Genomic DNA, 56,404 nt, shown 5'->3' with positions numbered 1-56,404 from the left:
TGGCCTGCTCGACCGCGTCCGCCGGGTCCGCCTCGGGGTCGCGTTCGTGCGGCGCGAGGTGGTCGCCGGGGGTGAAGTCCTCGTCGGGCTGACCCATGGTTCCTCCCGGGGGTCGCAGGGCACGGTTCCCACCACCGTACGGGCTGGGCGGGCGCCCCGCCCGGAAGGCGGAGTAGGCGGAATCAGCCCTCGGCGACGCGACCCGGTGCCAGGATGGGTGCCGTGGGCTTCCTCATCCGACTGGCGATCACCGCGGTCGCGTTGTGGATAACCACGCTGATCGTGCCCGGGGTGGACGTGCACGGCCGCTCGGGTGGCAACACCGTTCTCACCCTGATCGTGGTGGCGCTGATCTTCGGCGTGATCAACGCGGTGCTCAAGCCGGTGATCCGGGTCGTCGGCTGCGTGTTCTACCTGCTGACCCTGGGCCTGTTCGCGCTGGTGGTCAACGCGTTGCTGTTCCTGCTCACCGACCGGATCGCCCGCGGGCTCGACCTGCCGTTCCAGGTGGACGGATTCTGGCCGGCGTTCTGGGGAGCCATCGTGATGACCGTGGTGACCTGGTTGATCAGCGTCATCGTGCCGGACAACCTGGACCGCCGTTGAACGGCTAGCACCCGGGTCGGTTGTTCCGGTGCACCTCACCTACGGGATACTTCCGGGCGGAGGACAGCGCGGTCCGGCGCACAAATGAAGAACAGCGGCCAGCACGGCCGAGAGTGGTAAGTAAGGAGCGCATCACATGCCCATCGCTTCCCCCGAGGCTTACGCGGAGATGCTGGACCGCGCCAAGGCCGGCCGGTACGCGTACCCCGCGATCAACGTGACCTCCTCCCAGACGCTGAACGCGGCGCTCAAGGGCTTCGCCGACGCGGAGAGCGACGGCATCATCCAGGTCTCCACCGGTGGCGCCGAGTACCTCTCCGGCCCGTCGATCAAGGACATGGTCACCGGCGCGGTGGCGTTCGCCGCGTACGCGCACGAGGTGGCCAAGAAGTACTCGGTCAACATCGCCCTGCACACCGACCACTGCCCGAAGGACAAGCTGGACGGGTTCGTGCGTCCGCTGATGGGCATCTCGCAGGAGCGGGTGAAGCGCGGCGAGGAGCCGCTCTACCAGTCGCACATGTGGGACGGCTCGGCCGTGCCGGTCGCGGAGAACCTGCAGATCGCCGCGCAGCTGCTCGACGAGGCCGCCAAGGCCAAGATCGTCCTTGAGATCGAGGTCGGCGTCGTCGGTGGCGAGGAGGACGGCGTCGAGAACGCCATCAACGACAAGCTCTACACGACCACCGATGACGGCCTGGCCATGGTCGAGGCGCTCGGCCTCGGCGAGAAGGGCCGCTACATGGCGGCGCTGACCTTCGGCAACGTGCACGGCGTCTACAAGCCGGGCAACGTCAAGCTGCGTCCGGAGATCCTCAAGCAGATCCAGGACGCCGTCGGCGCCAAGTACGGCAAGGACAAGCCGCTCAGCCTGGTCTTCCACGGCGGCTCCGGCTCCCTGCTGAGCGAGATCCGCGAGGCCCTGGACTACGGCGTGGTGAAGATGAACATCGACACCGACACCCAGTACGCCTTCACCCGGCCCGTCGTGGACCACATGCTCCGCAACTACGACGGCGTGCTGAAGATCGACGGCGAGGTCGGCAACAAGAAGCAGTACGACCCGCGCGCCTGGGGCAAGGCCGCCGAGGCCGGCCTGGCCGCCCGGGTCGTTGAGGCCTGCGAGCACCTGCGCTCCACCGGCACCACGATGACCAAGTAACGACGTCCCACCGACGGCCGGCTCCCACCCGGGGTGCCGGCCGTCGTCGTCAGGTCGTCAGGTCGTCAGGTCGTCAGCAGGCGTGCGGCCTCGCGGACGTCGTCGGTGAGGTGGATCGTCGACGACAGGTCACCGAACGGGGACGCGGCCAGCAGCGGGCGCAACAGCGCTTCCACCGGCAGCTCCGTGGTCCAGTAGGCGCGGTCCAGGAAGATGTACGCCCCGCTGGCGCCGTCGGTGCCGTAGTAGGTCTTGGTGGCCGCCTGGAACACCTCCTGCACCGTGCCCGCCCGCCCCGGCGCGAAGACGATGCCGCCCCGTGCGAGGCGCAGGATGGTGTCCTCCCGGATCGCGTTCGAGAAGTACTTGGCGATCCGCCCGGCGAACAGGTTCGCCGGCTCGTGCCCGTACAGCCAGGTCGGAATGGCCAGACCACCCGCACGTGACCAGCCCAGATCGTCGCCACGTTGCCGGGGCACCCCGGCGTACCGCTGCCGGACCGTCAGCGCCGTGGCCGTGTACCTGTGGTGGTCGGTGAAGTCGGGGGCGGTGGCCAGCAGGTCGATCGCCGCCGTCACCTCGGTCGCCGGCCGGTCCGCCAGGAAGGCGCCGAGGTTCGCGGCCTCCATCACCCCGGGGCCGCCGCCGGTCACCACCAGCCGGTCGGCCCGCGCCAGCTCCCAACCCAGCACGGCCGCCATCCGGTACGCGGGACTACCGCGCCGCACCGCGTGACCGCCCATGATGCCCACCACCGACTGCGGCCCGTGCGCCGCCAGCCAGACCCGGGTGGCGTCGGCCAGCGCGTTGTCCACGCCGTGGTCGTGCAGCCGTTGACCCAGCGCCTCCTTGACGTCCGGCAGCGCGCCGCCGTGCGCTCGGTAGTGGTCGTACACCCGGGTGTCGTACATCCCGGTGAACCCGCCCTCGGCGAACCCGGCGGCCAGGTCGTCCGGGGTGTAGAGGTGCGTCGGCTGGGTCGGGTACGGCAACCCCGAGAAGGGCGGCACCACGTTCGCGCCGCGCCGGACCAGGTCGGCGCCCACGTCCCGGGACGCGAAGCGGCAACCGACGAAGAGGGTGCCGGCGACGTCGATGCCGGTGAGGTCGGGCACCGGCGCGAGGTCGAGCCGCAGGCCCTGCACGGTCAGTCCGGTCAGCCGACCGGTGGCCAGCTGTTGGTCGAACTCGGCCCGGGTCTGGATCTCGCCGGCGTGCAGCTGCGGCTCGATGACGTCGGCGGGAGGTGGGGTCGGCACCCGGCCATCCTGCCCCTCCGCCGGGGCTGGCCAAACCTCGGGCCGGGGTGCAACCGACGGGAACCCGGTGGTCGTGGCCACCGGGCTCCCGCACTACCGGTTCCTGGGGAGGCTCCGGACCATTAGTTGTAGTGGAAAACACCAGGCAGCGGCATAGGCCGCAGGCGTGACCAACTCCTCAGCCGTTCAGCGGAACACGTCGGCCGACCCGCTCGCGTGTCGCCCTGTCCAGCGGGTTGAATGGGGCGATGCAGAACCTTTTGCCAGAGCCACCGGCCACCCGCCTGCCCGTGAACGACGAGGCCGACGCCGCCCTGGCCGCCGCCGACGAGGCCGGCACCGACGAGGCGTACGCCAGCGTGGCGGCCCGCTTCCCGACCTACAGCGCCGCCTGGGGGGAACTCGCGGCCCGGGCGTTCGCGCAGGACCAGGTGGTGACGGCGTACGCGTACGCCCGCACCGGCTACCACCGGGGCCTCGACCAGCTGCGCCGCAGTGGGTGGAAGGGACACGGCCCGGTGCCGTGGTCACACGAGCCCAACCGGGGCTTCCTCCGCTGCCTGTACGTGCTGTCCCGCGCCGCCGACGAGATCGGCGAGGCCGACGAGGCGGCCCGCTGTGCCCAATTCCTGCGCGACTGCGACCCGGAAGCGGCGGACGCGCTGGCCAGCAACTGACCCCGCCCCGACGGCCGGCCCGACACCGGGCCGGCCGTCGGTCGGTTACAGCCCTTCGGCGACCGCGGCAGCGATCTTCAGCCAGGCGTCCCGGGTGGCCGAGGACAGCCCGCCGTACCGGATCGGCTCACCACTGTCGATGAGCCGCTCGTACGGGGCCAGCAACACCGCCCGGGTGCGGGCCGCGAAGTGCTCCTGGATGGCCGGCAGGTCGATCTCCTTGCGGGACGGCGGCATCGACACCACCGTCACGGCCTGACGGACCAGCCGTTGCCGGCCGCTCTGCTCCAGGTGGTCGAGCATCCGCGCGGCGGTCTCCGCCGAGTCGTTACGGGCCGACATGGTGACCACCAACTGGTCGGTGGCGTCCATCGACGCCTGCCAGTTCTGCGCCCGGACGTTGTTCCCGGTGTCCACGAAGATCAACTTGTAGAACCGGCTGACCACCTCACGGATCTCGGCGAACGCGGCGGCGGTCAACATCTCGCCACCGGTGGCCGACTCGTCCGAGGCCAGGACGTCGAACATCCCCTCGCCCTGCGAGCGCACGTACTGCGACAGGTCACCGACCCGCCCGTGCGCCCCCTGGAACTGCCCGAGGTCACGCAGCATGTCCCGCACCGTGCGGGAGTGGAAGTCCTGTTGGGCGCGCATCCCCAGGGTGCCCTGGGTCTCGTTGTTGTCCCAGGCCAGCACGTAGCCACCGCGCTTCTGACCGAACGTCATCGCGAGCAGCAGGATGGCCACCGTCTTACCGGCGCCGCCCTTCGGGTTCACCACGGTCACCTGCCGCAGACCGCCGAAGTTGCGGCGCACCATCTCGATGTCCCGCTTGAGCTCCTGCTCGTGCCGCCCCGGAGAGAGCCGGAGCAGACCCATCTTGTTGACCACCGCGCGTACGCCCATGGTCGCCACCGGGTCGGCGGGTCGAACCTGGCGGCGTCGGGCGAAGTCCTCGGCGGTCGGCGCGGCGGTGTCCTCCGGCGTCCAGGTCGCGTCCGGGTAGGCGGTCGCGTCCGGGTACGCGGGGGCCGGCACCCGGGTCACCCCATCGGCCTCCTGGTACGGCTGCCCAGGCGTGCCGCCGGGCGAGCCCTGCTGCCAGGGCGGTGGGTACCAACCCGGCGAGGGCGGAAACGGCCCGGGCGGTGGGGTCGCGGGCCCAGCCTGCCCAGCAGCGTGCTGCGGTGCCGGATTGCCGTGCGGTGGGTTGCTGAACTGCGTCAGGTCGGGCGGCGGCGGGATCTGCGCCGGGCCGGCCTGGCCGGGGATGGCCGGGGTGAACGGCTGCCCGGGACGCGCCTGCCCGGGACCGGCGTGCGGGACGACGGGAGGCGGCGGGATCGGAGGCGTCGCGCCGGCCTCGTCCTGAGCGGGCGCGGCCGCCCCGGCCGGACGTTGCGGCGGGTACGCCCACGGCGACTCGGCGATCGGCCGCGCCGGCCCGTCGGCGGCCCCGTCCTCACCTGGCCCGCCAGCCTGCGGTGCTGGTCCACCAGCCTGCTGCACCGGCCCGCCAGATTGCGGCGCCTGCCCACCCGGCTTTGGCGCCGTCCCGCCGATTTGCGGTGCCGGCTCACCAGGCTGCGGTGCGGGTCCGCTGGCTTGCGGTGCGGGTCCGCTGGCTTGCGGTGCGGGTCCGCTGGCTTGCGGTGCGGGTCCGCCGACCTGCGGTGCGGGCCCGCCGACCTGCGGTGCCGGTCCGGTCGCTGCGGGGCCGGCGGTCGAGGAGTCTGCCGGCGCGGGGGCAGCGGCCGTCGGCCTGTCGGTGGCGCTCGGGCTGGCGGCGGACGCGGTGGCGGCTGGGATGGGCCGGTCGGTGGCCGCGGCCGTGGTGGGGTGGCCGGCGGCTGCCGCTGCGGTGGGGCGGTCGGCGGGAGCGGTCGGCTGGTCCAGGGTGAACGGCAGGTTCAGGTCGACGCCGCCCGGGGTGATCGGCGCGGTGGTCGGACCCCGGTCGCCGGGCTGTCCCTGCGTAGCTTCGCCGGCCTGGCCTGCCGCGCCGGTTGCGGCACTGGCGCTCGCGGCGGGTCGGCCGTCCCTCGGCGCGGAGGTGACGTCAGGTGTCGCAGCGGGGATGCCGGGGCCAGCTGGCCCGCCGTTGCGCCCGGGGCCGGCTGGCGGCGGCGTCGGCTGGGCACCGGTCGCTGGCGGAGCGGGCGGCGGAGGCGTAGCGGCCGGGTCGGTCGGCGGTGGCCAACTCGGCTGCGCCGGCGCCCAACCCGACCCGGTGCCGGACGGGCCGCCGGCCCCCCACCCCCCGGGCGCCGGAACGGCGCCGGTGAGCGACGGGTAGTCCGACGGCGAGGGCGGCGGCTGGGCCGGAGCGCCAGGCTGGCCGGGAACCGGCGGTCGTGCGATCGGCGGCGCTGCCACCGGTGGCGTGACCGGCGGCGCGACCGACGACGGCCCACCCCGCTGCTCGGCCACCGCGGCCCAGGGCGGCACCGCCCCCCGGTCGCCGGGATCTGGCGGCCAGAGTGGTTCGACGTCCCGCTCCGGCACCGGCTGCTGGCCGGGCACCTGCGCCCGGTCGGCGTTCTCGTCCATTACGGCCCTCCCCAGTCCTCCTGCGAGGATAGGCCCATTCGCCCAACAGGGCCGATCGGCGCAGGCAGGTCGACCGGTCGACGCGGTCGAGTCAGATCGACCAGACCGCCCAGGCCCCCGGCTCGATCCACCAGGAACGCTTCCGGGTCAGCTCGCCCTCGACACCATCGTCGAGGTACGGCACCTTGCCCTCCCTGGGCAGCACCGACACCGCCCGCCCACGGGCCCGCCGAACTTCGAGGCGTACCCGCTTGCGCCCCCACGCCGAGCGGACGACCACCGGCACGGCCACCGCGACCTCGACCTGGCCGTCGGCCGGGTCCGGCGCGGTCAGCAGCGTCACGTCGTCGAGCGTCGCGTACCCGCCGGCGTTGCCGACCGCGCAGGCCAGCAGCGGTTCTGCACCGTCGGTGAGGATGGTGTCGTCGACCTCCACCCGAGCGCGCCAGTGCAGCGGCCGGCCGGCGTCGTCGGCCGCGCCGAGGAGCGCGCCGTCGAGGGTCACCGAGCCGCCGTCGTTGCGGAGCAGGTCCAGCCGGCGCGGCGTGCCGTCCAGCACCGCGGCGGCCACCGCCGCCGGGTCACGGGGCAGCCCGAGCTGCGCGGCAAGGTCCCGGTGGGTGCCGCCACGGGCCGGGTCAAGCGGGAGTACGGCCACCGGCGGCAGGTCGGGCAGGGTCCGGTTGCCCGGCAGGTCCGCTGGGCGCTTGCTCGGCGCCGGGGCGTACCGCTTGACCAGCCGGCGCAGCACGGCGCGCAACTGCCCATCGCTGGCCGTGGCGACGACCAGCCGGGTCTTGCTGTCCGGGTCCGGCCAGGTGAGGCCGTCCGGGCGGGCCGGGCCGTCGAGCCGGGCCAACACCGCGTCGATCTCGGCGTCGGAGCGGGCGGTGACCATCTCCACCCGGGCGCCCCGGGCGTTCAGCGCGTCGGCGCACGCCAGCACCGGCACCCGTGGCCGCTCGGTGGCGCACTGCTCGGCGTCGGCCTGGCTGGCGTTGCCCTGGCCGGCGTTGGTCCGGTCGGTCTTCGCCTGGCCGGTGTCGGTTTGGCTCGTCGGGGCGGTGTCGGCCGCGGTCGCACCGCCGCAGCAGGCCCCGCCGCTGCCGCAGCCCCCGGGAGCGTCCCGCTCCGAACCGAGGGTGAGCAGCACCACGTCGTACACGGAAGGAGCCTCCTGCCTCTCGACGCGACCCCTGCCGGCCACGCCGTCACTACTTGTTAACCTGACACCCCGGGCTCGCCGAGCGGTCGCCACCTGGCACCCGAGCCTTCTGGAGGCGGAAAAGATGCCAGCGATCGTGCTCATCGGCGCTCAGTGGGGCGACGAGGGCAAGGGCAAGGTTACCGACCTGCTGGGTGAGCGGGTCGACTACGTCGTGCGCTACTCCGGCGGCAACAACGCCGGACACACGGTGATCACCCCGGACGGCCAGAAGTACGCGCTGCACCTGATGCCGTCCGGCGCGCTCTCACCGAACGCGATGATCGTCATCGGCAACGGTGTGGTGGTCGACCCGAAGGTGCTGCTCGCCGAGATCGACGGCTTGGCCGAGCGCGGCGTCGACGTGTCCCGGCTGCGGATCTCCGGTGACGCGCACCTGATCATGCCGCACCACCGGGCGCTGGACCGGGTCATCGAGCGGTACCTCGGCTCGTCCCGGATCGGTACCACCGGCCGCGGCATCGGCCCGGCGTACGGGGACAAGGTCGCCCGGATCGGCATCCGCCTCCAGGACCTGCTCGACCCGGGCATCCTGCGCAAGAAGCTGGAACTCGCGCTGCGCGAGAAGAACCAGATCCTGTTCAAGGTCTACAACCGCAAGGCGATCGACCTCGAGGCGACCGTCGAGGAGTACCTGGCGTACGCGGAGCGGCTCAAGCCGTACATCGCGGAGACCCGGGCGATGCTCTGGGACGCCCTGGACCGGGGCGACACGGTGCTGCTGGAAGGCGCCCAGGCCACCATGCTCGACATGGACCATGGCACCTACCCCTTCGTGACCTCGTCCAACCCGACCGCCGGTGGCGCCTGCGTGGGCGCGGGCATCCCGCCGACCGCGATCAACAAGGTCATCGCGGTGAGCAAGGCGTACACCACCCGGGTCGGCGCCGGGCCGTTCCCGACCGAGCTGTTCGACGCCAACGGTGACCACCTGCGCAAGATCGGCGCGGAGTACGGCACGACCACCGGGCGGGAGCGCCGGTGCGGGTGGTTCGACGCGGTCGTCGCCCGGTACGCCTGCCGCCTCAACGGCGTCACCGACCTGGTCATCACCAAGCTGGACGTGCTCACCGGCCTGCCCAAGGTGCCGATCTGCGTCGGCTACGAGATCAACGGCGTCCGGGTCGACGACATGCCGATGAGCCAGACGGACTTCCACCACGCCAAGCCCGTCTTCGAGGAACTCGACGGCTGGTGGGAGGACATCACCAAGGCCCGCACCATCGACGACCTCCCGGAGAACGCCCGCCGCTACATCGCCCGGGTAGAGGAACTCTGCAACACGAGGGTGAGCGTCGTAGGCGTAGGCCCAGGCCGAGAAGAAAACGTCCACCTACACCCCCTCCTCCCCTAACCCCACCCCACGGCCCCGCCCGGGCCTCCCCATGGCCTCGGTGATCAAGAAGTTTGCGTCAGATTTCCCTACGAGTTGACGCAAAGCTCTTGATCACCGAGGCGTGTGCGGTGGTTATCCACAGGCGTTTGAGGGTTGTCCACAGGGGCTTCGGTGGGGTGGTGTGGGTGGGCAGGGTGTGGGTGTGGGTGCGCACCAGCTTCTTCGCCAAATCGCCGCTGAGCAGGACGGCATGGTCACCCTGGGCCAGGCATTGCGTGCCGGTCTGACCAAGGATCAGGTCAGACAGTTGCACCGGTCCGGCAGGTGGCAGCGGCTTCTCCGTGGCTGCTTCCTTCCAGAAGCGGAGCTGAGTGATTCGACGCGCCGGCGGGCGCGAATCCGCGCGGCGGTCACGAGCCTCGGCCCAGGCGCCTTCGCTGTTCTGGACTCTGCGATGGAGTTGCACGGCATCGCGGGTCTTCACCGGACATCACAGGTCCACGTCTCGGTGCCAGTCGATCGACCCCGGCCCCAGCGCGCTCTGGTGCCGTGGTTGCCCGTGCATCAGGTGACCGTCGGCCCTGGCGACGTCGTCAAGGTTGCGGGCATCCCGGCAACCTCTTCGCTTCGCACAGTCTCGGACGTCATCCTTCGGGTCGATCGTTACCCAGCGGTATCGGTCCTCGACTCGGCGCTGAACCAGGGCCGCATCGATCCGGCGCAGCTGGCGGCCATCCCGAACCTGATCCGGGGGAGGCGAGGCGCGGTCGTGGCACACGCCTGTCTGGCCGAGGCGGACGGGCGGGCGCAGTCGCCGCTGGAGACGCGTAGCCGGCTGCGGTGCGTGGACGGGCGGGTGCCGCCAGACGCGCTACAGCTGGAAGTGCGCGACGACGACGGCTATCTGCTCGGCATCGGCGACCTGGGCTGGCGCGGCCCAAGACTGATCGCCGAGGCGGACGGCCGAGACGCGCACGGCACACCGGAGGCCGCCTATGCCGACCGCCGCCGCCAGAACCGCCTGGTCAACGCCGGCTGGACCATCCTCCGTTTCACCTGGCAGGACACCCTCCATCCCAGCTACATCCCCCACACAGTCCGCCAAGCCATCGCAGCCGCCCATCGCAGATGATCAAGAGGTTTGCGTCAAGAACGAGTCCATCCCTGACGCAAACCTCTTGATCACCGAGGGCCGACGGGGACGGGAGGGTGCGGGGGGACAGTAGGATCTCGGGTTGTGCGGGTTCTTTTGGTGGGTGGTGGCGGGCGGGAGCATGCGCTCGCGCTTGGGCTGGCGGGCGATCCGGGCGTTTCCGCGCTTGTTGCCGCGCCGGGTAATCCGGGGATCGCGAGCGTGGCCGAGCTGCGGACGGTGACTGCCACAGATCCGGCCGCGGTGGCGGCGTTGGCCGTGGAGTTGGCGGCTGACCTGGTGGTGGTCGGGCCCGAGGCGCCGTTGGTCGCCGGGGTCGCCGACGCGGTACGAGCCAAGGGCATCGCCGTGTTCGGCCCATCTGGTGCGGCCGCTCAGCTGGAGGGCTCCAAGGCGTTCGCCAAGGACGTGATGACCGCTGCCGACGTGCCGACCGCCCGGGCGTACGTCTGCACGGACGAGGAGAGCACCGCTCGGGCGCTGGACGAGTTCGGCGCGCCGTACGTGGTGAAGGACGACGGGCTCGCCGCCGGCAAGGGCGTGGTGGTGACCGACGACCGGTCCGCCGCGTTGGCGCACGCCAGCGAGTGTGGACGGGTCGTGGTCGAGGAGTTCCTCGACGGCCCGGAGGTCAGCCTCTTCGTGGTCACCGACGGCGAGGCGGCGCTGCCGTTGGTGCCGGCACAGGACTTCAAGCGGCTCGGCGACGGCGACACCGGGCCGAACACGGGCGGCATGGGGGCGTACGCGCCGCTGCCCTGGGCTCCGCCCGGCCTGGTCGACGACGTGATGCGTGATGTGGTCCACCCGACGCTCGCGGAGATGCTTCGTCGGGGCACCCCGTTCGCGGGCCTGCTCTACGTCGGGCTCGCGATCACCGCCGCCGGCCCTCGGGTGATCGAGTTCAACGCGCGCTTCGGTGACCCGGAGACCCAGGTGGTGCTCGCGCTGCTGGAGTCTCCGCTGGGTGGGCTGCTGCACGCGGCCGCCACCGGCACGTTGGCCGAGCACCCGCCGCTGCGGTGGCGGGACGGCAGCGCCGTCACCGTGGTGCTCGCCTCCGCGGGTTACCCGGCCGCGCCGCGTACCGGTGACGTGATCACCGGCGCGGACCGCGCCGGCATCATCCACGCGGGCACCGCCCGCCGAGCCGGCGACGGCGCGTTGCTCTCCGCCGGCGGCCGGGTCCTGTGCGGTACGGCCACCGGCCCCGACCTGGCCGCCGCGCGGGACGCCGCGTACGCGCTGGTGGACGGGGTGGAGCTGGCCGGCTCGCAGCACCGCACCGACATCGCCGCCGCCGCGATCGAGGATCGGATCACGATTCCCGGCTGAACCCGGGCAACCACGACCCGCCTCGCCTCCGTTTGCTCAGTGAGGCGAGGGGGTGGCGGCGGATGCCGGTCGATGTCGAGGGCTACCGCGACTACGTCGGCGCGCGGCTGGAGCCGTTGCGCCGCACGGCGTACCTGTTGTGCGGCGACTGGCACACGGCTGACGATCTGGTGTCGACGGCGCTGGTCAAGCTGCTCAGACACTGGCCGAGGGTGTCCGCCATGGACAACCCGGACGCGTACGTCCGGCGGACCCTGTTGCGGGTCTGGCTGGACGAGCGGCGCCGGCCGTGGCGACGCGAGGCCGCCTGGGCCGAGCTGCCGGAGCCGCCGGCTGCGGCCAGCGGCACGGACGGTGCTGCCGACCGACTGACCATTCTCGCTCTGCTGGCGGAACTGCCTCCGCGTCGTCGGGCGGTCCTGGTGCTGCGCTACTTCTGTGACCTGTCCATCGAGGAGACCGCCCGAGAGTTGGGCTGCTCCGCCGGCACCGTGAAGAGCCAGTCGGCTCGCGCGATCGAGGCGCTGCGTGGTCGCCTCGTCGACGTGCCGACTCGAATCGAGGAGGTACGGACCGATGGATGAGCTGACGAAGCATTTCCGGGACGCCGTGGCCGGGTCGCCGCCGAGCCGGATCGATCTCGACGGGTTGATCACCGCCGACCGGCAGCGCCGTCGGCACCGGGCGTGGACGCTGGCCGGCACCGGGGTGGCCGCGGCCGTCGCGGCCGTCGCGGTGCCGATCCTGGTCGCCGTGCCGGGACCGGGTGGGATGGCCCTGCCGCCGATGAGTTCCGGATCAGGCGACACGTCGCTCTGCCCGGCACCGATCCCGTTGGGCGGTGGGCCCAATTCGTCGGGAGGCGGACCGGAGCCGTTGGCCAGCGGACCGGAGCCGTCGTCGCAGACGTACGACACGGTGCGGGTGCGCCCGACGGAGCCGTGGCAGGCGGGCGTACCTCGACTGACCGCGGCGCTGAGGGCCGCGCTGGCCACCACCGTGCCCACGAACCTGACGGTGACCGGGGCGGTGCCCGAGTGCGATCGGCCGCAGTTCGCGTACCAACTTCCACACCGGCAGTACGAGACGATCGCGACACTCAGCCGCGACGGGCGGCACAGCCATCTGAAGGTGGCCGTTCAACTCACGCGGGCCGATGCGAAGGCGGATTGTGCGGCCGCGCCTGACGCCCGGAACTGCGAGGTGTGGGGGCTGGGCGACGACGGGGTGGCGATGCTCAGCACCAGTACGGACCCGGATGGGGGCACTCTGCGCTGGGTGCAGCTCATGCGGGTGGACGGCACGTCGGTGACGGTCACCGCGGGCAACCTCCTCCACGGGTACGGCGGTCCGGCCGACCGGGTTGCCCGCGACGCGCTGCTGACCTCGCAGGAGCTCGTCGAGCTGGCGCGGGCGCCGGGCCTGACCCTCTACCCGTGAAGGGCGGTCAGCCGTAGTAGCGGCGTAGTTCGCGGGTGAGCACCTTGCCGGTGGCGTTGCGGGGCAGGTACTTCACGAAGATCACGTCTCGGGGGACGCTGAACCGGGCCAGGAAGTGCCGGACGTACTCGCGCACCGCCTCGGGGTCGAGCGTCTCGCCGGGGTGCAGGGCGAGGAACGCGGACAGGCGCTGGCCGTACTCGGGGTCGGGTACGCCGATCACGGCCGCCTCGCGGACCTGCGGCAGTTGCGCGAGGAGGTCCTCCACCTCGGACGGGAAGACATTCTCACCGCCGGAGACGATCATGTCATCGGCCCGGCCGTCGACGAAGAGCAGCCCGTCGGCGTTGAGCCGGCCGAGGTCGCCGGTGTCGAGCAGGCCGTCGCGGGTTTCCCGGCTGGCACCGGAGGTGTAGCCCTCGAAGAGCATCTCGTTGCCGACGAAGATCCGCCCGACCCGTCCGTCCGGCACGGGTTGGCCGTCCTCGTCGAGCATCTCCAGCCGGGTGCCGTGCGGCGGACGACCGGCGGTGGTGGGCGCCTGACGCAGGTCCTGCGGGTCGGCGATGGAGGCCCAGGAGACCTCGGTGGACCCGTAGAGGTTGTAGAGGACGTCTCCGTAGACGTCCATGAACTTGGGGGCCAGCCCGCCGGGCAGGGCGGAGCCGCTGACCGCGACGACCTTGAGCGGGGGGCGCGGGTCCGGCGGGGGCACCTCCAGCAGTCGCTGCACCATCACCGGTACGGCGAAGAGCGCGTCGCACCGGTGCGCGGTAAGGGCGGCGAGCGTGGCGGTCGGGTCGAAGCGGCGGTGCAGCACGATGGTGGCCCGCAGTGCCAGGCAGACCTGGAGAGCGGCGAATCCCCAGGTGTGGAAGATCGGCGCGGCGATCATCACCCGGTTCCGGGCGTGCAGGGGGATGCGGTCGATGATGGACACCAGCGGGCCGAAGCCGCCGGGCGTCGGCCGGCGAGCGCCCTTGGGCGTGCCGGTGGTGCCGGAGGTGAGCACGATGATCCGGCCGTCGCGCTCGGGCGGGTGCAGGTCTCCCGGCAGCGCCCCGGCCACCAACTCCTCGCGGGCGCGTTCGTCGAGCCGGGGCAGTTCGGCGGGGAGGCCGAGGACCCGCTCGGCGAACTCGTCGTCGTGCACCAGGAGCCGCAGCCGCTGCTCCTCGGCGACGGTGCCCAGTTGGGCGGCGCTGAGCCCGGTGTTGACCAGCACCGCGTCGACGCCGAGCAGGGTGGCGGCGACGATGGTTTCGATCAGCCCGTGGTGGTTGCGGCAGAGCACGCCGATTCGGTCGCCGGCCTGCACGCCGAGCCCGGCCCGCATCGAGCGGGCCATCCGCTCGGCCCGGTCGAGCAGGTCGTGGTAGGTCAGCTCGACGCCGTCCTCGTCGATGACGGCCGGGCGGCCCGGGTCCCGGGCGGCTGCTTGGCGCAGCTCGCCCGCCAAGCTCCACCCCCACGTCCGCAACGCGTTGAGCTGCGAGGCGACCCGGATCGGGCTGCCGGGGGTGAGCAGCCCGCGGCGGGTCAGCGTGGCAACGATGAACGGCAGGTCCATGCCGCAGACCTCCTCGGGGTGGTGCGCGGACGGGGCGACCGACTCCCCGCCCATCAGGGCTTCTTTCCTTGATCATGCACTGAGCGCGGCTGGAGGCCCAGTTGGCGTCGGCGTGGGGTGACGAAGACGGCACAGATCGTGGAATCCGGGCCGCCGGCGGCCCGACCCGTGGCGAAGGGTCGGGCCGTCGGTCGGTCAGCGGATCTGCATCCCGGAGATCGCCCGGGAGATGACCAGTCGTTGGATCTCGGAGGTGCCCTCGAAGATGGTGTAGATCTTGGCGTCCCGGTACCAGCGCTCGACCGGGTGGTCCCGCAGGAAGCCGGCCCCGCCGAGCAGTTGCACCGCCTTCTCGGTGACCGACACCGCAACCTCGCCGGCCTTGAGCTTGGACATCGATCCCTCGCCCGCGGTGAACGGACGGTTGTTGCGGCCCATCCACGAGGCCCGCCAGACCAGCAGCCGGGCCGCGTCGATCTCCATCCGCATGTCGGCCAGCGCGAACGCGACCGCCTGGTTCTCGATGATCGGCCGTCCGAACTGGACCCGGTCCTTCGCGTAGTCCAGCGCGTACTCGTACGCGGCCCGGGCCACGCCGAGCGCCTGGGCGCCGACCGTGGGTCGGGACAGCTCGAAGGTGCGCATCGCGGCCTGTCCGGTGGCGCGCTGACCGGAGCGGGCCCGGTCGAGGCGTTCCTGCAGGGCGTCCCGTCCGCCGAGCAGGCAGCGGCCGGGTACGCGTACCCCGTCGAGGAAGACGTCGGCGGTGTGGGACGCGCGGAGGCCGAGTTTGCGCAGCTTGCGGGTGGCCGCCAGGCCGGGGGTGCCCGGCGGTACGACGAACGCCGCCTGACCCCGGGAGCCGAGCGCGGGGTCGACGGAGGCGGTGACCACGTGCACTCCGGCGATTCCGCCGTTGGTGGCGTACGCCTTCTGGCCGTTGAGCACCCACTCGTCGGTGGCCTCGTCGTAGACGGCCCGGGTGCGCATCGCGCCGACGTCGGAGCCGGCCTCGGGTTCGCTGGTGCAGAACGCGGCGACGGCCGGCGAGTCGACGTCGCCGAAGCACTGCGGCACCCACTCGACCATCTGGTCGGGGGTGCCGGCGCCGTAGATGGCGGCGACGGCGAGCGAGGTGCCGAAGATGCTCAGGCCGATGCCGGCGTCACCCCAGAAGAGTTCTTCGCTGGCGATCGGCAGGGAGAGCCCGGTCGGGTCGGCCCAGCAGGTGGCGAGGAACTCGAAGCCGTAGAGGCCGACCTTGGCGGCTTCCTGGATCACCGGCCACGGGGTGTCCTCGCGCTCGTCCCACTCGGCGGCGGCTGGGCGCACGACCTCGGCGGCGAAGCCGTGCACCCAGTCGCGTAGATCCCGCTGTTCCTCGTTCAGGTCGAGCGAGAACTCAGCCATGTCAGGCCTTGGGGATGTCGAAAAGGTTGGCGATGTTGGCGGCGAGGCCGAGGTCGCCCTTCGCCTTCAACTTGCCGGTCATGAACATCATCACCGGGTTGGCGCCACCGGACACGATCTTCAGGAACTCGACCGGGCCCATGGTGAGGCTCAGCTTCGGGTCGTGCTGCGGGGTCTCGTTCACGACGCAGGTGCCGTCGGCGATGACCACCTCGTAGGTGTCGCTGCCGCCGTCGGGGCGACCGGTGATGATCCAGTGGATGACCGCGTTGGTGGAACCGGCCCGGTCCGCGCGGAACAGCGACGGCATCCGGCCGAACACCTCGCCCAGGACCTTGCCGCGCAGGTCACCGGACATCACCTGGGCGATCTTGTCGTCCGGGGTGGACTTGACCAGCTGGGCGAACTCCTTGGGGCCCACGTTGGCGAAGGTGGCCGGGTCGAAGTCAGTCATCAGGTGCGCCTTCCGGAAGAATTGGCTACTCGCGCGTAACCCTACGCACGAGTAGGTATGCTCGCAAGGTGTCCAGCGTCCCCGCCTTCAAGCGCCTGCCTCGCGCCGTCCGCGAGCAGCAGATGCTCGACGCGGCCGTCAAGGTCTTCTCCCGACGCGGCTTCCACGCCGCCAGCATGGACGAGATCGCGGAGGACGCCGGCATCTCCAAACCCATGGTGTACGCGTACCTCGGCACCAAGGAGGAGCTCTTCGTCGCCTGCCTGCACCGGGAGGGCACCCGGATGATGCAGGCCATCGCCGGGGCGGCGGCCCCCGACCTGCCGGCCGACGAGCGGCTCTGGCGCGGGCTCAAGGCGTTCTTCGGCTTCGTGGGCGCCCACCGGGACGGCTGGGCGGTGCTCTACCGGCAGGCCCGGGGCGAGCAGCCGTTCGCCGGCGAGCTGGCCACCATGCGGGCCCGGCTGGTCGAGGTGGTCGCCGGGATGCTCGACCACGCGCTGCGCGCCGAGGGCCGCGAGATCGCCGCCATCGACCTGGAGGTCGTCGCGTACGCCCTGGTCGGCGCGAGCGAGTCGCTGGCCGACTGGCTCGCGGACCACCCGGAGACCGACCCGGAGAAGACGGCCACCCGGATGATGAACGTGGCCTGGCTCGGTGCCGCCCAACTGCTGCACGGCGTCACCTGGCGTCCGCCGGCCGACTGACCGCCCCGGCGGAGACAGGGTCGCTGCCCGGTTCGGCGGCCCGCGTCGCACGACGCCGGTTGCGGAGCCAGCGGACCACCTCGACGACGACCGTCACCGTCAGGGCCAGGCCCAGCCCGAGCAGGAGACCACGCAGCGGGTCCTGCTCGAAGGCCAGCCCGCCCAGGTAGCCGACCAGCGCCGAGTAGAGCCCCCACGAGCTGGCGGCCAACGCGTCGAAGGCCAGGAACCGTCGCCGGGGATAGCGCACCGCGCCCATGGTGAGGGTGACCGCGGTCCGGCCGCCCGGGATGTAGCGGGCCACGGTGAGGATCAGCCCGCCCCGGGTGGCGATCCCCCGACGGGCCCGGTCGATGGCGGCTCGGCGTCGACCGTCGGGCGGCAGCCGGTCGAGCAGCCGGGTGCCACCACCCCGCCCGATCGCGTACGAGATGTGGTCGCCGACCAGCGCCCCGGCGGCGGCCACCAGGATCACCGCCGGCAGGTACGGCGCTCCGGAGGCCGCGAACACCCCCGCGGTGATCACCGCCGTCTCGCTCGGCACCACCGGGAAGAAACCGTCGAGCACCGCGATCGCGAAGATCGCCAGGTACACCCAGGGCGAGGACATCGTGTCGTGCAGCAGGTCGAGTAGATCCATGATCCCGATGCTGGTCGGGGCGACGTTGGCCGACATCGGCCAGTGGTCAGATGGGCGCCACTACTTAGGTAGCGGCCGGCCCCGAGGGCGGGTAGGGGTCTTCCCCCACCGCGCCCCGGTTCGGCGGCGCACAGCGGCCCGATCCGTCGGCCGAGCCCTAGGCTCGCTGCGTGGCATCCAGCGTCGTCGCTCTCCGGCAGGTCGTCCAGCGGTACGCCCCGCCGCTGCTCGCCGTCCTGGTCGCCGCGGCCGTGTGGGCCAGCGCGACCGGGGACATCGGGGTCCGCTCGCCGCTGCCGGGCGCGCTCGTACTGCTGATCGCGCTGGCCTCGGCGTGGGCCGCCGGCACGATCCGGACCCGTCGCTGGCCATTGTTCCTGGCCGCGGCGGTCGGCTGGTTGGTGCTCGCCGCGGCGGCCGCCGGGGTGCTGGCCTCGTACCAGGCCGGGCTGCGGTTGCGCGGTCGCCAACTCGCCGGCTACCTCGCCGGGGCGGCCCTGGTGCTGACCGGCGGGGTGCTGGTCGGGCTGGCGGTGGGTGGTGTACGCCGGATCACCACCGCCACCACCGGCAACGTGCTGCTGCTCGCCGCCTGCCTGGTGGGGCTTCCGTTGGTCTTCGGTCTCTGGGTGCGGGCCCGTCAGGACACGCTCGCCGCCCTGCGGGACCGGGCCGAGCGGCTGGAACGCGAGCAGGAGGCCCGCGCCGACCGGGTCCGCGCCGAGGAGCGGACCCGGATCGCCCGGGAGATGCACGACGTGGTGGCGCACCGGGTCTCGCTGATGGTGGTGCATGCCGGGGCGCTGGAGGTGACCGCCGTGGACCCGGCGACCGTCGAGGCGGCCGCGCTGATCCGGACGACCGGCCGGCAGGCGCTCACCGACCTGCGCGAGGTGCTGGGTGTGCTGCGCCAGGCCGGCCCGGCCGTGACGCCGGAGCGAGGGCTCGACACGTTGGACGAGTTGATCGGGGAGTCCCGTGCCGCCGGGCTGCGGGTGTCCCGGCGGGACGAGGGCGTGCCGACGGCACTGCCCGTGACGCTGGGACGTACCGCCTACCGGGTGGTCCGGGAGGCGCTGACAAACGTGCGCAAGCACGCGGCCGACGCCGAGACGACCGTCTGCCTGCGCTACCTGCCCGACGGGCTGGAGGTGGTGGTCCGCAACGGCCCGTCCGAGGGCGGGTCGGCGCTGCCCGGTGCCGGGCAGGGGCTGCTCGGGCTGCGGGAGCGGGTGGAGCTGCTCGGCGGCCGGTTGGAGGCGACTCCGGTGGACGGCGGCTTCCTGGTTAGGGCCCTGATCCCGCTGGCGGGTGCGGCGTGATCCGGGTGGTGGTGGTCGACGACGAGCAACTGGTCCGTGCCGGGCTGCGGCTGATCCTTGAGGCGGCGGAGGACATCACGGTCGTCGGTGAGGCAGCGGACGGCGCCGGCGCGCTGGAGCAGGCCCAGCGGTTACACCCCGACGTGGTGCTGCTCGACGTGCGGATGCCGGGCGTCGACGGGCTGACCGTCGCGCCCGACGTGGTCGCCGTCGGCCCGAAGGTGATCATGTTGACCACCTTCGACCTCGACGAGTACGTGCACCGGGCGCTGCGGGCCGGCGCGGTCGGCTTCCTGCTCAAGGACACCCCGCCCCGCGAGTTGGCCGCCGCGGTTCGCACGGTGGCCGCCGGGAACGCGATGCTCGCCCCGACGGTGACCCGGCGTCTGATCAGCTCGTTCGCCGAGCGCGGTCCGGCCCGCAGGGACGCGGCCCGTGCGCGGCTCGCACCGCTGACCGAGCGGGAGCTGGCGATCGTCCGGGAGGTGGCGCGCGGGCACGGCAACGCGGAGATCGCCCGGCGGCTGACGATGAGCGAGGCAACCGTCAAGGCACACGTCAGCCGGGCGCTGGCGAAACTCCACGCCGGCAACCGGGTGCAGTTGGCCATCCTGGTGTACGACGCCGACCTGCTGTGACGGGTGCGGGGTCAGTGGCGGGAGGAGGCGTGGCGGCGGACCCTGCGGCGTAGCCACCGGATCCCCTCCAGCCCGAACGTGACGACCACCGAGATTCCCACCCCGACCAGCAGGCCCTTCACCGGGTCGCGTTCGAAAGCCAGCCCGCCGAAGTAGCCGAGCAGCCCGCAGTACAGCGCCCAGGTGACCGCGCCGATGCTGTCGTACAGCAGGAATGACCGGCGGGGATAGCGCACCGCGCCCATGGTGAGGGTGACGGCGGTCCGCCCGCCCGGCACGTACCGGCTGGTGGTCAGGATGATTCCGCCGCGCCGGTCCACGGCCCGACGGGCCCACTCGGAGCTGGCCCGCCGGCGGCTGCCGTTGGGGAGGCGGGCCAGTCGGCGGGCGCCCCCGCCCCGCCCGATGGCGTACGAGACGTGGTCGCCGATCAGCGCGCCGGTGGCGGCGGTCACGATCACCAGGGTCAGGCTGGGGTGCCCCCCGCTCGCCGAGAGCACCCCCGCGGTGATCACCGCCGCCTCGCCCGGCACCGCGGGGAAGAACGCGTCGACCGCGGTGAGCCCGAAGATCACCAGGTAGACCCACGGCGACGTGACCGTCCCACGGAGGAGGTCGAGCAGGGCGTCCATGCCCCCATGCTTGCCGGGCGCGACCTACCCGGTGGGCGAGTCGCCGGATCACGGCCCCGAGTTGTCAGCCGGCGTGCACCAGGGCGGGTGGGGCGAGCAGTGGACCGCACGGGGTCTTGTCGTCGGCGGTGGGGCCGTGTGAGGTCAGCACCACGGGTGCGCCCAGCTCCGCGCGTACCGCCTCGGCCCAGTCCGCCGGCGGTTCGTCGTCGTACACCGGGCGGGAGCGCAGCAGACGGGCGGTGAGCGCGGCCTGCCGGTCCAGGTCGCCGGGCGGGCCCGGGGTGAGTTGGTCGGTGGTGTCGTAGCGGCGGCAGATCCGCAGGTCGGGGCCGGCCAGGTCGAGGTGGGTCAGGGCCAGGCCGTCGACGCCGCCGGCCGCGGCGAGGGCGTACCGGTGGGCGACCGCGTCGAAGTGGCCGAACCGGAACCGGCCCTGCCACGGGTTCGCCGGGTTGTGCGGGTCGGCGAAGGGCAGCGCCGGGTCCTCGGTCACCAGCGGGCCGGGTCCGTGCCGGGTGGTGACCAGCCGGAGTACCCCGATCCGGGTCACGTCACCGGGCCGGCCCGCCTCGGCGAGCAGGCTGTCCACGTTCGCGAAGGTGGTGGTGCTCCAGGTGGTGTACGGGTGGAAGCCGTGCCACTCGTCGAGCAGCACCCCCTGCGCGCCCTCGAAGACGCAGGTCCCGGTGCGCAACGCCTCGGCGAGCCAACTGCCGTCGACGATGGCGACCCGCCCGGCGAACCCGGTGAACGCGGGCAGGCAGTCCTCGATCGGTGGCGCATCGAGCGGGCCCAACTCGGCGGTCAGCCGGTCCCGCAGGGTGGCCAGCCGCCGGCGCAGCAGCGCCGGGTGGTGGCAGTCGGCGACCCGGGGCGCGTCGTCGGGGTGGGCGAGACCGTACGCGACGGCCTCGCCCACCCCCAGCCCGCAGGAGCCGTGCCGGTCGGCTCCCCGGGCGGTCTCGCGGGCCCGGTTGGCGGCCCGGTGGTACGGGGTGGCGAGCAGCGCGTCCCCGTCGACGGTCAGCCGGTCGAGCGCGTCGGGCACCCCGAGGGTGGCGAGGTGGCCGGCCTCGGCGGCCAGCGCCAACGGGTCCACCACCACGTGCCGGGACAGGTGCGTACCGACACCGGGATGGAACGTGCCGGCGCCGAACTGCGCGAACGTGTGGTGCCGCCCGTCGCGCAGCACGACGTTGTGCGCCGCCTGCGCGCCCCCGTTGAAGCGGACCACCGTGTGCACGGGACGGGTGGCGCAGAGCCAGTCCACCACCGTGCCCTTGCCGGCGTCGCCGTAGCCGAGGTCGACCACCGCCACGTGGTTCACAGCCGGGTCACCCCGCCGGCGGTGTCGCGGAAGGCCGGCAGCGTCGACACCTCGGCCCGCCGCTCCCGGCCGAGGCGGGCCAGCGCCTTCGACACGGTGCCGGTGGCGCCGGAGCCGGCGCGGTCCAGGTCGCGAAGGCCTTCGTCCAGGTCGATGGCCTGCTCGCCGAGGCCGATGGTGAGCGCGATGGTCTCGCAGACCGCGTCGAGGTCGTCGAGCACGACGGCGTTCTGCCCGAGCAGGTCCCGCCAGAAGTCGAGCACCTTCGCGTTGCCGGCGTAGTGGCTGCCGGCGGGGAGCAGGTAGTAGGTGTCCCAGCGGCGGGTCACCTCGTCGACGACCTGCCGCAGCGGCACGTCCTCGGCGAGGTCGTCCCCGATCAGGCCGGCCACCTCCCGGGCCTTCACCCGCTGGTACGCCAGCTCGTCGCCGATGATGAACAGGTAGCCGCGCCGGCCGCGCTTCTCCCAGTTGTCGGTGACGGTGTGCCGGGCCATGAAGTACATGGCCAGCTCGTACGACTCGCTCATCTGGCCGCCGCCACCGCCCTCCAGCACGATCCGGCCGAGGTCGTCGTCCATCCGGTTGTCCGACTCGAACTGGCCCACCTGCAACGGCACCCGGTCACAGGTGGCGTCCCCGATGGCGCCGAACATGATCTGCGGGTCGCTGGCGTAGCCCTGCCGTTGCAGCAGCCCGAGAAGCTGCGGCAGCTTGGTCTGCAGGACCCGCGGCACCGTGCGCATCGAGCCGGTCACGTCGAAGAGCACCGCGACGGGCGTCGACCGGGGGTGCTCGTCGGAGTCCCGGCTCTCGCGGGTCGCGTCCCGGGGGTCGAGCGCGGGGTGCACGGTGCGCGCCCCGCTGTCGCTGTAGGAGAAGGCGCTCTTGCCGGTGGACCGGCGGTAGCGGTCGGCGGCGTCGTACACGTCGGTGGACCAGATTCCACTGCCCATGACAGCTCCTTAGGGGGTGAGGGTGAAGGGTCGGAAGGTGCGTGGCCCGTAGAGGCGCTCCAGCACCTGGTCGAGTTCGCGCAGCAGGCGCCAGGCGTCGTCGGGCCGGGCGTGCAGGGACCGTTGCCGGCAGCCCCGCGCGAAGGTGTGCAGCTCGCGGGGCGCGCGTGGCCCCATCAGCCAGCTCATGCAGTGGCTGGCCATCGCGATGTCGGTGCCCGGGCCGCAGGGCCGCTTCCGGGTGACCTCCTCCGGGTACCAGTCCTCCTGGCCGGGCACCAGCGCCGGGATCGTGCTCCCGACGGCCGCGGAGAAGCACCAGTCGACGAGCACCACGCCGTGGGCGTCCGGCTCGATCAGCACGTGTCGCGGCAGGACCGCGCCGTGCACCACCCCCGCCCGGTGGGCCAGGCCGAGCACCACCAGCAGCCGCCGCCACATCCAGGCGACATCCCGGGCGTCCAGCCCGTCGGGGTACGCGCGCCGCACCTCGTCGAGGTCGTGCAGGCCGGGTGCGGTGGCGAGCACGTTGATCCGCCGTTCCGCGCCGGTGGCGGTGTCGCGGTGCCGGAACTCGTCGACGAGCCGGGGCACGTACGGCAGGTAGCGCGGGTCGCCGCGCTCGGCGATGGTGCGCAGGGCGTGCGCCTCGCGGGCCATCAGATCGTTGTCGGTGGGCCGTCGGGGAAGCTTGAGCAGCCGGTCGTCGCCGACGTCGTAGAGGTTGGCCAGGTCACCCGAGTGGGCCAGCCCGCCGAGCCGGTAGTCGCCGAGGACTGTGGTCTGCCGTGCCTGCCACCGGGTGGTGACGTGGATGAACGCGTCGAGGGCTTCGGCGCGTACCGTCGGGTCGGTCGGCAGGCGGTCGGGGTGCAGGGCCGCGACCAGCTCGCGGTAGCGGCGGGCCGGCTGGTCCGCGCCGAACAGGTCGGCGTCGGTGCGGGCGGCCGCGACCAGGCCGATGGCCTCCGCGGCCCTCACCGCACCGTCTCCTCGCGGGCGGGGCGCAGCAGCGCCGGGTGCAGCAGCCGGGCGTCGCCGGCCCGGTAGAGCCGGGCGCGCGGGCCGCCCCGGGCCCCACCGCGCTCGGTGCTGGCGCCGGTGCTCTCCACGAAGCCCGGCACGGAGAGCACCTTGCGGTGGAAGTTGCCGGCGTGCAGCGGGTGCCCCCAGACCGTCTCGTAGACGGCGCGCAGCTCGCTGATCGTGAACTCGGCGGCGAGGAAGCGGGTGGCGAGTGGGGTGTACTCCAGCTTGGACCGGGCCCGTTCCAACGCGTCGTCGATGATCCGGCCGTGGTCGAAGGCGAGCTGCCGGCTGGTCAACGCGGTCACCGGCAGCCAGACCGCCTCGTCGGCGTCGCTGCCGGCGGCCGGATCCGGCAGGTCAGGGGCGAACGCGAGGTGGGCGATCGAGACGACCCGCATGCGCGGGTCACGGTCGGGGGCGCCATAGCTGCCCAACTGCTCCAGGTGTACGCGGCGCAGCGCCTCGCCGCCGAGCCCGGTCTCCTCGGCCAGTTCCCGTCGAGCGCCGGCGGTCAGGTCCTCGTCGGGGCGGACGAAGCCCCCGGGCAGCGCCCAGTGCCCGGCGAAGGGTGCCTCGCCGCGCCGGATCAGCAGCAGGTGCAGCGCGCTGTCGCGGATGGTCAGCGCCACCACGTCGACGGTCACGGCGACCGACGGGTAGGCCCGGGGGTCGTACGCGGCCAGGAACTCCTGCTCGTTCATCACGTCTCTCTCATCCTGAGAACATCTCGCTGTGAGAACAACTTAGCGCAGAAGCATGCGCCTGCCAAGGGGCGAGCCGCCGAGTGCGCTCAGCGCACGGACCCACCGGGTGCGCTCAGCGCACGAGACCCGCCGGGTGCGCTCAGCGCACGAGACCCGCCAGGTGGGGTCGGCCACGCGAGTCGTGCAGGGCGAACCCGCCGTCCGGCAGGCGCGCGAAACTCACCGTGCTCGGCAGCGGCACGGGCAGCTTGAAGGCGACCTCGACGGTGTACGCGTCCGGCAGCCGGGACTCCAGTGCCGCCAGGCAGCGCGCCTTGCTCCACATGCCGTGCGCGATCGGCCGGCGGAAGCCGAACAGCCGCGCCCCGATTCGGGAGGTGTGGATCGGGTTGTGGTCACCGGAGACCCGCGCGTACTCCGAACCGACGCGCGGTTCGACCCGCCAGCGGGCGGTGGCCGTCGGCGCCGCGGGACGTTCGCCTCGGTCGCGCCCGCCCGGCTCGCCCTCCCGACCGAGGTACGTCGAGACGCCGCGCCACACCTCCTCCCCGTCGACCGAGCCGACCAGAACCACGTCCACCTGCCGCCCCCGGTCGTGTGGACGCAGGTTCTCCGCGTACGTGGTGAAGTCGAGGGTCTCGTCGGCGGTGATCGGGCGGTGCGTGGTGATCCGGTTGCCGACGTGCACCAGGCCGATCAGCGGGAGGGGGAAATCCGGTGCGGTCATCAGGCGCAGGGCCAGTGGGAAGCCCATGACGTGCGGAAACGTCGCGGGCAGCCGGTCGCTGAGCCGGAACCCGCAGACCCGGTCGTAGTCGGCCAGGTGCGCCCGGTCCACGGTCACCCCGCCCACGGTCAACTCGACCGCCGGCAGGTCGGGCCCGCGCCGCCCACCGCCGAGGCCCGGCAGCGCGCCGAGCATCGCCCGTCGGTGCAGCGCCCCGGCCGCCGGCATCCGGGGCAGTTCGACAGGGGTCCGGCTGCCCGACTCCGGCCGCGCGCCCATCACGCCCCCAGCAGGCTCTGGCCGCAGACCCGGACCACGTTTCCGCTGATCCCTCCGCTGGCCGGCCAGGCCAGCCAGCCGATCGTCTCGGCCACGTCCACCGGCAACCCGCCCTGGGCAAGGCTGTTCATCCGCCGGCCCGCCTCGCGGACCACAAGCGGGATGCGCGCGGTCAGCCGGGTCTCGATGAAGCCCGGGGCCACCGCGTTGACGCTGATCCCGCGTTCCCGCAGAGCCGGCGCGAGCGAGTCGACCAGCCCGATCACGCCGGCCTTGCTGGTGGCGTAGTTGGTCTGCCCCCGGTTGCCGGCGATCCCGGCGATCGAGGAGACCGAGATGATCCGCCCGCCGGCCGGAATCAGCTCCCGCTCCAGCAGCACGTCGTTGATCCGCTCCTGGCTGGACAGGTTGACGTCGATGACCTGGTCCCACCGGTCGGCGTCCATCCGGCCGAGCGTCTTGTCCCGGGTGATGCCGGCGTTGTGCACCACCACGTCGACCCGGCCGTGCCGGCTGGCCAGGTGCTCGGCGAGTCGGGCCGGTGCGTCCGGCGCGGTCAGGTCGAGTTGGACGGCGGTGCCGCCGATGTCGTTCGCCACCGTGGCGAGCGCGTCGCCAGCGGCCGGGATGTCCAGGGCCACCACCTGCGCGCCGTCGCGGGCCAGCACCTTCGCCAGCGCCGCGCCGATGCCCCGTGCGGCGCCGGTGACCAGCACGACCTGCCCGTCCAGCGGGCGGTCCCAGTCGGCCGGGACGCTCGCCGCGCCGCCGCCGACCCGGATGACCTGCCCCGACACGTACGCGGAGCGGCCGGACAGCAGGAACCGGAGAGTCGATTCGAGGCCGACGCTGGGGTCGCCCTGAGCGCGGGACACCTGGACGAGTTGCGCGGTGATGCCCCGGCCGAACTCCTTGCCGATGCTGCGGACCAGCCCTTCGAGGGCACGCTGGGCGGTCGCCTCGCGGGGCGTCGCGCACTCCTGCGGCGGGGTGCCCAGCACGATCACCCGGCCGCTGGGCAGCACGGCCCGGGCCTGCGGGTGGAAGAAGTCGTAGAGCTGGCGCAGCTCGGTCGAGCCGGTGATCCCGGTGGCGTCGAAGAGCAGTGCCCCGTACCGCTGCGGGGTGTCGCCGTGCGAACGGGTCGGCGGCGCATGCTGCGCCGGAGCGCTCCCGGCCCATTCGACGGCGGCCGGGTCGGCCAGCTCGACCCCGGCGGCGGTCAGTCTCATGGCCACCGGTTTGGCGTACCGGGCGCCGGTGGCCGCGCCGAGTAGGGCCGGCCCGGTCAGCAGGGGGTCGCCGGGGTGGTGCCGGCGCAGTCGGGGCGGGTCGGGCAGCCCGAGGCGCTTGACCAGCGCGCGGCCGGCGGCCGATTGGACGAAGCTCGCGTACCTGTCGGTCATGGGCGTAGCCTACTGGCCAGTAGGGTTCGAGCAACACATGTCGAGGAGGCGGATCGTGCAGAGCATTCGGCGGGTCGCGGTCATCGGGGGCAACCGCATCCCCTTCGCCCGTTCCAACTCCCGCTACGCGGACGCGTCCAACGCGGACCTGCTCGGCGCGGCGCTCGACGGCCTGATCGCCCGCTACGGGTTGGCCGGGCAGCGCATCGGCGAGGTGGTGACCGGTGCCGTGCTCAAGCACTCCCGCGACTTCAACCTCACCCGCGAGGTGGTCCTCGGCTCCCGGCTCGACCCACACACCCCGGCGTACGACATTCAGCAGGCCTGCGGCACCGGCCTGGAGGCGACGATCCTGGTCGCCAACAAGATCGCCCTCGGTCAGCTGGACGTGGGCATCGCCGGCGGTGTCGACACCACCTCCGACGCCCCGCTCGCCGTGAACGAGGAGATGCGCCGCACGCTGCTCAAGCTCAACTCGGCCCGCACGCTGGGCGAACGACTCAAGATCGCGGCGAAGCTGCGCCCGCTCCAGCCGTTCAAGCCGGAGATACCGCGCAACGCCGAGCCGCGTACCGGCCTGTCCATGGGTGACCACGCGGCCCGCACCGCAGTGCGCTGGCAGATCGACCGGCGCTCCCAGGACGAGCTGGCGCTTCGCTCACACCAGCGCCTCGCCGCCGCGTACGACCGGGGCTTCTTCGACGATCTGGTGACGCCGTACCTGGGGCTGACCCGCGACCAGAACCTCCGCGCCGACACCAGCCTGGAGAAGCTCGGCAAGCTCAAGCCGGTCTTCGGGGCCAAGGGCCCGGACGCCGAGCAGGCCACCATGACCGCCGGCAACTCGTCGCCCCTCACCGACGGCGCGTCCACAGTGCTGCTCGCGTCGGAGGAGTGGGCGCGGGAGCACCACCTGCCCGTGCTGGCCTGGTTCAGCTGGTCGGAGACGGCGGCGGTGGACTTCGTGCACGGCGACGAAGGGCTGCTGATGGCGCCCGCGTACGCGGTGCCCCGGATGCTGGGCCGTGCCGGGCTGACGTTGCAGGACTTCGACTACTACGAGATCCACGAGGCGTTCGCGTCGCAGGTGCTGGCCACCCTCGCCGCCTGGGAGTCGCCGGAGTTCTGCAAGGACCGGCTCGGGCTGGACGCGCCGCTGGGCGCGATCGACACCGACCGGCTCAACGTCAACGGCTCCTCGCTGGCCGCCGGGCACCCGTTCGCCGCCACCGGCGGGCGGATCGTGGCGACCCTGGCCAAGCTGCTGGCCGAGCGGGGCAGCGGGCGCGGGCTGATCTCCATCTGCGCCGCCGGTGGTCAGGGCGTGACCGCCATCCTGGAGCGCTGACCGGGCCCTCGAACGGCGACGCCCGCCGGACCTGAGGGTCTGGCGGGCGTCGATCGTGTGGTGTGGCTCAGCCGAGGGTGAATTTCTCCCAGGTGCTGATGGCGGGGCCGTTGGCGATCAGTGGCTTGCTGCCCGCGCCGTCGGCGCTGGCGTACTTGTTGTTGATGGTGGCCTTGAAGCTGACGGTGCCGTCGCTGTTGCGGACCATGGTGAACCGTTCCCAGGTGCTGGCCGTCGGGGCGTTCGCGATCAGCGGCTTGGTGCCGGCGCCGTCGGCGGACACGAATCGGTTGTTGACGCGGGCGAGAAGGCCGACCTGCCCGTTGCCGAGATCCACCACGTCGAACCGCTCCCACAGGCTCGCTGCGGGTGCGGAGGCGATCAACGGCTTGGTCCCCGCGCCGTCGGCGCTGACGAAGCGACCGTTGACCTGGGCCTTCAGGGACCGGTTCACGTCCGGTACGACGACCTGGAGGAACTTCTCCCAGGTGCCGATGGTGGGCCGGTTCGCGCTCATCGCAACGGTGCCGCTGGGGTCGGCGGTCACGTACATAGCGGTGATGGGGGCCTGGAGGCTGATGGTGCCGTCGCTGTTGCGCACCAGCGTGAACACCTCGCGTACGTCCACGAGCGTGCTGGTCGCGGTCAACGTGACGTTGTCGAATTCGGAGATGGCGACGTAGCGCCCGACCGCCCGGGAGAAGAGGGCGACCTTGCCGTTGCCGGCGTCCGCCAGGTCGAACTGGGCGATGGTGCTCGGTTCGGCCTGGTCCGGTCGAAGCCCGGAGCCGGTCTCGTAACTCACGTAGCGGTTGTTGGACAGGGCGCGCAGACCCACCGTCCCGGTCGGCCGCAACATGCTGATCTCAGTGTTGCGAGTCGTCGACCGACCGTCGGTGCCAGTGACCTTGATGTTGACTTGGTAGCGGTCCGGCTTCGCGTAGGTGTGCGAGGCCTTCGGGCTCGTCTGGGTGACGACACTGCCGTCGCCGAACGAGAACTCGTAGGACGCGATCGGGTTGAGGCCGGGGGTGGAGGCGGAGGCGTCCACCGTCACCGACTGCGCCTGGAGACTCAGGGCGATGTCGAACAACACCACCGGGGTTCGGATGGCCTCCACGGTGCCACGGTCGGCGTAGGTGACCGGGCCGGCGCCGGAGTTCGGCACGGTCGGGTCGTCGATGCGCGGCGAGCCGGCGCGGTCGAGGGTCGGGTAACCGGGGGCGGTCGAGTTCGCCGAATCGATGGTGTCCCGGGCCTGTCCCGTCTCGCGGTCGTGCGCGGCCTGGCCGGACGCGTTCCGGAACGCGGCGAGACCCATCCGGGTGTTCCAGGCGTAGATCACCGGCGAGTCGTTGTAGTAGTGGTGGGCGTTGTTGTAGTCGACCACCGTCTTTCCGACGGCCCCGCCGTAGACGCCGATCTCGACACCGTCGAGGAACGCCGGGTCGCAGTAGCCCTGGTTGAAGAAGCCGTTGGTGATCAGCACGTTGTTCTGCACGGAGACGCCGGACGAAGCTCCGTCGACCCGGATCCCGTCGCGGCAGCGGTCCTTGATGGTGTTGTTGGTGATCGCCGTGCCGGTGCCACCGTTGTTGTGCACCCCGTGGCCGCGACCACCGTCGATCTGGGTGTTGGCCACCACCGTGTCGACCGCGCCCACCCCGATGGCGACCGCCGCTCCGGTGAAACCGCTGACCTTGCTGTCGAGGATGCTGACTCTCGACCCGTCGACCCGAACGCCGACGCTGCCGGTGGGTGTCTGGTACGCGGTGCTGCTCAACACGTTCACGGATTTGACGAGCACGTCGCTGCTCGCCGCGTCGATGGTGACCCCGGCCGTCAGGGTCGACCCACTCACGGTGGTCTGCCTCAGCGTCGACCCGGTGACACCGGACAGCTGGACCGCGGGCGCGGTCGAGGAGGTGTCCATCCCGAAGCTGCCACCCTGGACGGTGATCCGCGAGGAGTTGCGCAGGTCGAGGCCCGGAAGCACGCTGGCCGACCCGATGGCGCGGAGATTCTGGAGTACGACGTCGTGCTGGCCGTCGATCACAAAGCCGGCCGTCGCGCCGATCAGGGTCGCCACGTTACTGGCGAAGAACGTGACCGGCTGCTCGGGCGTGCCGGACGTGGGGATCGTGACGCGTTCCCGGTAGTTGCCGCCGCCGATGTCCACCGACTGACCGGCCGTGACCACCGCGGCCGCGGCACCGATTGTGCAGAACGGCTGCGCCAACGTGCCGGGGAACTGGTCGGAGCAGCCGGTGGCGGCGTTCTGCCGGACGTAGAGCGTCGGCGGAGCGTCCGCCTGGGCGGGCAGCGCGGTGCCCACCAGGGCCCCGCTGGTCAGTACGACGGTCGCCAAACCGGCGAGAAAGAATTTACTCATGCTGGCCTCGAAGATGAGGAGGATCCGGCGACGCCGGGAGTCAGATAAAGCTGATCTTGCATGATCGACAGGCGCGGCGCTGACCCGGGCGACAAAACGGCCGCCCACCCCCGGCGCTGACGGCGGCGCTGCCGGGCGCGAGCGTCGCCTGGTCCTTCGCACGGCGACGCCCGCCGGACCTGAGGGTCTGGCGGGCGTCGATCGTGTGGTGTGGCTCAGCCGAGGGTGAATTTCTCCCAGGTGCTGATGGTGGGGCCGTTGGCGATCAGTGGCTTGGACCCCGCGCCGTCGGCGCTGGCGTACTTGTTGTTGATGGTGGCCTTGAAGCTGACGGTGCCGTCGCTGTTGCGGACCATGGTGAACCGTTCCCAGGTGCTGGCCGTCGGGGCGTTCGCGATCAGCGGCTTGGTGCCGGCGCCGTCGGCGGACACGAATCGGTTGTTGGCACGGGCGAAGAGGGCGATCTGCCCGTTGCCGAGGTCGGCGATGTCGAACCGCTCCCAGGTGCTGGCGGCCGCCTGGCTCGCGATCAGCGGTTTCACACCGGCGCCGTCAGCCATCACGAAACGGCCGTTCACGTTGGCCTTCAGCGACCTGTTCGCGTCGACGACCGGCACCTGGTGGAACTTCTCCCACGTGCTGATCGTCGGCCGGCTCGCCGACAGCGTCAGAGCACCGCTGGGATCGGCGGTGGCGTACAGGCCGTTGCTCGCCTTGAGGCTGACGGTGCCGTCACCGTTGCGGACGACTGTGAACTTCTCCGAGGCACCGACGACCTGGCTCTCGGCGTTCAGTGTCCCGTCGGCCAACTGGGCGACGTAGCGGCCGTTCGCCCGTGCGACGAGGGCGGCCTGTCCGTTACCGGCGTCCGCCAGGTCGTACTGCGCGGACGCGGTCAGACCGACCTGGTTCGGTCGCATGGGCACGGCACCGACGTAACGGAGGTTGGACAACGCGAGCAGGCCCACGGATGCGGTCCGCCGCAGCATGCTCACCTGCTCGGTGCTGCTGCCGGACAGACCGTCGGTCCCCCTGGGGCTGACGGTGACGTCGTAGGTGCCCGGCTTGGCGTATTTGTGGGTGGCGACCGGAGTCGACTGGGTGACTGAGGTGCCGTCGCCCCAACTGAACTCGTAGAAGTTGATGGGGGTGAAGCCCGGCGTGGAGGCGGAGGCGTCCACCCTGACCGTGCTTGTGCCGAGGTCCACGGTGGCGTCGAAGGACGCCACCGGGTGTCTGACGGCCTCCGTGGTGCCACGATCGGCGTACGCGATCGGGCCGACGCCGGTGTTCGGCACGGCCGGATCGTCACGGCGTGGCTTTCCGTCGGTGTCGAGCTCCTGGTAGCCGGGTGCCGTCGAGTTCGCCGAGTCGACGTTGTCCCGTGCGTCCCACGTGTACCGGTCGTGTGCGGCCTGCCCGGAGACGGCGCGGAACTGGGTGAGGCCCATCCTGGTTCCGTTCCACGAGTAGCTGGTCGCGGACGTGGACTGGTGCCAGGTGTTGTTGTGATCGATCACGGTGCCGCTCAGCGCCTCGTCGTAGACCCCGATCTCGATCCCCTCGGAAGCCTGCGGATCGCAGTAGCCGGAGAAGGCGCCGTTGTTGCGGAGCACGTTGTTCTGCACCGAGACCCGGGACGACGTCCCGTCGACCCGGACGCCGCCCAGACAACGGTCCTGGATGTCGTTGTTGGCGATGCTCGTGCCCACGGCTCCGCGGTTGTGGATGCCGTATCCGATCCCGCCCCTGATCCGGTTGTTGGCGATCACCGTCGCGGAGGCGGTAGGGCCAACCGAGATGGCACCGCCTGAGAAGCCGGTGACATCGCCGCCGACGATCGTGTTGTGCGGCCCGTCGATTCGAATGCCCACGCCGTCATCGGCGGCGACGTGTCTCGGGTCGGTCGACACCGTCGTGTCGTCGATGATCACCTGGCTGGTGGACGCGTCCATGGTCAGTCCGCCAGCGAGTGCCGTCCCGCTGGCGATGACCTCTTCCAGCAGCGCCATCGTCACATTGGCGAGTCGGATGGCGGGCGCGGTCGCGACGTTCGCCATGGTGAAGCTGCCGCCCGAGATCAAGATGTTCGAGGCGTTACGCAGATCGATGGCGGGTACATCGGCTGACCCGCTGGAGTTGATTTCCTGAATGTAGATGTCGTGTTGGCCGTCGACGATCAGGCCCGCGGTCGGACCGACAAGTTTCACCGGTGTGCGAGGGTTCCTGGCGATGAATGAGATCGGCAATTCCGGTGTGCCGGAGCTGGTGACGGCGACGCGCTCGGCGTAGGTGCCGCCGTCGATAAAGACCGTCGTGCCGGCGGTCACCACGGCGGCTGCCGCACCGATGGTGCAGAACGGCGTGGCCTCGGAGCCTGGCCCCTGGTCGGAGCAGTTCGCGTCGGCCTGCTTGACGTACAGAATTTCGGGTTCGGCCGCCCGGGCGGATCCGCCGGTGGCCAACAGGGTGCCGCCGGTCACCGCGATCGCGGCGAGGCTGGCGAGGGGGGCTTTGAGCATTCGTGCCCTCTGTCGAGGTGGAGGAACCGGCTTCGCCGGAAGTCGGACGCCCACGATGATCGGCTACCGCCCGGTAGTACGGCGTCCCGGCCGACAAAACGGCCAATCAGCCCCAGCGCCACCCGTCCCGGCCTCCCGGCCGGGCGAGCCACCGGGTAGGAGAGAATGAGGCACGTGACGACGATCCCCAACGTGCTGGCCAACCGGTACGCCTCGCCCGAACTGGTCGCCCTCTGGTCTCCGGAGGAGAAGGTCCGGATGGAGCGGCGACTCTGGCTCGCCGTGCTCCGCGCTCAGCGCGACCTGGGCGTGCCGGTGCCGGACGGCGTGGTCGAGGCGTACGAGCGGGTGCTCGACCAGGTCGACCTCGCCTCGATCGCCGAGCGGGAGCGGGTCACCCGGCACGACGTGAAGGCCCGGATCGAGGAGTTCAGCGCGCTCGCCGGGCACGAGCACGTGCACAAGGGCATGACCTCCCGGGACCTCACCGAGAACGTCGAGCAGCTCCAGGTGCGTGCCTCGCTGGAGCTGATCCGCGACCGGGTGGTGGCCACCCTCGCTCGATTGGCCTGGCTGGCCCACGAGCACTCCGAGCTGGTCATGACCGGCCGCTCGCACAACGTGGCGGCGCAGGCCACCACGCTGGGCAAGCGCTTCGCGTCGGCGGCGGAGGAGCTGCTGATCGCGTACGAGCGGCTGGAGGAGCTGATCGCCCGCTACCCGCTGCGGGGGATCAAGGGACCGGTCGGCACGGCCGCCGACCAGCTCGACCTCTTCGACGGCGATGCCGACAAGGTGGCCGAGTTGGAGCGGCGGGTCGCCGAGCACCTGGGCTTCTCCCGGGTGCTGGACAGCGTCGGGCAGGTCTACCCGCGCTCGCTCGACTTCGACGTGCTGGCCGCGCTGGCCCAGACCGCTGCCGCGCCATCGTCGCTGGCCACCACCATCCGGTTGATGGTCGGCCAGGAGTTGGCGACCGAGGGCTTCAAGCCGGGCCAGGTCGGTTCCAGCGCGATGCCGCACAAGATGAACACCCGTTCCTCGGAGCGGGTGAACGGCTTCGCCGTGATCATCCGGGGTTACCTGTCGATGGTCGGCGAGTTGGCCGGCGACCAGTGGAACGAGGGGGACGTGTCCTGCTCGGTGGTCCGACGGGTGGCACTGCCGGACGCGTTCTTCGCCGCCGACGGGCTGTTCCAGACCTTCCTCACCGTGCTCGACGAGTTCGGCGCGTACCCGGCGGTGATCAACCGGGAGCTGGAGCGCTTCCTGCCATTCCTGGCCACCACGAAGATCCTGGTCGCGGCGGTCCGCCGGGGTGTCGGTCGGGAGGTCGCCCACGAGGTGATCAAGGAGCACGCGGTCGCGGTTGCCCTGGGGATGCGCGAGAAGGGCGCACCGGAGAACGACCTCTTCGACCGCCTGGCGGCGGACGGCCGACTCGGCCTGTCCCGCGCCGACATCGACACCCTGGTCGCCGACCGCAACGCCTTCGTAGGCGCCGCCCAAGCCCAGGTAGCAGCGGTAACAAGCCGAATCACCAAGGTGGTGACAGCCCACCCAGAAGCGGCCACCTACAGCCCACCCCCCATCCTCTAACCCGACCCCACCTTCCCCTGCCCCAACCCCCATGGGTGATCAAGAGGTTTGCGTCATTTTTGATCTCCCTGGTGACCGAAACCTCTTGATCAACAGAGGCAAGGGTAGGGGCGGGGCCTGGGATGAGTGGTGGGGTTATTCGCCGGTTGGGGTTTCGGCGGCGGTTCTCAGGTTGGGGGCGCTGGCCGGTTCGGCGATGCCGCCGGGAGATCCGGTGAAGCCCGCGACCTCCGCGGTTTCCGCCGCGACCGCCGGCTGGTCGGCCGGCATGACCTCGGGCATCTTGGGTACGGCCACCACGGCCGTCCCGTACGCGCAGATCTCCATCCACATCTCGCCGCAGTCCCGGCTGTCGAACCGCATGCCGATCACCGCGTTCGCGCCGAGCCGTAGGGCCTCCTCGCCGAGGCGGGCCACCGAGTCGGTGCGCCAGCGGGTGAGGTTGTCCGGGGCCATCGGGTCGTACGCGCCACCGCGCAGGTTCTTGACACCCTCGCGGTACGGGTTGCGCGTCCTGGCCATCGATGACACCACCTCACCGAGAATCTGGCGGATCTCGTAGCCGGGCAGTTGCTCTGTCGTCACGACCAGCACGGTTCCGATGCTGTCAGGAGTGGCGCGACCCGATCGTGTGCATTGTTCACCTGATCGGATGCTGCAAAACGACGCGGCGCGGACGGCCGGCACGTGGCCGACCATCCGCGCCGAGCGGGGCGCTAACCGTCACACACCGGCCACCGAGGTGATCCAGGCCCGGTTGTACGCAACGCTGCCGTAGTTCTGGATGCTCGATCCGTCGGCGGTGGAGGCGACACCGACCTGCTGACCGTTGTAGAACTGCGGGCCACCGGAGTCACCGCGCCAGGCGTTGCCGTTGATCCGGGTGGTGCGGATCGCCTGGCCGCCGTACGCGTCGGTGGCGCTGTTGCTGGTCACCCGGACGGTGGCGGTCTTCAGCACGGTGGACGCCGAGCAGCCGCTGTAGCAGGTCATGCCCCAGCCGTAGATCGAGTTCGTCGAGTTGATCGGCGGGTTGCTGCTGGCCAGGCTCACCGCGGAGGTGCTGACGGTGCTGGAGAGCCGCATGAGCGCGAGGTCGTTGCGGGTGTAGGTGGCGCTGACCGTGCGGGTGACCCCGCCGGAGGTGCGGTTCACGCTTCCGACGCGCACCGACATGGTGCCGCTGATGCAGTGCCGGGCGGTGAGCACCCACTGCGCGGCGATGACGCTGCCAGAGCAGGTGAACGAGCCGTTGCTGAGCACCGCGGCGGCCCAGGGCGCGGACGAGACGGTCTCGCCCCCGATGATGGGTTGCGGGCCGGCTGGGGCGGCGGACGCGGCGGACGTGACGCCGAGGGCGCCGACCAGCGCGGTGCTGAGTACGGCGAGCAGGGGGCGGATGCGCATCGGGGGGACTCCTTGGACGGGGCGGGCCCGGGATCGCCGGGTGCGGGTGGGGCGGCAGCGGGGGGTTCCCGCGAGCGCCTGAATCGACTTACGTCGATGTACAGTAGGGCCCGACGCGATCGTTATCAAGAATCTGATCGAGATTGGCCAATGTAACGATTCGGCCACCCGCTGCGCCGTGTATGTCCTGCTGAGGCCACCTGTAGCGCCTGACGGGCCACCCTGAGCGTCGGTAATGTCGATCACTGCCTGAACCGCACCCGGCCGGTGCGTCCGCGGCGATATCTGCCAGGTACGCTGGCTGCGCTCGCCCGTTGTGGGTCGGCACCCAACTGCGTACACAGTCAGGAGTGCCCAGTGCCTCGCGTCGTCGTCGACGTCATGCTCAAGCCCGAGATCCTCGATCCGCAGGGCCAGGCCGTCGCAAACGCGCTGCCCCGGCTCGGCGTCGGTGACGTCGCCTCGGTCCGGATCGGCAGGCGGATCGAGATCGAGTTCACCGGTGAACCGGACCTGGACCGCGCTCGGGAGATTGCCGACAAACTGCTCGCCAACCCGGTCATCGAGGACTTCACCGTCCGACTGGTCGAGGCCGACGAGACCGCGGACGCCCGCTCGTGACCGCCCGGGTCGGTGTGGTCACCTTCCCCGGCTCGCTCGACGACGGGGACGCGGCCCGGGCCGTCCGGATCGCCGGCGCTGAGCCGGTCCGGCTCTGGCACGGCGACCCGGCGCTGCACGGCGTCGACGCGGTCGTCCTGCCCGGCGGGTTCTCCTACGGTGACTACCTGCGGTGCGGTGCCATCGCCCGGTTCGCCCCGGTGATGGAGACGATCGTGGACGCCGCCCAGGGCGGTCTGCCGGTGCTCGGCATCTGCAACGGCTTCCAGATCCTGTGCGAGGCGCACCTGCTGCCCGGCGCGCTCACCCGCAACCAGCACCTGCACTTCCGCAACCGGGACCAGGTCCTGCGCATCGAGTCGGCCGGGACGGCGTGGACCAACGCGTTCCAGCCCGGCCAGGAGGTGCTCATCCCGGTCAAGAACGGCGAGGGCTGCTACGTCGCGGACACCGCGACGCTGGACGAGCTCGAAGCCGAGGGCCGGGTCGTCGCCCGCTACGTCGGCGGCAACCCCAACGGCTCCCAGCGCGACATCGCCGCGATCACCAACGCCGCCGGCAACGTGGTCGGCATCATGCCGCACCCCGAGCACGCGGTGGAGGCGCTCACCGGCCCTTCGCTGGACGGCCTCGGCTTCTTCACGTCGGTCCTCAAGCACCTGGTGGGGGCGCCGGCATGACCGGCGGCACGATCATCGGTCAGCTCAACCGTCGGTCTGGCGGGCACGAGCGCAGCGAGGAGAGGTCATGACCACCCATCCGGACCCGGTACGGGACACACCGGAGGCGTACTCCGCCCCGGCGCAGCCGGGCGAGCCGAGCCCGGCGCAGCCGGTCGCACCGGCGACCGCTCCCGCCCAGCCGACCGCCGCCGTCTGGACCGAGGGCGTGGACACCGTGCCGCGCGCCGGTGGCACCCCGGGCGAGCTTCAGCCGTACACCGAGCTGGGCCTGCGCGACGACGAGTACGACCGGATCCGGCAGATCCTCGGCCGCCGGCCCACGCAGTCCGAGCTGGCGATGTACTCGATCATGTGGAGCGAGCACTGCTCCTACAAGTCGAGCAAGGTGCACCTGCGCCAGTTCGGCGAGAAGGCCCCGCACAGCGACCGGCTGCTCGCCGGCATCGGTGAGAACGCCGGTGTCGTGCAGATCTCCGACGAGCTGGCGGTCACCTTCAAGGTCGAGTCGCACAACCACCCGAGCTTCGTCGAGCCGTACCAGGGCGCGGCGACCGGCGTCGGCGGCATCGTCCGGGACATCCTCGCCATGGGCGCCCGCCCGGTCGCGGTGATGGACCCGCTGCGCTTCGGCGCCGCGGACCACCCGGACACCGCCCGGGTGCTCACCGGCGTGGTCGCCGGCGTGGGCGGCTACGGCAACTGCCTGGGCCTGCCCAACATCGGTGGCGAGCTGGTCTTCGACCCCTCCTACCAGGGCAACCCGCTGCTCAACGCGCTCTGCCTGGGCGTGCTGCCGGTCAACCGGCTGCAGAACAAGGCCGCCGCCGGCCCGGGCAACGTTGTCGTGCTGATGGGCGCCAAGACTGGCCGCGACGGCATCGGCGGCGTGTCGGTGCTCGCCAGCGCGACCTTCGACGAGGGCAGCGAGGCCCGCCGACCCGCCGTGCAGGTCGGCGACCCGTTCACCGAGAAGCTGCTGATCGAGGCGTGCCTCGAGCTGTACGACGGCCAACTGGTCGTCGGCATCCAGGACCTCGGCGGCGCCGGCCTGACCTGCGCGCTCACCGAGACCGCCGCCGCTGCCGGCACCGGCATGCGGGTCTGGCTGGAGCGGGTTCCGCTGCGCGAGCCCTCGATGGACCCGCACGAGATCCTGGCCAGCGAGTCGCAGGAGCGGATGCTGCTGGTCGTCGAGCCGGACAAGCTCGACGCGGTGCTCAAGACCTGCGAGAAGTGGGGCGTCCTCGCCACCGCGATCGGCGAGGTCACCGCACCGGAGCCGGACGGCCGCCCCGGTCGACTGCTGATCACCTGGCAGGACCACCTGGTCGTCGACGTGCCGCCGGGTTCGCTTGTCGACGACGGCCCGGTCTACGCCCGGCCGATGCGTGAGCCGGCCGACCTGATCCTGCTCCAGGCCGACCGGGCCGAGACGCTGCCCCGCCCGGCCGATCCGGAGGCGCTGCGGGAGACCGTGCTGCGCATGATCGCGTCGCCGAACCTGGCCGACAAGACCTGGGTCACCGAGCAGTACGACCGCTACGTGCTGGGCAACACCGTGCTCGCCCAGCCGGAGGACGGCGGCGTGATCCGGATCGACGAGCGGACCGGTCTCGGCGTGGCGCTGTCGGTGGACGGCAACGGCCGGTACGCCCGACTGGACCCGTACAACGGCACCAAGCTGGCCCTGGCCGAGGCGTACCGGAACGTTGCGGTGACCGGCGCGAAGCCGATCGCCGTGACCAACTGCCTCAACTTCGGCTCTCCGGAGGACCCGGGCGTGATGTGGCAGTTCGCCGAGGCTGTGCGCGGCCTGGCGGACGGCTGCCTGGAGCTGGGCATCCCGGTGACCGGCGGCAACGTCAGCTTCTACAACCAGACCGGCGCGGCGGCCATCCACCCGACCCCGGTGGTCGGTGTGCTGGGCGTGCTGGACAACGTCGCCGACCGGGTGCCGATGGGCTTCGTGCCGCGCGCCGGTGGCGACCATGACCAGCTCTACCTGCTCGGTGAGACGAACGTGGAGCTGTCCGGCTCGGAGTGGGCCTGGGTGACGCACGAGCACCTCGGCGGTATTCCGCCGCAGGTCGACCTCCTGCGGGAGAAGGCGCTCGCCGAGCTGCTGGCCGAGGCGGCCCGCGTCGGTCACCTCAGCTCGGCGCACGACCTCTCCGACGGAGGCCTCGCCCAGAGCCTGGTCGAGTCCTGCCTGCGTCGCGGCGTCGGTGCCCGGGTCGCGGTGCCGGAGCAGTTCACCGAGGGCTCGATGCCGTTCGTCTACCTGTTCAGCGAGTCCGCCACGCGGGCGCTGGTCTCGGTGCCGCGCGGCCATGACAAGGCGTTCGCGGCGCTCTGCGCGGAGCGGGGCGTGCCGTTCGAGCTGATCGGCGTCACCGACCCGTCCGGTGGGGCGCTCGAGGTGCACGGTCAGTTCCGGATCGGCCTGGACGAGCTGCGCAAGGCGCACACCGAGACGTTGCCGCGCCTCTTCGGGGGCTCGGCGGCGGTCGAGGTGCCCGCGCCGGCCGCCGGTGTGGCGGGTGCGGTCGAGGCCGTCCCGCTGCCGGTCGCGCAGGCCGAGCCGCTGGACCCGGCCGAGGTGGTCTCCGAGCCGATCGCTTCTTCGGGTCCTTCCCCGGAGACCGGCGCGGTCGAGCCGATCGGGTCTGAGCGGCCCGGCGGGGCGTCCGAGTCTGGCTCCGGTGTCACCGAGCCGACGCCTGACGAGCGCTGAGGCGTTGACGGCCGCTGTCTACGGCCAACCCGGATCCGGTGCCCGGTTCGACTGGGGGCTGACCGGGGCCGCCGAGCTCGGTCGGGTCTGCGTGGCGCTGGTGGTGGTGGACGTCCTCTCGTTCACCACCGCCGTTGAGGTGGCGGTCGCCCGGGGGATGCGGGTGCACCCGTTCCCCTGGGGTGAACAGGCCGCCGAGTACGCCGTCCGGGTCGGCGCCACCGCCGCTGTCGGGCGGCGGCAGACGACCGCGGACCATCCGTGGTCGCTCTCGCCCGCCGCGCTGAGCAGCGCGCCAGTGGTCGCGGACCTCGTACTGCCCTCCCCGAACGGCTCCGCCATCAGCGCCGCCGCCAGCGCCACCGGCGTGCCGGTGGTCGCGGCTTGCCTGCGCAACGCACGCGCCGTCGGGCGCTGGCTGCACCGCCAGGGGTACGGCACGGTCAACGCCCCGATCGGCGTGATCGCCTCGGGGGAGCGGTGGCCCGACGGGTCGCTGCGCCCGTCGGTGGAGGACCAACTCGGCGCCGCCTCGGTGCTGGACGCCCTCTCCGGCGTACCGGGTGGGCTCTCGGTGGAGGCGGCCATGGCGCTCGCCGCACTGGCGAGCACCCCGGATGTGCCCGCCGCCGTTCGTGGCAGCATCTCCGGGCGGGAGTTGACCGAGAACGGCTTCGCCGCGGACGTGGACGTCGCCGTCCGGATCGGCGTGTCGGACGTCGTGCCGGTGCTCCACCAGGGCGTCTTCTCCGCCGCCTGACCGCGCCGCCGCGGCGGGTCTTGCAGCGAAACGGCCACCCGGAGAGATCCGGGTGGCCGTTTCCACGTGCTGTGGTGGGGTCAGTCGTCCAGCCAGTCGAGGCGGCGACCGCCGCGCTCGGTCGGTGGCGGGGTCTCCGGTCGGTTCCGCCCGGCGGGCTGGCCGTAGTCGCCCTGGTCGTAGCCCCGGTCGTCGTAGCCGCCGCCGCGCTGTGGTGGGGGCTCCTGGCCGTAGTTGCCGCCCTGGTCGTACCCGCCGGCGGGCTGGCCGTAGCCGCCCTGGTCGTAGCCCCGGTCGTCGTAGCCGCCGCCGCGCTGCGGCGGAGGCTCCTGGCCGTAGTTGCCGCCCTGGCCGTACCCGCCGGCAGGTTGACCGTAGCCGCCCTGGTCGTACCCGCCGGCCTCCGGACCGCCGTACCCCGCGGTCGGCTCGGCAGCGCGACCGCCGTACGGGGCGGCTTCGGGCTGGCCGTACCCCTGCGCCTGCTCCGGCTGGTAGACGCCGGTGGCGTACGGGTCGGCCGGGGCCGGGTACTGGGTGCTGTCGCCGGTGTACCGGCCGGTCGGCTCGTCGAACCGCTCGCCGTAGGCCGCTCCGCCAGCGGGAGCCGGCGGGTAGGCGGCGGTGCCGGCCGGGGCGTCGTAGTCACGACTGCCGTAGCCGCCGCCGGAAGCTGGCGCGTTGCCGTAGCCGGCACCGGGCGCGGCGCCGTAACCGTCACCGGCCGCGCCGGCGCCGTAGCCGCCCTCGGGGCCGGCGGGAGCACCGTAGCCGCCGCCAGAGGCGGGGGCGTTGCCGTAACCGCCCGCGCCGTAGCCACCGGGTGCCGGCTCGTCGCCGTAACCGGCGCCGCCCCAGCCCTGCTGACCCGCGCCGCCGTACGCCGGCGCAGGCGCGCCGTACGGGTCCGGTGGAACGTCGTCGACCACCGGGCGGTGCATCATCGTCGGCGCCTCGCTCAGCGCCGCGCCGCCGACCATGGTCGGGTCCGGTCCGCCGCCGGGACGACCGCCGACCACCCGGGTCTGGTCGTCAGGACCGCGGAACCCGCCCCGCGAGGGCGGCACCACACCGCCGCCACCGGCGGCCGCCGGAGCGTCGTCGTCGTCGCCGTTCTCCCTGCGCTTCATCCAGAGCAGGACGATCGTGCCGACACCGGCGGCGACCAGGAGACCACCCAGCAGGATGATCATGTACGAGCCGAGACCGCCGCTGTCCTCGTTGTTCGCGGCGTTCGCCGGAGCACCCTGGCTGGCTTCCTCGGTGGGCTCCTCCTCGGTGCCCTCCTCGGTCGCCTCCTCGGTGGGAGTGGCCTCGGGGGTGGCGGACGGGGTGGCGCTCGGCGTCGCCTCGGCCTTGATCGCGAGGCTGAGCCGCTGCCCGGTGATGGCCTGGCCGGCGCTGGCGTTCAAGGACTTGAACGCCTTGATGTTGTCGAACGACGCGCCCAGGTCGATCCGTCCGGGCGCGATCGGGCTCTGGGTGGTGCCGGTGAACCGGAAGTTGCCGCTACCGTCGCTCGTCGCGTCATAGCGGTGACCGGCGGTGTCCTGGAGAACCACGAAAGCGTTCGGCACGGCCTTGCCGTCCGCCTGCGCGACCACCTTGCCGGCGACCGACCGCACGGTCTGGTTCTGCGGCGGCGGCGGAGCGGCCTTGCCCTTCACGGTCAGCGAGACGGTGGCGGTGTCCGGGCCGGACTCGGCCTCGACGGCCACCGTGACAGTCGCGGTCGCGTCGCCAGCGTTGTCGTTGGCGGCGATCCTGACCAGCACCGACCCTGTCGGGTTGCCCAGGCCGCCGCCGGAGAGTTTGACATCGCCGCAACCACTGGCGCAGCTGACCCCCGACGGCAGGCCGGAGAGGCTGACCTTCGCCGACTCGTCGTTGTTACCCCCAGTGACGCGCACGGTGATTGTGGCGTCGCTGCCGGCGTTTACGGTGATTGAGCCGGGGGAAACGCTGACCTCTGCGGCCATGGCTGGTGTGGCGGGGACGGCGAGCAGAGCGCCGGCAACCAGCGCTACGACCACACCGGCCCGCTGCTTCCAGGCACGTCGGTGTGTTGACACGTCCACCGCCTTCCGGGCTGACTTCCCTCTGACCGGCGGGGCGCCGGGCCGGGGATCATCACGGTACGAATACGCCGTCGGCAACTATGCCTTGTCCGACTGCATGAGCGCGACCCAGGGCCAGCGTCGCGTGTCTGGCCTGGGGGTCGTATCGTCCCGTCGTGTCCTCTCCGCACAGTAAGTCCGCTGCCGTTACGGCCGCGTTGTCGGCGCTCGACGAGGGGCGTACACCCGAACGGCCGGTGTTCCGTGAGGCGGTCCGGTCGTTGTTGGCCGTCCTCGCGGAGCGCGCCCCCGGCCGATCGGTGGAGGTGCGCGTCCCACCATACGGGGCGATCCAGTGCGTACCGGGGCCTCGACACACCAGAGGAAATCCACCAAACGTGGTCGAGATGGCCCCGAACACCTGGTTGGAGTTGGCTACCGGCAGGGTTGGCTGGGCGGAGGCGGTCACCGACGGTCGCGTCCAGATGAGTGGCAACCGCGCGGACCTCTCGGCGTATCTGCCCCTCTAGTTGTCCCGATGTCCCACTCAGCGTGACGCAGAGCAGGGGAATCGTGACTTTCTGTATTGACGTCGATTCGCGTACACTGTCAGGCGATGACAGTGGTCCCGGCAGAGAAGTGTGGATCCGCCCGTGATCCCGCCCAGCCGGTCCAGACCAGCATGAGGGAGCGGTAGGTGCCCCGAGGCGACGGCCGGCTGAGCCACGACCTTGACCCCCAACGACCTGGCCCCCAGGATGCCTGTGGCGTCTTCGGCGTCTGGGCCCCCGGCGAAGAGGTTGCCAATCTGACCTACTTCGGCCTCTACGCCCTGCAGCACCGCGGCCAGGAGGCGGCGGGCATCGCGGTGAGCGATGGCTCGGGCGTGGTGGTCTACAAGGACCTTGGCCTGGTGGCGCAGGTCTTCGACGAGCCCACCCTGGCGAGCCTGCGCGGTCACGTGGCGATCGGGCACGCCCGATACTCCACCACCGGCGCGTCGAACTGGGAGAACGCCCAGCCGACGATCCGGTCGACCACCTCCGGCACGACCATCGCGCTGGCCCACAACGGCAACCTGGTCAACACGGCCGAGCTGGAGAAGGAGGTCGCCGAGCGCGGCCTCATCGCGGACGGTTCGACAAACGACACCTCCCTGGTGACGATGCTGCTCGCCAGCCGACCGGACCTGTCGGTCGAGGCGGCCGCGCTGGAGGTGCTGCCGCAGCTACGCGGCGCGTTCAGCTTCGTCTTCATGGACGAGTCGACCCTCTACGCGGCCCGCGATCCGCATGGCGTCCGCCCGCTGGTGCTCGGCCGCCTGGAGCGCGGTTGGGTGGTCGCCAGCGAGACGGCCGCACTGGACATCGTCGGTGCCAGCGTGGTGCGCGAGGTCGAGCCGGGCGAGCTGATCGCGATCGACGAGAACGGGCTGCGCTCCACCCGGTTCGCCGCGCCGGAGCCGAAGGGCTGCCTCTTCGAGTACGTCTACATCGCCCGCCCGGACGCCACGATCGCCGGGCGCAACGTCCACTCGGCGCGGGTGCAGATCGGCCGGCAGTTGGCCAAGGAGCACCCGGTCGAGGCCGACCTGGTGATCCCGGTGCCCGAGTCGGGCACTCCAGCCGCGATCGGGTACGCGGAGGCGTCCGGCATCACGTACGGCGCCGGTCTGATGAAGAACCCGTACGTGGGGCGCACCTTCATCCAGCCGTCGCAGACCCTGCGCCAGCTCGGCATCCGGCTCAAGCTCAACCCGCTGCGGGAGAACGTCCGCGGCAAGCGGTTGGTGGTGGTGGACGACTCGATCGTGCGCGGCAACACCCAGCGCGCCATCGTGCGGATGCTGCGTGAGGCGGGGGCGCTGGAGGTGCACGTCCGGATCTCCTCCCCGCCGGTCAGCTGGCCGTGCTTCTACGGCATCGACTTCGCCACCCGGGCGGAGCTGCTGGCCAACGGGTTGGACAACGACGGCATCCGGCGCTCCATCGGCGCCGACACGCTGGGGTTCGTTTCCCTTCCCGGCCTGATCGCCGCGACCGAGCAGCCGAAGACCCGGCTGTGTCGGGCGTGTTTCGATGGGGAGTACCCGATCGAGTTGCCGGCCGGCAACCTGATCGGCAAGCACGTGCTCGAAGGGGTGGGTCGACGCGTCGCCAACTCGGCGCCGGAGGCCCCGCACACCAACGGCTCGTCCGTCGCCACTCCGGGTGGCGTTACCGCAAACCGCCCGTAGCACCAACCGGCGCGGCCCGGCTACCGCCGGCGGCACCGAGAACCAAAGGGGAGAACCGTGACGCACGTGTCCGAGCGCAGCGGCGCAGGAAGCAGCCCGACCGGCGCCGGCGGCGACCGCCAGCCGTGGACGGGCGGTGCTGGCCGCCAGGCGCGCAAACGCTCGGTCTCGTACGCCGACGCCGGCGTCTCCATCGACGCGGGCGACCGCGCGGTGGAGTTGCTCAAGTCGAAGGTGCGGCAGACCCGCCGCCCCGAGGTGCTCGGTGACCTCGGTGGCTTCGCCGGCCTGTTCCGCCTGGACACGAAGAAGTACAAGAGCCCGATCCTGGCGTCCTCCACCGACGGGGTGGGCACCAAGCTGGTGATCGCCCAGCAGATGGACATCCACGACACGGTCGGCATCGACCTGGTCGCGATGGTCGTCGACGACCTGGTGGCCTGCGGCGCCGAGCCGCTGTTCCTGCTCGACTACATCGCCACCGGCGAGGTCGTCCCGGACAAGGTCGCCGAGATCGGCGCGGGCATCGCCGACGGCTGCCGCTACGCCGGCTGCGCGCTGCTGGGCGGGGAGACCGCCGAGCACCCCGGCGTCCTGCGCCCGGACGAGTACGACATCTCCGCGACCGGTGTGGGCGTGGTGGAGGAAGCCGACATCCTCAGCCCCGAGCGGGTCGAGGTGGGCGACGTGGTGATCGCCATGCGCTCCTCCGGCCTGCACTCCAACGGCTACTCGCTGGTCCGGCACGTGCTGCTGGGCGCGGCCCGGATGCGTCTGGACATCGTGATCGACGACTTCGGTCGGCAGCGGACCCTCGGTGAGGAGCTGCTCACCCCGACCAAGATCTACGCCAAGGACTGCCTCAAGCTGATCGCCGAGGCCGAGGTGCGGGCGCTGTCCCACATCACCGGTGGCGGCATCCCCGGCAACCTGGTCCGGGTGCTGCCCGAGCACGTCGACGCGGTGGTCAACCGGTCCACCTGGAAGCCGCAGCCGATCTTCGACCTGATCCAGACGAAGGGTCGGATCGACGACCACGACATGGAGTCGACCTTCAACATGGGCGTCGGCATGTTCGCGATCGTGTCCGCCGAGGACGCCGACCGGGCGCTGGCCACCCTGACCGGCCGTGGAGTCGAGGCGTGGCAGGCCGGCGAGATCATCGAGGGCACCGGCAACGTGCAGATGGTCGGTCAGCACACCCGAGGCTGATCACCCTCCGGTGATCGTACGGGCACCTGATCAGGGCTTCACCCGAGTGGCCAATGCCGCCTAGCCTGAAGGGCACCCTCAGGCTAGGCGGAGGAGGGCGATGGCTGCTCGGGGACAGTCGTTCAGCGGGATGCGCGGTCTGGCCGCCGTCCCGTCGTACGTCGTCATGCAGCCCACCACCCTCTGCAACCTCGACTGCGCGTACTGCTACCTGCCGTTTCGGGCCGCCGACCGCCGGATGCCGGTGGCGGTGGCCGAGGCGGTCGCGGTCGCGGTCAACCCCTGGGCGGCGAACGGTCGCTTCTCCGTCGTGTGGCATGGCGGCGAGCCCCTGGCCGCCGGTCGAGAGCACCTGGCCGAGCTGATCGCGCCGTTCGGGCCCGAGGTCGAGCACCACGTGCAGACCAACGCCACCCTCATCGACGACGAGTGGTGCGACTTCTTCGTCCGGCACGAGATGCGGGTGAGTGTGAGCGTCGACGGGCCCCGGGCGCGCAACGGCGACCGGGTCAACCGGGGCGGTCAGCCGGCGTACGACCGGATCCTGCACGGCATCTCGGCGCTGCGCCGTCGCGGTCTGCCCTTCTCCGCGTTGGCCGTGGTGTCCCGGCCGGAGCCGGGGCTCGCCACCGAGCTGTACGACTACTTCCTTGAGCTGGGCTGCGATGTGCTGGGCATCAACATCGAGGAGACCGAGGGGGTCAACACCCGCGACAACCGTCACGACCCGTTGGCGGTGTCCGCGTTCTGGGCGGAGTTGGTCGGGGCGTGGCGCCGGGAGCCCCGGATTCACCTCCGCGAGATCGAGTGGTCGTTGCGCTACGCCGCGGCGGTGCTCGACAACTCGGCGGACCAGGTGCTGCCCCGCCAACTGGACCCGATCCCGACCATCGGTCACGACGGCTCGGTGATCGTCCTCAGCCCGGAGTTGGCCGGTTTCACCGACCCCCGCTACGGCGACTTCAGCAGCGGCAACGTGCTGACGACCCCGTTGGCGCAGATCCTCGGCGACGCGGCGGCGACGCCGTGGGTGGGGGAGTTCCTGGCCGGGGTGGAGGCGTGTCGGGCGTCCTGCCCGTACTTCGGCTTCTGCGGTGGTGGCCATGCCGCCAACCGTTACTTCGAGCTGGGGCGTTTTGACGGTACGGAGACCGAGCACTGTCGCAACAGCAAGATCCGCCTACTGGAGGGAGTGTTGGAGCATGCCCGAGACCACGAGTCACCGGCGGCCTGAACGCGAAGCGGACGACCGAGTCACCGAACGGGTGCGAGACGCGGCGCCCGCGCTCGTCGCGCTGCTCCAGGAGGCCGAGGACGCACGGCGGCTGCGCTCGGAGGTGTCGGGCGGAGACGGCTCCAGCGCGGTCTGTGCCTGGAACCACTTCGAGAACATCCCGACGTTCTACAACTGGAACAATCGCCCGCGCTGAGGGGAGCCGTTGTCAGGGGCCTGTCGAGCGGCCGGATGGCTCCGGTCGGGCCAGGCCCCTGATCGTCGGCGACCGCACCTGCACAGGACGCGCGTGAGCACGCGGGGGTTACCGCGTGCTCAGCTGCGTCGAGAGGTCAGCGGGTCGGACGGACCCAGGGATCCGGATCGTCGTCCGCGTGATCCTCATCATCGTCGTCGACGAACTCTTTAGAGTCGTCGTCGAAGTGGTGCTCAGACTTACCAGCACCCGCCAGTTCGCGCTGCAAGGCGGTGAGGTCGGTGTTCGGGGAGTGGTACTTCAACTCCCGCGCCACCTTAGTCTGCTTGGCCTTAGCACGGCCGCGCCCCATGGCTCGACCCCCTCGCACAGAATGCGGGGCAGCCCGAAGGCGGGCCCCGATGACGTCAGGCATCTCTCGTGGCTCTTACGGTACATGGGGATGCCACCGTTCGGCACCTCGGGTTACCGTCAGCCGGCTCTGCGCGTCGCGTCGATCCGGCCGTCACCCAGTGTACCGGGTAAGGAGCGGAACGGTTAGCGCCCGTGACACCGGACAAACCGCATCAAAATTGACCCGGGCTCAGCTTACCCAGCTAGGCCCGACGTCGGGGCCCGGAGGCGGATCTCGTCGATCCGCCCCCGGGAACGGACCGCTCAGCGCAGGTGGATCGCGCGCAGCCGGCCGACGTCCGCCATTCGCCGCTCCGCCAGCCGGTCGGCGGCCACGGCCGGGGGCACGCCCTCCGCGTCAGCCAGGTGCAGGATCTCGCGGGTGGTGTCGTAGATCCGGGTCGCCCGTAGCTTCGCCCGGTCGAAGTTGAAGCCCTCGATCTCGTCGGCCACCTGGATGACGCCGCCCGCGTTGACCACGTAGTCCGGGGTGTAGAGGATGCCCCGGTCGGCCAGCAGCTTCTCGATGCCCGGGTGGGCGAGCTGGTTGTTCGCCGCCCCGGTCACCACCTTGGCGCGCAACGCCGGCACGGTGTCGTCGTTCAGAGCGCCGCCCAGCGCGCACGGCGCGTACACGTCGAGGTCCGCGGCGACCAGCGCGCTGGAGTCGTCGACGAGGGTGACCTGCGGGTGGTTGGTGCGTACCCAGGCCAGCGCCTTCGGGTTGACGTCGGTGGCGACCACCTCGGCGCCATCCTCCAGCAGGTGCCCGGTGAGGTACTTGCCGACCTTGCCCAGGCCGGCCACACCGACCCGTCGGCCTCGCAGGCTCGGGGTGCCCCACACGTGCTCGGCCGCGGCCCGCATCCCCTGGAAGACACCCCAGGCGGTGAGGATCGACGAGTCGCCGGCGCCGCCGTGCTCCACGCTGCGCCCGGTCACGTAGCGGGTCTCCCGGGCCACGACGTCCATGTCCGCCACGTACGTGCCGACGTCGCAGGCGGTGTAGTAGCGGCCACCCAGGGACTCCACGAAGCGGCCGTACGCGCGCAGCAGCGCCTCGCTCTTGATCTGCTCCGGGTCGCCCCAGATGACGGCCTTGCCGCCGCCCAGGTCAAGCCCGGCGAGCGCGTTCTTGTACGCCATCCCGCGGGACAGGTCCAGCACGTCGGCGAGGGCGTCGTCCTCGCTCGCGTACGGGTAGAAGCGGGTGCCGCCGAGCGCCGGGCCCAGCGCCGTGGAGTAGATCCCGATGATCGCCTTCAGGCCGCTCTGCTTGTCCTGGCAGAACACGACCTGTTCGTGACCGGTCGATATCGGGTCGTCGGTGCTCGCGAATACGCCCATGGTTGGCTCCTACGGTGGTGTGCGTCCTTGTGGGACGCGGACCTGGTGGACCCCGGCGGGGATGCTGCCGGTGTGATCGAGCCTAGTATCGGCTGCCCTGCGGGCGCTCGACACGCCACCGCCGTCCCACGTTGCGGCGCGCGTGCTCCGGCCGCTGAGCGCGTACGGGCGTGGTTCGTGGGAGGATCGCGCGGTGCCGTCGCTCTTCGCTTCTTACCTGCGCGTGTACGAACCGTTGGCCGCCTTCGACCGAGACCGGCAGAGCTACTGGCGCCGCTACGTCTCGGAGGGGCGCGCGGTCGCCCCGGTCGAGGGGCCCGGTCGGCAGCGGACGGCGGTGATCGAGGCGCTGGGCGCCGGCTGGACCCGGCTACCGGACCTGCCGGAGGAGGCGTACGTCCTGGAGACGGACGACGGCCTGCTGGTCTGCCCGTGGAACCTGCGCATCCGGGTCGCTGAGGCGGCGCTGAGCGCCCGGGACGGGGTGCCCTCGGTGCTCGCCGACGCCTTCGTGCCGCCGGTGCTCGCCGGGCAGGCCAGGGCGGTGGTGGACGACTGGCGCAGCGGCGCCCGGGTGCTGGAGCACGGGGTGCCCCGGGTGCACGAGCAGATCGCCACCTGGGGCGTACCGCTGCGGTGGTTCGTGCTCTTCGACCCGGCGGAGCGCGACCTGGTCACCCAGCCGGGCCGGCGGGCGCTGCGCTACCGCACCGAGATCTCCAAGGCTCGACGCCGCTCGTCGCGGGCGCTGTCCGTGCTGCGCAAGTCGGTGGGCGAGGCGCCGATCACCGAGGCGGTGGAGGAGGCGGCCCGCTGGCTGGAGGAGTTCCATCCGCGGTCCGTGGTGGAGCTGGACTACGGCGGTCTGGTCGACCTGCTCTCCGACGAGACCCTGGCCGCGGACGACTCGCCCGAGCTGGTCGCCAGCGGCCTCGCGGGGCTGTCCCGCGGCGAGGCCGAGGAGGCGTCGGCCGCGTACGACAAGTTGGTGGCTCGGTGGCGCGCAGTGCAGCTGTTGGAGCGGTGCAACTAGGGCATATCACCCTAGGAGCGCTCCCAAGGTGAGTTGCGCTCGTAGTTGACGCATCACGAACCGTGATCATGAGTCCGAATAAGGTAGTTTCTGCCGTGTAAAAGTCGTAAAAATCGGGCATGGTTCATCCGTCCGTCTAGGGACCTTCATCCGTTCGGCCCATGTCGGACATCGGGGACTAGCCGGACCATGGGAGACGCGTCGGCCGGCGGGACCCCGGCCGATGTCTATACATGTGGAGGAGTGACCGATGGCATCGCGAACGCACGAACCAGAGCCGCTACTCACGCCGGCCGAGGTGGCGTCGATGTTCCGGGTCGACCCGAAGACGGTGACCCGGTGGGCCAAGGCTGGCAAGCTCAGTGCCATCCGCACCCTGGGTGGCCACCGTCGGTACCGCGAGTCGGAGGTCAGGGCGCTGCTGCAGGGCCAGATCCCGCAGCAGCGGCAGGGCGACTGAGCCGGCGACAGTTTTTTACGTCAGGGGCGGTGGACCTCGGTCCGCCGCCCCTTTCCATGCCCGGCGAGCACGACGCCGGCGCCGGTCAGCGCTGCGGCTCGGTCAATGTCACCCGGATGCCGACCGTGCCGCCCTCGCCGCGACGCAACCGGCTGCCCAGCAGGCTCAGCCGGCCGATCAGGCGGTATTTGTGCTTGAGCAGGTCGCGGACCCGACCGGTGTCACCGCCGCCGTAGATCGTCGCGTGAGCCGGCACCTCAGCCCCGTGTGGCCGGCCCCGCACGTCGCACGGTGCCACTGTCACCTCGCCGTTGTGGCGGATCCGCTTCACCTTGCCGGAGTCGGCCCGGGTCCAGACCGCCAACGCCTCGCCGTCGCGTACAGACCAGACCGGGGTCGGCACCGCCCGACCGTCCTTGCGGAAGGTCGTGAGCAGGATGTACTTCTCGGCCGACAGCCGGTCCAGCGTGGTCACGCCGCCAGGATACGGCCGGCGCGGGCCGCTGAGTGGCCGGATAGCGTGAACGTCGTGACGGGTGAGCCTCTAATCGGTGACGTGATCGGCGAACTGCTGCGGGACACGCTCGCCGTGGCCACCGGAGTGGGCCCCCGGCCCCTGGTCGGTGGGCGACTGCCGCGACCGGTCATCGAGATCATCGAACGGGACGACGGTCTGATCAACGGCGCCCCGGCCGCGCACTACCTGGACGGGCCGGCGGAGTGGCAGCCGTACGACCACCGCGCGGTGGACCGGGCGCGCGGCGAGACGCTGGACATCGGCACCGGAGCCGGCCGAATCGCGCTGCTGCTCCAGGAGCGCGGCGTGCCGGTCACCGGGCTGGACACCTCCGCGGGCGCGCTGGAGGTGAGCCGGCGTCGCGGGGTCCGGCGAGTGGTGCACGGCACCGTGGACACGCACGTCGCCGACGGTCCGCGGTACGACACGTTTTTACTGCTCGGCAACAACCTCGGGCTGTTCGAGGGGCGGGAGCGCGCTCCCGGGTTCCTGGCCGCGCTCGCCGCGCTGGCCCGACCGGGGGCGCAGATCATCGCGCAGGGCACCGACCCGTACGGCACCCGCGACCCGCTGCACACCGGCTATCACGAGCGCAACCGTCGGCGCGGCCGGCTCGGTGGCCAGCTGCGGCTGCGGCTGCGCTACCGCGAGTTGAGCACCGAATGGTTCGACTATCTGGTCTGCTCGCCCAACGAGTTCGCCGGCCTGGTCCACGGCACCGGCTGGCGGCTCACCGATGTGGACGACAGCGACGCCCCCTACTACCTGGCCACCCTGCGCCTCGTCGACTGAGCGACGGCCCCCGCGCTCCGCCGGGCGGAGGGCGGGGGCCGCCGTACGTCTCAGACCTGGACGGTCGGGGGGAGCTGCTCGGGCGGGAGGCCGCCGTCGCCGTCGACCACCTCGTCCGGTTGGCCGTCCTCGTCGATGTCGACCATGGTGATGTCCACCTTGCCGTCACCGTCGGTGTCGAACTGGAACAGGTCCGCCTTGCCGTCGCCGTCGGTGTCCACCACCCACACGTCGGTCTTGCCGTCGTTGTTGGTGTCGGCGCGCAGCAGTTCGACCCGCTCGTCGCCTCGGGTCTCCACGGTCTCCCCGTCGGTGACGCTCTCCGGTGCCTGGCTCATGTCGATGCGGTCCTTCCCTCGGTTGACGGGCCGTCATTACCCGATCCGGCGCTCCCCCACGCATGGGCCGGGTCGTCGCGCTGTCTAGGGTCGCACCATGAGCGAGCGGAGCGGGCGGGACACCCGGGCCGGTGTGGCGGGGACCCCGCGCGTCGGCGGACGGGACAGGGAGGCGTGATGAGCGATCGTTTCGTGGTCGTCGGTGCCGGCACGATGGGGCTCGGCATCGCGTACGTGGCGGCCGGCGCCGGGCACGCCGTCGAGGTGGTCGAGGTGGACCCCGAGCGGGGCGCCGCCGCGCTGAACCGGCTCGCCGAGCTGTGGGAGCGGGCGGTGCAGCGCGGGAAGCTGAGCGCCGACGAGGCCGCCACGAACCGGCAGCGGGTGACGCTGCGCCCGACCCTCGCCGAGGTCGCCCCCGCCCCCCAGGTGATCGTGGAGGCGGTGCCGGAGCGCCTCGACCTGAAGCGTGCGGTGCTCCGGGACGCCGCCGCGCTGCGCCCGGAGCTGCTGGGCAGCAACACCTCCAGCATCGCCATCGGCGATCTGGCCGCCGAGCTGGACGCGCCCGAGCGCTTCCTCGGCCTGCACTTCTTCAACCCGGTCTGGGCGATGGCGCTGCTGGAGATCGTGGTCGGCCCGGCCACCGCCGAGGAGACCACCGCCGCGGCCGTCGCGCTCGCCGGTCGGCTGGGCAAGGACCCCGTCGTCGTACGCGACATGCCCGGCTTCGCCACCTCCCGGCTCGGGGTCACCCTCGGGCTGGAGGCGATCCGGATGGTCGCCGACGGGGTGGCCAGCCCGGCGGACATCGACAAGGCCATGGTGCTCGGCTACCGGCATCCGATCGGGCCGCTGGAGCTCACTGACCTGGTCGGCCTCGACGTGCGGCTGGACATCGCCCGCACCCTCCAGGCCGCGTACGGGGACCGCTTCGCACCGCCGCCGCTGCTGGTGGAGATGGTGGCCGCCGGGCGGCTGGGTAAGAAGTCCGGGCAGGGCTTTTACCGCTGGGAAGCCGGTGTCAAACAGTGAGCGCGAGGAGTGAGCTTGCGAGCCCCGCAGTCGCGAACGAAAGGTCGACTCAGTGAGCGGGTTACGGATCGAGGAGCGGCCGGACCGGTTGGTGGTCACGCTGGACCGGCCGGAGAAGCGCAACGCCATCGACGCCGACCTGATCGCCGAGTTGCACCAGGTCTGCGCCGAGTTGGAGGCGCGCCCGCGCCTGCTGCTGCTCACCGGTGGCGCGGCGGGCATCTTCGCCGGTGGCGCCGACATCGGCCAGCTCCGCGAACGGGGCCGCACGGACGCCCTCGCCGCGATCAACTCGGCCGCCTTCGCACGCATCCGGGCGCTGCCGATGCCGACCGTGGCGGCCGTCGACGGGCCGGCGTTGGGCGGTGGCGCGGAGCTGGCGTACGCCTGCGATCTGCGGGTGTGCACGGCGCGGGCGGTCTTCGGTCAGCCGGAGGTGCGGTTGGGCATCCTGGCCGGCGCCGGCGCGACCCACCGGTTGCCCGCGTTGATCGGTGAGGGCCGGGCCAAGGAGCTGCTCTTCACCGGCCGGCGGGTGGACGCCGCCGAGGCGCTGCGGATCGGCCTGGTGAACCGGGTGGTGGACGAGCCCGGCGAGCTGCTGACGGTGGCGCACGCGTTGCTGGACGAGATCGCCCTGGGCTCACCGTTGGCGGTGCGGCTGACCAAGCTGGCGGTGGACGCGCCGGCCGCCGCGCACCCGCACCTCGACCTGGTCAGCCAGGCGGTGCTCTTCGAGGACGAGGAGAAGCACCGTCGGATGACCGAGTTCCTGGAGCGCCGCCGGCCGCGCTGATCCCGCGTACCAAACGGCCGCACCCGCGGGAAGCCGGTGCGGCCGTAGTGGTTTCGGGTCCTGCCTACTGCCGGATCTGCACCCCGGCGTCGGCCAGGCCGCGGATCACCTGGGCGGACTCACCGAAACCGATGATGAGTACGGCGTCCGCGCCGAATTCCTTGATCTGCTTCGCGCCGCTGCTGAAGTCGACCGGGGCGGCCTTCGCGTCGGCCGGCGGCTCGTACGTCAACAGCTTGAGCCGGTCGTTGGCGATACCGGCCTTCTCCAGCTCGTCGCGGACGGTGCCCTGCAGGCCCTCACCGTAGGAGTCCTTGCGGGCGACGATGACGATCTTCTGTGACCCGTCGCGGAGGATGACGTCGGCCAGCGCCCGGCCCTGGAGGCTGTCCGGCGGGGCGGTGCGGAAGTAGAGGCCACCGTCCTCCACGTCGGTCAGGCTGCTGTCGGTGTTGGACGGGGAGAAGAGGATCTTCCCGGCCTGCACCACGTCCGGCAGCACCGCCCGGGAGATGCCCGAACCGCCCGCGCCGATGATCACGCTGACGCCGTCCGTCACGTGCTTGGCCACCGTGGCCTTGGCCACTGCCGGGTTGGTGCCGTCGTCGCCGTCCAGCCACGTCACCGGCTTGCCCAGTGCGCCGCCAGCGGCGTTGATCTCCCTGATCGCCAGCGCGGCGCCGGCGGCCATCGGCGGGTAGGCGATCGCGAGGTCACCGGTCTTCGGCAACAGGCCGCCGAGGATCAGCGGCTCCTGGTCGGTGTCGCCACCCGGGCGCTGCTTCTTCGGCTTCGGCGGCGTCTTGGTGCTCGCCGCCGACTCGATGCCCGCGCCGACGAACTCGGTCTTACCGTCGTTGATCTGCTGCCCGTCAAAGGTCAGCGTGGCGTAGCTCGCGGTGGCCGGCTCACCCTTGTCGGTGAAACCCGCCCGGGTCAGCGAGACGCCGCGGTACTCGATGTCCTGCCCGTTGCGGGCCAGCGCGAGACAGCTCGCCGGGTCTTCGCAGCGCTGCCCGTCGTTGGTCACGGCGACGATCTGCTTCGCGATGGCGGCCGGGTCGGTGCTTCCGGCCAGCTGAGCGGCGAGCACGGCGATCACCACCGCGTCGTACGTCTCGGCGGAGTACAGGTAGTCCGTCAGCGCCGGATTGACGGCCCGTAGCCGGCTCTTGAAGTCGTCGGGCAGCGGAACGAGGGGCGTGGTGCCCTTCATCCCGTCCACCAGACTGGCCCGTTCCTTCAACTCCGCGGGATAGGAGTTGAGCATGTTGCCGTCCGTGCCGTAGAGGCGCACCTGTTGGGCGCTCGCCTCCTCGGGCTTGTCATCCCCGCAAGCGCTTGTGGCGAGCAGGATCGTCGCGCAGACAGCCAGTGTGGCTATCCGCGAGCGGCGTGATTCGAACATGGTCGTCCTTCCTCCGGCGAAGGTCCGCTGCGCACATTAGCGTGCCGAGGCCGGCGGCGGGACCGTGGAGGTGGCGTAATGCGCAGGTAGCTCGCGTTGAACACGGACAGTGACGGTTGCGGGGGAAGCTTGACCGCCCGTCCTACTGTGCGCTGCGTGACCGACCTACCACAGCAGACGTTCGATGACGCGGCCGCCGTGCTCCGTTCGGCGCTGACCGGCGATGGAGACGCGGTGGTGGGAGCGTTCGACGCGGTCGTCGACCGGGCCGGCCTGAACGGCGCGTACGGCGTCGCCTGGTGCCTGGCCGCCACCATGCTCGGCGACGCGCCGGCGGCCAGCGGGGCGGCGCTCGACTTTCCGGGGATCGACCAGGCCGGGTACGACACCCGCTGGGTGGCCCGCTTCGTCAGTGCGTACGCCAATCGGGACGAACCGACCGGCGAGGCCCTGTTCGGCGCGGCGGCGGCCGATGGGCTGCTCCCCGACTGCCTGCTCACGCTCGCCGGTTCGACGATCGCCACCCTGCGCAGCCGCGCCGGCTGAGCGACCCCGCCGGGTGACGCGCCGGCAGGTCGCGGCCGGGTCGGCAGGTCGGGGCTGGGTCGGCGGGGGGGGGGGGGCGCGGGGGGGGGGGGGCCCGCCGCGCCCCCCGGGGCGGCGCGGCCCGGGGGGCGCCCCCCCGCGTGTGGGCCCACCCCCCCGGGGGGGCCCCCGGCCCCCCCCACGAGTGCCCC

The 56,404-nt window shown here is 71.8% G+C and carries 53 protein-coding genes (1 of these 53 cut by a window edge); 28 read left to right on the top strand and 25 right to left on the bottom strand.

Going from position 1 to position 56,404, the window contains the following annotated elements:
• On the bottom strand, positions 1–97 hold the 5' portion of the coding sequence (locus ACIBD9_RS29985; RefSeq protein ID WP_387170523.1) for a hypothetical protein. 116 nt of this gene lie to the left of the window's left edge; only the first 97 of its 213 coding nucleotides appear in the window; it begins with the start codon at positions 95–97; the stop codon falls past the left edge of the window.
• Positions 98–222: 125 nt separating this feature from the next.
• Between ACIBD9_RS29985 and ACIBD9_RS29980 the strand changes: the two genes are divergently transcribed.
• Together ACIBD9_RS29980 and fbaA are read left to right on the top strand one after the other, a co-directional pair.
• Positions 223–606 carry a phage holin family protein gene (locus ACIBD9_RS29980; protein ID WP_030491363.1) on the top strand — a complete coding sequence of 128 codons (384 nt, stop codon included), beginning with the start codon at positions 223–225 and terminating at the stop codon, positions 604–606.
• A 136-nt stretch (positions 607–742) separates the two neighbouring features.
• The gene (gene fbaA, locus ACIBD9_RS29975) at positions 743–1,768 is read left to right on the top strand and encodes a class II fructose-bisphosphate aldolase (protein ID WP_124853722.1); all 1,026 of its coding nucleotides are present in this window, start codon (positions 743–745) and stop codon (positions 1,766–1,768) included.
• Between the two features lie 65 nt (positions 1,769–1,833).
• On the opposite strand, the gene ACIBD9_RS29970 is transcribed toward fbaA, so the two are convergent.
• Complete coding sequence (locus tag ACIBD9_RS29970; RefSeq protein ID WP_396722683.1) at positions 1,834–3,027, bottom strand: LOG family protein; 1,194 nt, start codon at positions 3,025–3,027, stop codon at positions 1,834–1,836.
• Positions 3,028–3,275: 248 nt separating this feature from the next.
• Between ACIBD9_RS29970 and ACIBD9_RS29965 the strand changes: the two genes are divergently transcribed.
• Positions 3,276–3,704 carry a DUF3151 domain-containing protein gene (locus ACIBD9_RS29965; protein ID WP_396722680.1) on the top strand — a complete coding sequence of 143 codons (429 nt, stop codon included), beginning with the start codon at positions 3,276–3,278 and terminating at the stop codon, positions 3,702–3,704.
• A gap of 45 nt (positions 3,705–3,749) precedes the next feature.
• Here ACIBD9_RS29965 and ACIBD9_RS29960 read toward each other — a convergent pair whose 3' ends face one another.
• Together ACIBD9_RS29960 and ACIBD9_RS29955 are read right to left on the bottom strand one after the other, a co-directional pair.
• The gene (locus tag ACIBD9_RS29960) at positions 3,750–5,513 is read right to left on the bottom strand and encodes a chromosome partitioning protein (RefSeq protein WP_396722718.1); all 1,764 of its coding nucleotides are present in this window, start codon (positions 5,511–5,513) and stop codon (positions 3,750–3,752) included.
• 832 nt (positions 5,514–6,345) lie between these two features.
• Complete coding sequence (locus ACIBD9_RS29955) at positions 6,346–7,419, bottom strand: diacylglycerol kinase family protein (protein WP_396722678.1); 1,074 nt, start codon at positions 7,417–7,419, stop codon at positions 6,346–6,348.
• Between the two features lie 124 nt (positions 7,420–7,543).
• Between ACIBD9_RS29955 and ACIBD9_RS29950 the strand changes: the two genes are divergently transcribed.
• The 5 genes from ACIBD9_RS29950 (at position 7,544) to ACIBD9_RS29930 (ending at position 12,743) form a co-directional block, all read left to right on the top strand.
• Positions 7,544–8,833 carry an adenylosuccinate synthase gene (locus ACIBD9_RS29950; RefSeq protein ID WP_387170533.1) on the top strand — a complete coding sequence of 430 codons (1,290 nt, stop codon included), beginning with the start codon at positions 7,544–7,546 and terminating at the stop codon, positions 8,831–8,833.
• Positions 8,834–9,374: 541 nt separating this feature from the next.
• A complete protein-coding gene (locus tag ACIBD9_RS29945) occupies positions 9,375–9,947 on the top strand; it encodes an endonuclease domain-containing protein (RefSeq protein ID WP_396722716.1) in 573 nt (190 codons plus the stop codon).
• A 105-nt stretch (positions 9,948–10,052) separates the two neighbouring features.
• Positions 10,053–11,303 (top strand): phosphoribosylamine--glycine ligase, encoded by a 1,251-nt coding sequence (gene purD / locus ACIBD9_RS29940; protein WP_396722676.1) that lies wholly within the window; start codon positions 10,053–10,055, stop codon positions 11,301–11,303.
• A 62-nt stretch (positions 11,304–11,365) separates the two neighbouring features.
• On the top strand, positions 11,366–11,887 hold the full coding sequence (locus ACIBD9_RS29935; RefSeq protein WP_396722675.1) for a SigE family RNA polymerase sigma factor: 522 nt from the start codon (positions 11,366–11,368) through the stop codon (positions 11,885–11,887).
• On the top strand, positions 11,880–12,743 hold the full coding sequence (locus ACIBD9_RS29930) for a hypothetical protein (protein ID WP_396722673.1): 864 nt from the start codon (positions 11,880–11,882) through the stop codon (positions 12,741–12,743). Before ACIBD9_RS29935 ends, ACIBD9_RS29930 begins: the two co-directional genes overlap by 8 nt.
• Before the next feature lie 7 nt (positions 12,744–12,750).
• Here ACIBD9_RS29930 and ACIBD9_RS29925 read toward each other — a convergent pair whose 3' ends face one another.
• The 3 genes from ACIBD9_RS29925 to ACIBD9_RS29915 form a co-directional block, all read right to left on the bottom strand.
• Complete coding sequence (locus ACIBD9_RS29925) at positions 12,751–14,313, bottom strand: AMP-binding protein (RefSeq protein ID WP_396722714.1); 1,563 nt, start codon at positions 14,311–14,313, stop codon at positions 12,751–12,753.
• A gap of 195 nt (positions 14,314–14,508) precedes the next feature.
• Positions 14,509–15,723, bottom strand: a complete 1,215-nt coding sequence (locus ACIBD9_RS29920; RefSeq protein ID WP_396722671.1) for an acyl-CoA dehydrogenase family protein — start codon at positions 15,721–15,723, stop codon at positions 14,509–14,511.
• A gap of 1 nt (position 15,724) precedes the next feature.
• The gene (locus ACIBD9_RS29915; protein WP_124815440.1) at positions 15,725–16,177 is read right to left on the bottom strand and encodes an SCP2 sterol-binding domain-containing protein; all 453 of its coding nucleotides are present in this window, start codon (positions 16,175–16,177) and stop codon (positions 15,725–15,727) included.
• Positions 16,178–16,245: 68 nt separating this feature from the next.
• Here ACIBD9_RS29915 and ACIBD9_RS29910 point away from each other — a divergent pair, with 68 nt between their 5' ends.
• A complete protein-coding gene (locus ACIBD9_RS29910; protein WP_396722670.1) occupies positions 16,246–16,884 on the top strand; it encodes a TetR/AcrR family transcriptional regulator in 639 nt (212 codons plus the stop codon).
• Here the strand turns inward: ACIBD9_RS29910 and ACIBD9_RS29905 are convergent.
• Complete coding sequence (locus ACIBD9_RS29905) at positions 16,859–17,524, bottom strand: DedA family protein (protein WP_396722667.1); 666 nt, start codon at positions 17,522–17,524, stop codon at positions 16,859–16,861. The two genes, ACIBD9_RS29910 and ACIBD9_RS29905, sit on opposite strands and share 26 nt — an antisense overlap.
• Positions 17,525–17,694: 170 nt before the next feature.
• On the opposite strand from ACIBD9_RS29905, the gene ACIBD9_RS29900 reads away from it, so the two are divergent.
• The gene (locus tag ACIBD9_RS29900; RefSeq protein ID WP_396722665.1) at positions 17,695–18,846 is read left to right on the top strand and encodes a sensor histidine kinase; all 1,152 of its coding nucleotides are present in this window, start codon (positions 17,695–17,697) and stop codon (positions 18,844–18,846) included.
• Complete coding sequence (locus ACIBD9_RS29895; RefSeq protein WP_396722663.1) at positions 18,843–19,484, top strand: response regulator; 642 nt, start codon at positions 18,843–18,845, stop codon at positions 19,482–19,484. The genes ACIBD9_RS29900 and ACIBD9_RS29895 overlap by 4 nt, the downstream gene beginning before the upstream one ends.
• 11 nt (positions 19,485–19,495) lie before the next feature.
• Here the strand turns inward: ACIBD9_RS29895 and ACIBD9_RS29890 are convergent, their stop codons facing one another.
• From ACIBD9_RS29890 to ACIBD9_RS29860, 7 genes are all read right to left on the bottom strand, one after another.
• Positions 19,496–20,116, bottom strand: coding sequence for a DedA family protein (locus ACIBD9_RS29890; protein WP_396722661.1), 621 nt, complete (start codon positions 20,114–20,116; stop codon positions 19,496–19,498).
• 64 nt (positions 20,117–20,180) lie between these two features.
• A complete protein-coding gene (locus ACIBD9_RS29885; protein WP_396722660.1) occupies positions 20,181–21,446 on the bottom strand; it encodes an adenylosuccinate synthetase in 1,266 nt (421 codons plus the stop codon).
• The gene (locus tag ACIBD9_RS29880) at positions 21,443–22,402 is read right to left on the bottom strand and encodes a hypothetical protein (protein ID WP_396722658.1); all 960 of its coding nucleotides are present in this window, start codon (positions 22,400–22,402) and stop codon (positions 21,443–21,445) included. Before ACIBD9_RS29880 ends, ACIBD9_RS29885 begins: the two co-directional genes overlap by 4 nt.
• 9 nt (positions 22,403–22,411) lie before the next feature.
• Positions 22,412–23,383, bottom strand: a complete 972-nt coding sequence (locus ACIBD9_RS29875) for a serine/threonine protein kinase (RefSeq protein WP_396722656.1) — start codon at positions 23,381–23,383, stop codon at positions 22,412–22,414.
• Positions 23,380–24,132: an NUDIX hydrolase gene (locus ACIBD9_RS29870; RefSeq protein WP_396722654.1), complete on the bottom strand. Its 753-nt coding sequence runs from the start codon at positions 24,130–24,132 to the stop codon at positions 23,380–23,382. Before ACIBD9_RS29870 ends, ACIBD9_RS29875 begins: the two co-directional genes overlap by 4 nt.
• Positions 24,133–24,274: 142 nt before the next feature.
• A complete protein-coding gene (locus tag ACIBD9_RS29865) occupies positions 24,275–25,141 on the bottom strand; it encodes a MaoC/PaaZ C-terminal domain-containing protein (RefSeq protein WP_396722653.1) in 867 nt (288 codons plus the stop codon).
• Positions 25,141–26,547, bottom strand: coding sequence for a 3-oxoacyl-ACP reductase (locus ACIBD9_RS29860; RefSeq protein ID WP_396722651.1), 1,407 nt, complete (start codon positions 26,545–26,547; stop codon positions 25,141–25,143). Before ACIBD9_RS29860 ends, ACIBD9_RS29865 begins: the two co-directional genes overlap by 1 nt.
• Before the next feature lie 55 nt (positions 26,548–26,602).
• Between ACIBD9_RS29860 and ACIBD9_RS29855 the strand changes: the two genes are divergently transcribed.
• A complete protein-coding gene (locus ACIBD9_RS29855; protein WP_396722648.1) occupies positions 26,603–27,895 on the top strand; it encodes an acetyl-CoA C-acetyltransferase in 1,293 nt (430 codons plus the stop codon).
• A 67-nt stretch (positions 27,896–27,962) separates the two neighbouring features.
• Here ACIBD9_RS29855 and ACIBD9_RS29850 read toward each other — a convergent pair whose 3' ends face one another.
• Positions 27,963–30,287, bottom strand: a complete 2,325-nt coding sequence (locus ACIBD9_RS29850) for a PKD domain-containing protein (RefSeq protein ID WP_396722646.1) — start codon at positions 30,285–30,287, stop codon at positions 27,963–27,965.
• 215 nt (positions 30,288–30,502) lie between these two features.
• Positions 30,503–32,809: a PKD domain-containing protein gene (locus tag ACIBD9_RS29845; protein WP_396722645.1), complete on the bottom strand. Its 2,307-nt coding sequence runs from the start codon at positions 32,807–32,809 to the stop codon at positions 30,503–30,505.
• A gap of 174 nt (positions 32,810–32,983) precedes the next feature.
• Here ACIBD9_RS29845 and purB point away from each other — a divergent pair, with 174 nt between their 5' ends.
• Complete coding sequence (gene purB / locus ACIBD9_RS29840) at positions 32,984–34,408, top strand: adenylosuccinate lyase (protein ID WP_387170561.1); 1,425 nt, start codon at positions 32,984–32,986, stop codon at positions 34,406–34,408.
• A 135-nt stretch (positions 34,409–34,543) separates the two neighbouring features.
• Here the strand turns inward: purB and ACIBD9_RS29835 are convergent, their stop codons facing one another.
• Positions 34,544–35,107 (bottom strand): YbjQ family protein, encoded by a 564-nt coding sequence (locus ACIBD9_RS29835; protein WP_396722643.1) that lies wholly within the window; start codon positions 35,105–35,107, stop codon positions 34,544–34,546.
• A 24-nt stretch (positions 35,108–35,131) separates the two neighbouring features.
• Positions 35,132–35,815 carry a S1 family peptidase gene (locus ACIBD9_RS29830; protein WP_396722641.1) on the bottom strand — a complete coding sequence of 228 codons (684 nt, stop codon included), beginning with the start codon at positions 35,813–35,815 and terminating at the stop codon, positions 35,132–35,134.
• Between the two features lie 357 nt (positions 35,816–36,172).
• On the opposite strand from ACIBD9_RS29830, the gene purS reads away from it, so the two are divergent.
• The 4 genes from purS (at position 36,173) to ACIBD9_RS29810 (ending at position 40,613) form a co-directional block, all read left to right on the top strand.
• On the top strand, positions 36,173–36,436 hold the full coding sequence (gene purS / locus ACIBD9_RS29825) for a phosphoribosylformylglycinamidine synthase subunit PurS (protein ID WP_030491392.1): 264 nt from the start codon (positions 36,173–36,175) through the stop codon (positions 36,434–36,436).
• On the top strand, positions 36,433–37,116 hold the full coding sequence (gene purQ / locus ACIBD9_RS29820; RefSeq protein ID WP_396722640.1) for a phosphoribosylformylglycinamidine synthase subunit PurQ: 684 nt from the start codon (positions 36,433–36,435) through the stop codon (positions 37,114–37,116). The genes purS and purQ overlap by 4 nt, the downstream gene beginning before the upstream one ends.
• 67 nt (positions 37,117–37,183) lie before the next feature.
• Positions 37,184–39,853: a phosphoribosylformylglycinamidine synthase subunit PurL gene (gene purL, locus ACIBD9_RS29815; RefSeq protein ID WP_396722637.1), complete on the top strand. Its 2,670-nt coding sequence runs from the start codon at positions 37,184–37,186 to the stop codon at positions 39,851–39,853.
• 4 nt (positions 39,854–39,857) lie between these two features.
• Complete coding sequence (locus tag ACIBD9_RS29810) at positions 39,858–40,613, top strand: 2-phosphosulfolactate phosphatase (protein ID WP_396722712.1); 756 nt, start codon at positions 39,858–39,860, stop codon at positions 40,611–40,613.
• A gap of 80 nt (positions 40,614–40,693) precedes the next feature.
• Here ACIBD9_RS29810 and ACIBD9_RS29805 read toward each other — a convergent pair whose 3' ends face one another.
• A complete protein-coding gene (locus tag ACIBD9_RS29805) occupies positions 40,694–42,685 on the bottom strand; it encodes a hypothetical protein (protein WP_396722635.1) in 1,992 nt (663 codons plus the stop codon).
• A gap of 161 nt (positions 42,686–42,846) precedes the next feature.
• Here ACIBD9_RS29805 and ACIBD9_RS29800 point away from each other — a divergent pair, with 161 nt between their 5' ends.
• The 5 genes from ACIBD9_RS29800 (at position 42,847) to amcA (ending at position 47,548) form a co-directional block, all read left to right on the top strand.
• Positions 42,847–43,200 carry a sterol carrier family protein gene (locus ACIBD9_RS29800; protein WP_030332202.1) on the top strand — a complete coding sequence of 118 codons (354 nt, stop codon included), beginning with the start codon at positions 42,847–42,849 and terminating at the stop codon, positions 43,198–43,200.
• 167 nt (positions 43,201–43,367) lie between these two features.
• Positions 43,368–44,906, top strand: coding sequence for an amidophosphoribosyltransferase (gene purF / locus ACIBD9_RS29795; protein ID WP_396722634.1), 1,539 nt, complete (start codon positions 43,368–43,370; stop codon positions 44,904–44,906).
• Positions 44,907–44,963: 57 nt separating this feature from the next.
• Complete coding sequence (purM, locus tag ACIBD9_RS29790; protein WP_196920530.1) at positions 44,964–46,118, top strand: phosphoribosylformylglycinamidine cyclo-ligase; 1,155 nt, start codon at positions 44,964–44,966, stop codon at positions 46,116–46,118.
• Positions 46,119–46,248: 130 nt separating this feature from the next.
• Positions 46,249–47,352: a cyclophane-forming radical SAM peptide maturase AmcB gene (gene amcB, locus ACIBD9_RS29785; RefSeq protein WP_396722711.1), complete on the top strand. Its 1,104-nt coding sequence runs from the start codon at positions 46,249–46,251 to the stop codon at positions 47,350–47,352.
• The gene (gene amcA, locus ACIBD9_RS29780) at positions 47,321–47,548 is read left to right on the top strand and encodes a multiple cyclophane-containing RiPP AmcA (RefSeq protein ID WP_396722630.1); all 228 of its coding nucleotides are present in this window, start codon (positions 47,321–47,323) and stop codon (positions 47,546–47,548) included. The genes amcB and amcA overlap by 32 nt, the downstream gene beginning before the upstream one ends.
• A 136-nt stretch (positions 47,549–47,684) precedes the next feature.
• On the opposite strand, the gene ACIBD9_RS29775 is transcribed toward amcA, so the two are convergent.
• The gene (locus tag ACIBD9_RS29775; protein WP_030332207.1) at positions 47,685–47,900 is read right to left on the bottom strand and encodes a DUF3073 domain-containing protein; all 216 of its coding nucleotides are present in this window, start codon (positions 47,898–47,900) and stop codon (positions 47,685–47,687) included.
• Positions 47,901–48,205: 305 nt separating this feature from the next.
• Positions 48,206–49,288: a Leu/Phe/Val dehydrogenase gene (locus tag ACIBD9_RS29770; RefSeq protein WP_396722628.1), complete on the bottom strand. Its 1,083-nt coding sequence runs from the start codon at positions 49,286–49,288 to the stop codon at positions 48,206–48,208.
• A 193-nt stretch (positions 49,289–49,481) separates the two neighbouring features.
• On the opposite strand from ACIBD9_RS29770, the gene ACIBD9_RS29765 reads away from it, so the two are divergent.
• Together ACIBD9_RS29765 and ACIBD9_RS29760 are read left to right on the top strand one after the other, a co-directional pair.
• Positions 49,482–50,321, top strand: a complete 840-nt coding sequence (locus ACIBD9_RS29765) for a hypothetical protein (RefSeq protein ID WP_396722626.1) — start codon at positions 49,482–49,484, stop codon at positions 50,319–50,321.
• A gap of 250 nt (positions 50,322–50,571) precedes the next feature.
• Positions 50,572–50,781 carry a BldC family transcriptional regulator gene (locus ACIBD9_RS29760; RefSeq protein WP_007073996.1) on the top strand — a complete coding sequence of 70 codons (210 nt, stop codon included), beginning with the start codon at positions 50,572–50,574 and terminating at the stop codon, positions 50,779–50,781.
• An 85-nt stretch (positions 50,782–50,866) separates the two neighbouring features.
• On the opposite strand, the gene ACIBD9_RS29755 is transcribed toward ACIBD9_RS29760, so the two are convergent.
• Positions 50,867–51,256, bottom strand: a complete 390-nt coding sequence (locus tag ACIBD9_RS29755) for a PPOX class F420-dependent oxidoreductase (RefSeq protein ID WP_396722624.1) — start codon at positions 51,254–51,256, stop codon at positions 50,867–50,869.
• 54 nt (positions 51,257–51,310) lie between these two features.
• On the opposite strand from ACIBD9_RS29755, the gene ACIBD9_RS29750 reads away from it, so the two are divergent.
• Entirely contained in the window at positions 51,311–52,090 is a 780-nt protein-coding gene (locus tag ACIBD9_RS29750) for a methyltransferase domain-containing protein (RefSeq protein WP_396722622.1), read from the top strand.
• Between the two features lie 50 nt (positions 52,091–52,140).
• Here the strand turns inward: ACIBD9_RS29750 and ACIBD9_RS29745 are convergent, their stop codons facing one another.
• Positions 52,141–52,428, bottom strand: coding sequence for a hypothetical protein (locus ACIBD9_RS29745; RefSeq protein WP_238660820.1), 288 nt, complete (start codon positions 52,426–52,428; stop codon positions 52,141–52,143).
• 177 nt (positions 52,429–52,605) lie between these two features.
• Between ACIBD9_RS29745 and ACIBD9_RS29740 the strand changes: the two genes are divergently transcribed.
• Both ACIBD9_RS29740 and ACIBD9_RS29735 read left to right on the top strand, forming a co-directional pair.
• Positions 52,606–53,463 (top strand): 3-hydroxyacyl-CoA dehydrogenase family protein, encoded by an 858-nt coding sequence (locus tag ACIBD9_RS29740; RefSeq protein ID WP_396722620.1) that lies wholly within the window; start codon positions 52,606–52,608, stop codon positions 53,461–53,463.
• Positions 53,464–53,515: 52 nt separating this feature from the next.
• A complete protein-coding gene (locus tag ACIBD9_RS29735) occupies positions 53,516–54,259 on the top strand; it encodes an enoyl-CoA hydratase/isomerase family protein (protein WP_396722618.1) in 744 nt (247 codons plus the stop codon).
• A gap of 64 nt (positions 54,260–54,323) precedes the next feature.
• Here the strand turns inward: ACIBD9_RS29735 and ACIBD9_RS29730 are convergent, their stop codons facing one another.
• Positions 54,324–55,667 carry an ABC transporter substrate-binding protein gene (locus ACIBD9_RS29730; RefSeq protein ID WP_396722617.1) on the bottom strand — a complete coding sequence of 448 codons (1,344 nt, stop codon included), beginning with the start codon at positions 55,665–55,667 and terminating at the stop codon, positions 54,324–54,326.
• Positions 55,668–55,823: 156 nt separating this feature from the next.
• Here ACIBD9_RS29730 and ACIBD9_RS29725 point away from each other — a divergent pair, with 156 nt between their 5' ends.
• Positions 55,824–56,213 carry a hypothetical protein gene (locus ACIBD9_RS29725; protein WP_210784162.1) on the top strand — a complete coding sequence of 130 codons (390 nt, stop codon included), beginning with the start codon at positions 55,824–55,826 and terminating at the stop codon, positions 56,211–56,213.
• The last annotated feature ends 191 nt before the right edge of the window (positions 56,214–56,404 follow it).

This window comes from Micromonospora sp. NPDC050784 (genome assembly GCF_044456765.1).
Classification (GTDB): Bacteria; Actinomycetota; Actinomycetes; order Mycobacteriales; family Micromonosporaceae; genus Micromonospora; species Micromonospora foliorum.
The sequence above is the reverse complement of the archived record's forward strand: the minus strand, read 5'-3'. Positions and strand labels throughout refer to the sequence as shown.

Excerpts from the sequence above, each read along its gene's own strand:
- fbaA (WP_124853722.1), top strand. The coding sequence starts at position 743 with ATGCCCATCGCTTCCCCCGAGGCTTACGCGGAGATGCTGGACCGCGCC.
- ACIBD9_RS29965 (WP_396722680.1), top strand. The coding sequence starts at position 3,276 with ATGCAGAACCTTTTGCCAGAGCCACCGGCCACCCGCCTGCCCGTGAAC.
- ACIBD9_RS29950 (WP_387170533.1), top strand. The coding sequence starts at position 7,544 with ATGCCAGCGATCGTGCTCATCGGCGCTCAGTGGGGCGACGAGGGCAAG.
- ACIBD9_RS29935 (WP_396722675.1), top strand. The coding sequence starts at position 11,366 with ATGCCGGTCGATGTCGAGGGCTACCGCGACTACGTCGGCGCGCGGCTG.
- ACIBD9_RS29930 (WP_396722673.1), top strand. The coding sequence starts at position 11,880 with ATGGATGAGCTGACGAAGCATTTCCGGGACGCCGTGGCCGGGTCGCCG.
- ACIBD9_RS29925 (WP_396722714.1), bottom strand. The coding sequence starts at position 14,313 with ATGGACCTGCCGTTCATCGTTGCCACGCTGACCCGCCGCGGGCTGCTC.
- ACIBD9_RS29920 (WP_396722671.1), bottom strand. The coding sequence starts at position 15,723 with ATGGCTGAGTTCTCGCTCGACCTGAACGAGGAACAGCGGGATCTACGC.
- ACIBD9_RS29915 (WP_124815440.1), bottom strand. The coding sequence starts at position 16,177 with ATGACTGACTTCGACCCGGCCACCTTCGCCAACGTGGGCCCCAAGGAG.
- ACIBD9_RS29905 (WP_396722667.1), bottom strand. The coding sequence starts at position 17,524 with ATGGATCTACTCGACCTGCTGCACGACACGATGTCCTCGCCCTGGGTG.
- ACIBD9_RS29890 (WP_396722661.1), bottom strand. The coding sequence starts at position 20,116 with ATGGACGCCCTGCTCGACCTCCTCCGTGGGACGGTCACGTCGCCGTGG.
- ACIBD9_RS29880 (WP_396722658.1), bottom strand. The coding sequence starts at position 22,402 with ATGGGCAGTGGAATCTGGTCCACCGACGTGTACGACGCCGCCGACCGC.
- ACIBD9_RS29870 (WP_396722654.1), bottom strand. The coding sequence starts at position 24,132 with ATGAACGAGCAGGAGTTCCTGGCCGCGTACGACCCCCGGGCCTACCCG.
- ACIBD9_RS29865 (WP_396722653.1), bottom strand. The coding sequence starts at position 25,141 with ATGGGCGCGCGGCCGGAGTCGGGCAGCCGGACCCCTGTCGAACTGCCC.
- ACIBD9_RS29860 (WP_396722651.1), bottom strand. The coding sequence starts at position 26,547 with ATGACCGACAGGTACGCGAGCTTCGTCCAATCGGCCGCCGGCCGCGCG.
- ACIBD9_RS29850 (WP_396722646.1), bottom strand. The coding sequence starts at position 30,287 with ATGAGTAAATTCTTTCTCGCCGGTTTGGCGACCGTCGTACTGACCAGC.
- ACIBD9_RS29845 (WP_396722645.1), bottom strand. The coding sequence starts at position 32,809 with ATGCTCAAAGCCCCCCTCGCCAGCCTCGCCGCGATCGCGGTGACCGGC.
- ACIBD9_RS29835 (WP_396722643.1), bottom strand. The coding sequence starts at position 35,107 with ATGGTCGGCCACGTGCCGGCCGTCCGCGCCGCGTCGTTTTGCAGCATC.
- ACIBD9_RS29830 (WP_396722641.1), bottom strand. The coding sequence starts at position 35,815 with ATGCGCATCCGCCCCCTGCTCGCCGTACTCAGCACCGCGCTGGTCGGC.
- purL (WP_396722637.1), top strand. The coding sequence starts at position 37,184 with ATGACCACCCATCCGGACCCGGTACGGGACACACCGGAGGCGTACTCC.
- amcB (WP_396722711.1), top strand. The coding sequence starts at position 46,249 with ATGCGCGGTCTGGCCGCCGTCCCGTCGTACGTCGTCATGCAGCCCACC.
- amcA (WP_396722630.1), top strand. The coding sequence starts at position 47,321 with ATGCCCGAGACCACGAGTCACCGGCGGCCTGAACGCGAAGCGGACGAC.
- ACIBD9_RS29775 (WP_030332207.1), bottom strand. The coding sequence starts at position 47,900 with ATGGGGCGCGGCCGTGCTAAGGCCAAGCAGACTAAGGTGGCGCGGGAG.
- ACIBD9_RS29770 (WP_396722628.1), bottom strand. The coding sequence starts at position 49,288 with ATGGGCGTATTCGCGAGCACCGACGACCCGATATCGACCGGTCACGAA.
- ACIBD9_RS29760 (WP_007073996.1), top strand. The coding sequence starts at position 50,572 with ATGGCATCGCGAACGCACGAACCAGAGCCGCTACTCACGCCGGCCGAG.
- ACIBD9_RS29745 (WP_238660820.1), bottom strand. The coding sequence starts at position 52,428 with ATGAGCCAGGCACCGGAGAGCGTCACCGACGGGGAGACCGTGGAGACC.
- ACIBD9_RS29740 (WP_396722620.1), top strand. The coding sequence starts at position 52,606 with ATGAGCGATCGTTTCGTGGTCGTCGGTGCCGGCACGATGGGGCTCGGC.
- ACIBD9_RS29730 (WP_396722617.1), bottom strand. The coding sequence starts at position 55,667 with ATGTTCGAATCACGCCGCTCGCGGATAGCCACACTGGCTGTCTGCGCG.